This window comes from Enterococcus sp. DIV0187 (assembly GCF_051713785.1).
GTDB classification, from domain to species: domain Bacteria; phylum Bacillota; class Bacilli; order Lactobacillales; family Enterococcaceae; genus Enterococcus_A; species Enterococcus_A avium.
Window position 1 is genome coordinate 3,193,358 of the sequence record NZ_JBIOQO010000001.1, and the last position, 57,671, is coordinate 3,251,028.

58 protein-coding genes and 1 riboswitch (1 of these 59 cut by a window edge) are annotated in these 57,671 nt (G+C 39.0%); of the genes, 43 read left to right on the forward strand and 15 right to left on the reverse strand.

Features of this window, described 5'->3' with window-relative positions; translation table 11 throughout:
• Positions 1-797 precede the first annotated feature (797 nt).
• Positions 798-1,148, reverse strand: coding sequence for a hypothetical protein (locus IGI52_RS15595; protein ID WP_438781681.1), 351 nt, complete (start codon positions 1,146-1,148; stop codon positions 798-800).
• 208 nt (positions 1,149-1,356) lie between these two features.
• On the opposite strand from IGI52_RS15595, the gene IGI52_RS15600 reads away from it, so the two are divergent.
• The 3 genes from IGI52_RS15600 (at position 1,357) to IGI52_RS15610 (ending at position 4,572) form a co-directional block, all read left to right on the forward strand.
• Positions 1,357-2,085 carry a hypothetical protein gene (locus IGI52_RS15600; RefSeq protein WP_438781682.1) on the forward strand — a complete coding sequence of 243 codons (729 nt, stop codon included), beginning with the start codon at positions 1,357-1,359 and terminating at the stop codon, positions 2,083-2,085.
• Positions 2,085-3,638: a hypothetical protein gene (locus IGI52_RS15605; RefSeq protein ID WP_438781683.1), complete on the forward strand. Its 1,554-nt coding sequence runs from the start codon at positions 2,085-2,087 to the stop codon at positions 3,636-3,638. Before IGI52_RS15600 ends, IGI52_RS15605 begins: the two co-directional genes overlap by 1 nt.
• 139 nt (positions 3,639-3,777) lie before the next feature.
• Positions 3,778-4,572 (forward strand): winged helix-turn-helix domain-containing protein, encoded by a 795-nt coding sequence (locus IGI52_RS15610; RefSeq protein ID WP_438781684.1) that lies wholly within the window; start codon positions 3,778-3,780, stop codon positions 4,570-4,572.
• 196 nt (positions 4,573-4,768) lie between these two features.
• On the opposite strand, the gene IGI52_RS15615 is transcribed toward IGI52_RS15610, so the two are convergent.
• Complete coding sequence (locus tag IGI52_RS15615; RefSeq protein WP_438781685.1) at positions 4,769-4,891, reverse strand: hypothetical protein; 123 nt, start codon at positions 4,889-4,891, stop codon at positions 4,769-4,771.
• Positions 4,892-5,075: 184 nt separating this feature from the next.
• Between IGI52_RS15615 and IGI52_RS15620 the strand changes: the two genes are divergently transcribed.
• The 3 genes from IGI52_RS15620 to istB all read left to right on the forward strand — a co-directional run bounded on the left by IGI52_RS15620 (position 5,076) and on the right by istB (position 8,635).
• The gene (locus tag IGI52_RS15620) at positions 5,076-6,566 is read left to right on the forward strand and encodes a helix-turn-helix domain-containing protein (protein WP_438781686.1); all 1,491 of its coding nucleotides are present in this window, start codon (positions 5,076-5,078) and stop codon (positions 6,564-6,566) included.
• Between the two features lie 64 nt (positions 6,567-6,630).
• Positions 6,631-7,857, forward strand: coding sequence for an IS21 family transposase (istA, locus tag IGI52_RS15625; protein WP_438781687.1), 1,227 nt, complete (start codon positions 6,631-6,633; stop codon positions 7,855-7,857).
• 13 nt (positions 7,858-7,870) lie between these two features.
• Positions 7,871-8,635, forward strand: coding sequence for an IS21-like element helper ATPase IstB (gene istB, locus IGI52_RS15630; RefSeq protein ID WP_438781688.1), 765 nt, complete (start codon positions 7,871-7,873; stop codon positions 8,633-8,635).
• Between the two features lie 97 nt (positions 8,636-8,732).
• Here the strand turns inward: istB and IGI52_RS15635 are convergent, their stop codons facing one another.
• The 4 genes from IGI52_RS15635 to IGI52_RS15650 all read right to left on the reverse strand — a co-directional run bounded on the left by IGI52_RS15635 (position 8,733) and on the right by IGI52_RS15650 (position 12,442).
• Positions 8,733-9,827 carry an ISL3 family transposase gene (locus IGI52_RS15635; protein ID WP_438781689.1) on the reverse strand — a complete coding sequence of 365 codons (1,095 nt, stop codon included), beginning with the start codon at positions 9,825-9,827 and terminating at the stop codon, positions 8,733-8,735.
• A gap of 10 nt (positions 9,828-9,837) precedes the next feature.
• The gene (locus tag IGI52_RS15640) at positions 9,838-10,269 is read right to left on the reverse strand and encodes a transposase family protein (RefSeq protein ID WP_438781690.1); all 432 of its coding nucleotides are present in this window, start codon (positions 10,267-10,269) and stop codon (positions 9,838-9,840) included.
• A gap of 477 nt (positions 10,270-10,746) precedes the next feature.
• Entirely contained in the window at positions 10,747-12,087 is a 1,341-nt protein-coding gene (locus IGI52_RS15645) for an ISL3 family transposase (RefSeq protein WP_438781691.1), read from the reverse strand.
• Positions 12,056-12,442, reverse strand: coding sequence for a transposase family protein (locus IGI52_RS15650; protein WP_438781692.1), 387 nt, complete (start codon positions 12,440-12,442; stop codon positions 12,056-12,058). Before IGI52_RS15650 ends, IGI52_RS15645 begins: the two co-directional genes overlap by 32 nt.
• Between IGI52_RS15650 and IGI52_RS15655 the strand changes: the two genes are divergently transcribed.
• On the forward strand, positions 12,412-12,987 hold the full coding sequence (locus IGI52_RS15655) for a transposase (RefSeq protein WP_438781693.1): 576 nt from the start codon (positions 12,412-12,414) through the stop codon (positions 12,985-12,987). The genes IGI52_RS15650 and IGI52_RS15655 overlap by 31 nt on opposite strands.
• Before the next feature lie 1,187 nt (positions 12,988-14,174).
• Positions 14,175-14,528 (forward strand): tyrosine-type recombinase/integrase, encoded by a 354-nt coding sequence (locus tag IGI52_RS15660; RefSeq protein ID WP_438781694.1) that lies wholly within the window; start codon positions 14,175-14,177, stop codon positions 14,526-14,528.
• On the opposite strand, the gene IGI52_RS15665 is transcribed toward IGI52_RS15660, so the two are convergent.
• Together IGI52_RS15665 and IGI52_RS15670 are read right to left on the reverse strand one after the other, a co-directional pair.
• Positions 14,509-14,895, reverse strand: a complete 387-nt coding sequence (locus IGI52_RS15665) for a transposase (RefSeq protein ID WP_438781695.1) — start codon at positions 14,893-14,895, stop codon at positions 14,509-14,511. The genes IGI52_RS15660 and IGI52_RS15665 overlap by 20 nt on opposite strands.
• 628 nt (positions 14,896-15,523) lie before the next feature.
• Positions 15,524-16,117: a hypothetical protein gene (locus IGI52_RS15670; protein WP_438781696.1), complete on the reverse strand. Its 594-nt coding sequence runs from the start codon at positions 16,115-16,117 to the stop codon at positions 15,524-15,526.
• Between the two features lie 171 nt (positions 16,118-16,288).
• On the opposite strand from IGI52_RS15670, the gene IGI52_RS15675 reads away from it, so the two are divergent.
• Complete coding sequence (locus tag IGI52_RS15675) at positions 16,289-17,548, forward strand: transposase (RefSeq protein ID WP_438781697.1); 1,260 nt, start codon at positions 16,289-16,291, stop codon at positions 17,546-17,548.
• A gap of 129 nt (positions 17,549-17,677) precedes the next feature.
• On the opposite strand, the gene IGI52_RS15680 is transcribed toward IGI52_RS15675, so the two are convergent.
• The 3 genes from IGI52_RS15680 to IGI52_RS15690 all read right to left on the reverse strand — a co-directional run bounded on the left by IGI52_RS15680 (position 17,678) and on the right by IGI52_RS15690 (position 20,725).
• Positions 17,678-18,547 carry an IS982 family transposase gene (locus IGI52_RS15680; protein WP_438782253.1) on the reverse strand — a complete coding sequence of 290 codons (870 nt, stop codon included), beginning with the start codon at positions 18,545-18,547 and terminating at the stop codon, positions 17,678-17,680.
• A gap of 137 nt (positions 18,548-18,684) precedes the next feature.
• The gene (locus IGI52_RS15685) at positions 18,685-19,854 is read right to left on the reverse strand and encodes a tyrosine-type recombinase/integrase (protein ID WP_438781698.1); all 1,170 of its coding nucleotides are present in this window, start codon (positions 19,852-19,854) and stop codon (positions 18,685-18,687) included.
• A 169-nt stretch (positions 19,855-20,023) separates the two neighbouring features.
• The gene (locus IGI52_RS15690) at positions 20,024-20,725 is read right to left on the reverse strand and encodes a helix-turn-helix domain-containing protein (RefSeq protein WP_438781699.1); all 702 of its coding nucleotides are present in this window, start codon (positions 20,723-20,725) and stop codon (positions 20,024-20,026) included.
• A 144-nt stretch (positions 20,726-20,869) separates the two neighbouring features.
• Between IGI52_RS15690 and IGI52_RS15695 the strand changes: the two genes are divergently transcribed.
• The gene (locus tag IGI52_RS15695; RefSeq protein ID WP_438781700.1) at positions 20,870-21,133 is read left to right on the forward strand and encodes a DNA-binding protein; all 264 of its coding nucleotides are present in this window, start codon (positions 20,870-20,872) and stop codon (positions 21,131-21,133) included.
• 384 nt (positions 21,134-21,517) lie between these two features.
• Positions 21,518-22,759, forward strand: a complete 1,242-nt coding sequence (locus IGI52_RS15700) for a replication initiation factor domain-containing protein (protein ID WP_438781701.1) — start codon at positions 21,518-21,520, stop codon at positions 22,757-22,759.
• Positions 22,760-23,367: 608 nt separating this feature from the next.
• On the opposite strand, the gene IGI52_RS15705 is transcribed toward IGI52_RS15700, so the two are convergent.
• A complete protein-coding gene (locus IGI52_RS15705; protein WP_438781702.1) occupies positions 23,368-24,471 on the reverse strand; it encodes a transposase in 1,104 nt (367 codons plus the stop codon).
• A gap of 196 nt (positions 24,472-24,667) precedes the next feature.
• Between IGI52_RS15705 and mazE the strand changes: the two genes are divergently transcribed.
• From mazE to IGI52_RS15720, 3 genes are all read left to right on the forward strand, one after another.
• Complete coding sequence (gene mazE / locus IGI52_RS15710) at positions 24,668-24,901, forward strand: type II toxin-antitoxin system PemI/MazE family antitoxin (RefSeq protein WP_438781703.1); 234 nt, start codon at positions 24,668-24,670, stop codon at positions 24,899-24,901.
• Positions 24,894-25,244 (forward strand): type II toxin-antitoxin system PemK/MazF family toxin, encoded by a 351-nt coding sequence (locus IGI52_RS15715; protein WP_438781704.1) that lies wholly within the window; start codon positions 24,894-24,896, stop codon positions 25,242-25,244. Before mazE ends, IGI52_RS15715 begins: the two co-directional genes overlap by 8 nt.
• A gap of 144 nt (positions 25,245-25,388) precedes the next feature.
• Complete coding sequence (locus tag IGI52_RS15720; RefSeq protein WP_438781706.1) at positions 25,389-26,546, forward strand: tyrosine-type recombinase/integrase; 1,158 nt, start codon at positions 25,389-25,391, stop codon at positions 26,544-26,546.
• A 101-nt stretch (positions 26,547-26,647) separates the two neighbouring features.
• Here the strand turns inward: IGI52_RS15720 and rpsD are convergent, their stop codons facing one another.
• Positions 26,648-27,259 carry a 30S ribosomal protein S4 gene (rpsD, locus tag IGI52_RS15725; RefSeq protein ID WP_016181608.1) on the reverse strand — a complete coding sequence of 204 codons (612 nt, stop codon included), beginning with the start codon at positions 27,257-27,259 and terminating at the stop codon, positions 26,648-26,650.
• Between the two features lie 570 nt (positions 27,260-27,829).
• Here rpsD and IGI52_RS15730 point away from each other — a divergent pair.
• From IGI52_RS15730 to IGI52_RS15805, 16 genes are all read left to right on the forward strand, one after another.
• On the forward strand, positions 27,830-28,480 hold the full coding sequence (locus IGI52_RS15730) for a DNA alkylation repair protein (RefSeq protein WP_016181607.1): 651 nt from the start codon (positions 27,830-27,832) through the stop codon (positions 28,478-28,480).
• A gap of 3 nt (positions 28,481-28,483) precedes the next feature.
• Complete coding sequence (locus IGI52_RS15735; protein ID WP_016181606.1) at positions 28,484-29,263, forward strand: Cof-type HAD-IIB family hydrolase; 780 nt, start codon at positions 28,484-28,486, stop codon at positions 29,261-29,263.
• Between the two features lie 379 nt (positions 29,264-29,642).
• Positions 29,643-30,761 carry a DUF4352 domain-containing protein gene (locus IGI52_RS15740; protein ID WP_438781707.1) on the forward strand — a complete coding sequence of 373 codons (1,119 nt, stop codon included), beginning with the start codon at positions 29,643-29,645 and terminating at the stop codon, positions 30,759-30,761.
• Positions 30,754-31,830, forward strand: coding sequence for a hypothetical protein (locus IGI52_RS15745; RefSeq protein ID WP_016181604.1), 1,077 nt, complete (start codon positions 30,754-30,756; stop codon positions 31,828-31,830). Before IGI52_RS15740 ends, IGI52_RS15745 begins: the two co-directional genes overlap by 8 nt.
• A gap of 140 nt (positions 31,831-31,970) precedes the next feature.
• On the forward strand, positions 31,971-32,765 hold the full coding sequence (locus IGI52_RS15750) for a TIGR00282 family metallophosphoesterase (RefSeq protein ID WP_016181603.1): 795 nt from the start codon (positions 31,971-31,973) through the stop codon (positions 32,763-32,765).
• Positions 32,766-32,780: 15 nt separating this feature from the next.
• Positions 32,781-33,167, forward strand: a complete 387-nt coding sequence (locus IGI52_RS15755; protein ID WP_016181602.1) for a YlbF family regulator — start codon at positions 32,781-32,783, stop codon at positions 33,165-33,167.
• Complete coding sequence (gene mutS / locus IGI52_RS15760; protein WP_438781708.1) at positions 33,167-35,722, forward strand: DNA mismatch repair protein MutS; 2,556 nt, start codon at positions 33,167-33,169, stop codon at positions 35,720-35,722. The genes IGI52_RS15755 and mutS overlap by 1 nt, the downstream gene beginning before the upstream one ends.
• Positions 35,723-35,737: 15 nt before the next feature.
• Positions 35,738-37,738, forward strand: a complete 2,001-nt coding sequence (mutL, locus tag IGI52_RS15765; RefSeq protein ID WP_438781709.1) for a DNA mismatch repair endonuclease MutL — start codon at positions 35,738-35,740, stop codon at positions 37,736-37,738.
• 19 nt (positions 37,739-37,757) lie between these two features.
• A complete protein-coding gene (locus IGI52_RS15770) occupies positions 37,758-38,315 on the forward strand; it encodes a Maf family protein (protein WP_049219865.1) in 558 nt (185 codons plus the stop codon).
• 148 nt (positions 38,316-38,463) lie between these two features.
• Positions 38,464-38,892: a peptide-methionine (R)-S-oxide reductase MsrB gene (msrB, locus tag IGI52_RS15775; protein WP_048721049.1), complete on the forward strand. Its 429-nt coding sequence runs from the start codon at positions 38,464-38,466 to the stop codon at positions 38,890-38,892.
• Positions 38,893-39,086: 194 nt separating this feature from the next.
• Entirely contained in the window at positions 39,087-39,515 is a 429-nt protein-coding gene (locus IGI52_RS15780; RefSeq protein ID WP_048721051.1) for a CidA/LrgA family protein, read from the forward strand.
• Positions 39,496-40,194: an LrgB family protein gene (locus tag IGI52_RS15785; RefSeq protein WP_370447997.1), complete on the forward strand. Its 699-nt coding sequence runs from the start codon at positions 39,496-39,498 to the stop codon at positions 40,192-40,194. The genes IGI52_RS15780 and IGI52_RS15785 overlap by 20 nt, the downstream gene beginning before the upstream one ends.
• Before the next feature lie 51 nt (positions 40,195-40,245).
• The gene (locus tag IGI52_RS15790) at positions 40,246-41,706 is read left to right on the forward strand and encodes a helix-turn-helix domain-containing protein (protein ID WP_016181595.1); all 1,461 of its coding nucleotides are present in this window, start codon (positions 40,246-40,248) and stop codon (positions 41,704-41,706) included.
• Between the two features lie 134 nt (positions 41,707-41,840).
• Positions 41,841-42,434 (forward strand): Holliday junction branch migration protein RuvA, encoded by a 594-nt coding sequence (gene ruvA / locus IGI52_RS15795; protein WP_016181594.1) that lies wholly within the window; start codon positions 41,841-41,843, stop codon positions 42,432-42,434.
• 130 nt (positions 42,435-42,564) lie between these two features.
• Positions 42,565-43,566, forward strand: coding sequence for a Holliday junction branch migration DNA helicase RuvB (gene ruvB, locus IGI52_RS15800; protein ID WP_049219860.1), 1,002 nt, complete (start codon positions 42,565-42,567; stop codon positions 43,564-43,566).
• A gap of 11 nt (positions 43,567-43,577) precedes the next feature.
• Entirely contained in the window at positions 43,578-44,153 is a 576-nt protein-coding gene (locus tag IGI52_RS15805; RefSeq protein ID WP_016181592.1) for a TetR/AcrR family transcriptional regulator C-terminal domain-containing protein, read from the forward strand.
• 2 nt (positions 44,154-44,155) lie between these two features.
• Here IGI52_RS15805 and IGI52_RS15810 read toward each other — a convergent pair whose 3' ends face one another.
• Entirely contained in the window at positions 44,156-45,124 is a 969-nt protein-coding gene (locus tag IGI52_RS15810) for a 2-hydroxyacid dehydrogenase family protein (protein ID WP_016181591.1), read from the reverse strand.
• Between the two features lie 53 nt (positions 45,125-45,177).
• On the opposite strand from IGI52_RS15810, the gene IGI52_RS15815 reads away from it, so the two are divergent.
• The 3 genes from IGI52_RS15815 to thiT all read left to right on the forward strand — a co-directional run bounded on the left by IGI52_RS15815 (position 45,178) and on the right by thiT (position 46,872).
• Positions 45,178-45,636 carry a low molecular weight protein-tyrosine-phosphatase gene (locus IGI52_RS15815; protein ID WP_016181590.1) on the forward strand — a complete coding sequence of 153 codons (459 nt, stop codon included), beginning with the start codon at positions 45,178-45,180 and terminating at the stop codon, positions 45,634-45,636.
• Between the two features lie 72 nt (positions 45,637-45,708).
• A complete protein-coding gene (locus IGI52_RS15820) occupies positions 45,709-46,071 on the forward strand; it encodes a hypothetical protein (RefSeq protein WP_016181589.1) in 363 nt (120 codons plus the stop codon).
• A 69-nt stretch (positions 46,072-46,140) separates the two neighbouring features.
• A riboswitch (TPP riboswitch) is annotated at positions 46,141-46,239 on the forward strand.
• 48 nt (positions 46,240-46,287) lie between these two features.
• A complete protein-coding gene (thiT, locus tag IGI52_RS15825) occupies positions 46,288-46,872 on the forward strand; it encodes an energy-coupled thiamine transporter ThiT (RefSeq protein WP_016181588.1) in 585 nt (194 codons plus the stop codon).
• Between the two features lie 45 nt (positions 46,873-46,917).
• On the opposite strand, the gene IGI52_RS15830 is transcribed toward thiT, so the two are convergent.
• Positions 46,918-47,688 carry a hypothetical protein gene (locus IGI52_RS15830; RefSeq protein WP_016181587.1) on the reverse strand — a complete coding sequence of 257 codons (771 nt, stop codon included), beginning with the start codon at positions 47,686-47,688 and terminating at the stop codon, positions 46,918-46,920.
• A gap of 266 nt (positions 47,689-47,954) precedes the next feature.
• Here IGI52_RS15830 and IGI52_RS15835 point away from each other — a divergent pair, with 266 nt between their 5' ends.
• The 10 genes from IGI52_RS15835 to rsmB form a co-directional block, all read left to right on the forward strand.
• Entirely contained in the window at positions 47,955-48,659 is a 705-nt protein-coding gene (locus IGI52_RS15835; RefSeq protein ID WP_016181585.1) for a class A sortase, read from the forward strand.
• 143 nt (positions 48,660-48,802) lie between these two features.
• Complete coding sequence (locus IGI52_RS15840) at positions 48,803-50,443, forward strand: patatin-like phospholipase family protein (protein WP_438781711.1); 1,641 nt, start codon at positions 48,803-48,805, stop codon at positions 50,441-50,443.
• Between the two features lie 29 nt (positions 50,444-50,472).
• On the forward strand, positions 50,473-50,688 hold the full coding sequence (locus IGI52_RS15845) for a YdbC family protein (protein WP_016181583.1): 216 nt from the start codon (positions 50,473-50,475) through the stop codon (positions 50,686-50,688).
• Positions 50,689-50,708: 20 nt separating this feature from the next.
• The gene (locus IGI52_RS15850) at positions 50,709-51,593 is read left to right on the forward strand and encodes a YicC/YloC family endoribonuclease (RefSeq protein WP_438781712.1); all 885 of its coding nucleotides are present in this window, start codon (positions 50,709-50,711) and stop codon (positions 51,591-51,593) included.
• A gap of 111 nt (positions 51,594-51,704) precedes the next feature.
• Positions 51,705-52,319 carry a guanylate kinase gene (gene gmk, locus IGI52_RS15855; RefSeq protein WP_016181581.1) on the forward strand — a complete coding sequence of 205 codons (615 nt, stop codon included), beginning with the start codon at positions 51,705-51,707 and terminating at the stop codon, positions 52,317-52,319.
• 4 nt (positions 52,320-52,323) lie between these two features.
• The gene (gene rpoZ, locus IGI52_RS15860; protein WP_010745310.1) at positions 52,324-52,626 is read left to right on the forward strand and encodes a DNA-directed RNA polymerase subunit omega; all 303 of its coding nucleotides are present in this window, start codon (positions 52,324-52,326) and stop codon (positions 52,624-52,626) included.
• A gap of 158 nt (positions 52,627-52,784) precedes the next feature.
• Entirely contained in the window at positions 52,785-55,187 is a 2,403-nt protein-coding gene (priA, locus tag IGI52_RS15865) for a primosomal protein N' (RefSeq protein ID WP_016181580.1), read from the forward strand.
• A gap of 19 nt (positions 55,188-55,206) precedes the next feature.
• Positions 55,207-55,698: a peptide deformylase gene (gene def, locus IGI52_RS15870; RefSeq protein WP_016181579.1), complete on the forward strand. Its 492-nt coding sequence runs from the start codon at positions 55,207-55,209 to the stop codon at positions 55,696-55,698.
• Positions 55,691-56,632, forward strand: a complete 942-nt coding sequence (gene fmt, locus IGI52_RS15875; protein ID WP_016181578.1) for a methionyl-tRNA formyltransferase — start codon at positions 55,691-55,693, stop codon at positions 56,630-56,632. Before def ends, fmt begins: the two co-directional genes overlap by 8 nt.
• Positions 56,632-57,671: the 5' portion of a 16S rRNA (cytosine(967)-C(5))-methyltransferase RsmB gene (gene rsmB / locus IGI52_RS15880; RefSeq protein ID WP_016181577.1), read on the forward strand. The gene runs 313 nt beyond the window's last position; the window shows 1,040 of its 1,353 coding nt (coding positions 1-1,040); the start codon lies at positions 56,632-56,634; its stop codon lies beyond the right edge, outside the window. The genes fmt and rsmB overlap by 1 nt, the downstream gene beginning before the upstream one ends.

Here is a 57,671-nt window from a genome sequence, read left to right on the forward strand (position 1 = left end):
AAAGTAGACGCACTCAAATAAGCCTCATGTAAAGTGTTTTTTTTACGAATGAAGGAACGTATATTGAGCCTTTAAATGGATAGCCATTCCAGCTGTCAGTAATGCCAAATAATATTGTTTTTTCCTCTAGCTTTTGAGTATTCAAGTTGATGGTCAAGTAAAAGTTGTTTATTTAATCGTTCACAGCTGGATCGTTCGTTATGGAGCTTTGTCCATTTTTTGTATTTCGTGGTACTTTTGTGAACAGTCTAGGATCGTTTGCTGGCTGAGTCAGCTAAAAAGTAACGAATCTTACGAGTGGGATCATTCGTCCGCAATACTCAATTCCGATAGACAAACAAGTGCTGAAATAGAATCATGTCGTTTGGCCTCTACTAAGCGAAAATATAGAGGAAGATCTGTTTGTTTTTTTCTCATAAGTAGCGAGTAGAAAAGTACTATATCCATAAAAATACTGCTCTTTGTGACTGTTCCAGCCCCAGCTAGCTAAGGGATCTGAATAGTTACGTGCACAAGTACAACGATAAATCCCTTTTGACTGACAGGAACAGACTTTTCTACCCTGTGAGTAGGCACCTATTACCAGACATGTCCATCGCCCGAAAGGGTGAGTACTGGATGTAATAAGCCGATTTGTGTAGAAAAAGAAAGCGAAACAGCTTGAAAAATTTGTTGGATGATTTTCTCTGGTCGATTCGGACAAAGTTCTTTTTTTCGAGCGATTTCAGCGATCTTGTAGGTTGAATTCTTCTTTTTATTAGGTAGTTTTTGTCTTTTCTTCAGTTTTGTCTTGGGTTTTAGCAAAACAGGACGGAGTTGATTTTTCTCGTTAATGGGAATGGTACGAGCGATAAAGTCGTGAAAGGATGCAATACTAGGAATTTCTTGTTTAGAATTCCTGCAATCAAGTGAAACATGGGGCTGATTTTTAACATGTGTGGAAGCTGATTGAGTGTCAGCTTCCGATTCGCTGCGCGACCAGTATGAGAATACAAAGGACTGATAATTTCAATCACAGGATCTAGATTAAGTAATTGAAATTGTTGAAAAGAGAGTGTATATTCCTCCTGAAATTCCAACGGAATTTTCTTGAGAGCATTTTGTGTAAACATTAAATATTCAGAATGTGTTTGCCAATGTCCAAACATAGTTTGACCGCCTCTATCAAGTAAGATACAGATCATTCATCTGTTCCTGTTGATTATGGAGGTAGTTTTGAAAAGTCAAGTATTTTATTAAAATTTATGCAATTTATGGGGAGAAAATGAAATTTTTGATTACTTATTATCCCTTTAGATTAAAGAAAAACAGAGTTTCCGAGGAAGCTCTGAGCAAGGACGAGGTGGAGGAAAAGAAGTGAGGGAATTTCTTATCAGTGGTTTGATCGTTATAGGGCTGATAGTTATGGGGCTAATCTATCGATTTATTGTTCATTATCGATTACATCAAATTTCAACCAACCAAACCTCGCGTCTTTTTCGAACGAAATTGACGCAATTCAAACAAAAAGAATTACAGAAAAGTATGGTCACTTTTGGCGTAGCACTGCTCAGTGTCGTTATACTACTAATGATTGCTATGATTCAACTGACGCAATTAGAAATACGTGTACAAGGAGTAACGACTCATACTAAAGAGTTAAGGGGGAACATTCTCAAACTGAAGAGGAAAAGTAGTTCTTCTGTTAGTCAATTGAAAGACTATCCGTCAAAAGGATTAGCTCTCGAATCCCGATTGAAGTACACAGAACAAACGCTTGCAGAAAAAGAAGCAACGGAGAGAAAATTAGCGACATACTTATGCCCCTATATTAGTGAAGCGCAATGGGTGTTGTCTTCTGGGAGTGACGCAGACTCATTAACGGCAACTATCATGGGGAGAGTGGAAGCGACAGGCTCTGATCTTGTCATTCTTGGAAAGAATCTGACTGCACTGATGAGAGAAATTGAGGGGATCCCATCAATCATAGAAGTTCATATCAGTATTGTTGATAATGAAGAAAGAAGTATTTATAAAGGAACTTATCTTCGAAATGATACAGGATATTTTACATTTCGATCAGAATTGCGGAAAGGAAACGGGTAATGGTAAAAAAGAACAACTGGTTTTTTAATAAGAATCTAATGGAAGAAATTAATGAATTTACGAATGATGAAATTGAACAAGAAGCATTCGTGCTTGAGGATCAAACGAAAAAAATTTCACATTTAATTGGACAACTGGAGCATGCACAGCAACGACAGGAGGATTTTCAGACGGATAACCGACGGTTATCACAAGAGTTGGAAGAATTAAAGATCGCACAAGATAAGCTGATTCAAACACAACAAGTTCAACAAACAGAATACGAGAATGAGAAACAAGCCTATGAACAAGAAGTTCAAGCATTAAAAGAACAACTGGAAACTCAAAAACAACTTTTTATGAAAAAAACGGAAGGCAACAAGGAAAAAGAGCAAAGAATTCAAGTGTTAACGACCTCTGTTGCTGAGAAACAAAAAAGGATTGATGAACAATACTCAGAGATTCAAGCGTTGAATGAACAATTGGAGCGGTTGCATTTAGAGAAAACACAACCTAAACAAGCGTATAAAGATTTGGAAGCAGCTTATGAGAAAAAAGAAAAGGAAAGACTTAAAGTAGAGCAACAACTGAAAGAATTGAAAAAACAGCATTTACAGGTTGTTCAACAATACACAGAGGCGATTCAGCAAGTGAATCAGTTGAATGATGAACGTGCGGAATTGAGAAATCAAATGAAACAGAAAGTAATTGAACACAACCAATTAGAGGAGCGAGTAATAGTTATGGGAGAGATCAAAAAGGAGAACCTGCAATTGGATCAAGAAAGGGAAGTATTGAAAAAAAATTTCAATGAAGAAACAGAAGCGTTGAATGAAAAATTGAAGCTGGCCCAAGAAGAGATCAATCGCTTAGAAGAAGAATTGCATCAAGTATCTGATTCCAAGGAACTTTTAGAAAAGAATACGTTATTAGAGAGACAGTTAACAGAAAAAGAGACTCAAATAACCGAATTAAAAGAACGTCTTGAAAGAGTGAAAGAAACAAATGAAAATGAAGAACTTCCACAAGAGGAAGTATCTATTGAGCAGGATGAAGTGGTAGAAAACTTAACGAACCAGGTTGAGAAGTTGACTCAAGAGCAACAAAAGATACACATGGAGAAAGCTGAGATTTCTCGACGGTTACAAATGACTGAAGAGGTTCTTCAGCAAAAGAATCAACAGCTGCATCAATTTGAGGAATTGCTTGTTAAAAAGACAAATGATGCTGGTTGCGAATCAGAAGCTTTTTCACGAGCACAAACTCAAATTGATGATTTAAAGAAACAAAACGAAGCGTTAAAACAAGAGGTTGTCCAATCACAATTGGAGATTGGAGAAGTTTTGTTTACAGCAAAGAAACAGGCCAATCGAACGGTCGAGGAGGCTCAAACGGAAGCAAAATACATGATAGACGCGGCGGAATTAGAAGTAGAGAGCATTAGCAATCGTGCTCGTAAAATTCTGATGGAAGTTTCTGAATCAAAGGAGACAGTCATAGCTATCTATGAAGACTTAGAGAAAAAAGTTGAACAATTGACAAAAGGAACGATTATTCTTGAAAACCAGAATTAGGACACTCTAAGTGAGGTCTCGTCTAGTATTTAGAACGATGATCTGAGCAAAAATGTCCGGAACTATTAGAAGAGTTCCGATGTTAAGAATAGATTTTCAAAATAATTTATGACAAATAAAAGAGGAATGGAATGATAGTATGAGTCAAGTCTTGATTTTAACTAAAAATATTTTAGCAGAGAAAGAGATTCAGCAGAAGATTCAAACATTAAATTATGAGGTTTATTGTTCTTCAAAATTGTTTAGTATATGTCTACAACAACTAGAAGGAAACGAATTTTTGAACTTTTTCCAATATATCATTTTGAGTGAAAGCATTTGCGAGTCAGAAGTGAGTGTATTGGTTCCGTTTTTAAAAAAATATTCTATCAAAATCATTCGAAAGGTAGAAACATTTCCGACGAGTATGGAACAAAGTTATTTGGAAGATGCCAAACTTCATGCAATTATTTCAACAAGTGAAACAAATGATGAATTAAGGGAATGTTTGTATCAGTTGGAAAGACCAAATGTAGAACATAGAACATTCACACACCATGGGAATCGAGGGAATGAACAATTTTATAGAAGGGGGCCACTGGTAGATTCGACAATACTAACAGATAAGATGACTGATGAAAAGAAGATACAACTTATGGAAGTGGTATATCGATTATCTCAAATAGAAATAAAAATACTAACCATTTTACTAGAGTCTGAGAATCAGATTGTAGACCGAGGGGAATTGTGTAGAAAGATATGGAACGATGGAGTGACGAAGTCACATTTAGCATCATTATCTAGTATGGTTTCGCGGATTAAGTCGAAATTTGAAGATACATCGATTGGTGGTTCTGCGATACATACGATGTGGGGAAAAGGTTATCGGATGGAGCCCAAGTTATCTTATGAAATAAAAAATGACGCTCAATTATATAAAAACTTTCAAAGTTAAGCGATTCGAGAATGAACCCGTGTGTCACTCTAGGACGCGCAAGGAATACCAGCTCGTCTTCTTTGATCGCCGCAAAATAGTGAACGGACTCTGGCAAACTACGCAGAAAATCATGGTCAGCCAAATGCGGTATCACAACCAATCCATTGGATAGGAAAATGGCCTTCTTCAATCGTTTGTGTGATCATTTCACTAGCTAACTGATTTTTAGATTTGAATCGACTGGAGTCACAACTGGTATTTTATACTTCAATCGTTGTTGTTTGAAGTCCTCTGAAAACCATTTCTGAAACGAAGTTTCTGTATTATACTTATCCATTGCTTTTAGTCCTTTTTATTGGTCTTGGATAAGTCACCCGAGAACAGTATAAAGGATTTTTTTGTGCATGGATAGCTTCCTAACATGGTTGTAACACTAGTAATATTAAAGAATTGTGTTAGTTGGGGTTTTTAAAACACTAATTTTTTTATGCAAAGAAATTTTATAGTAAGGATGATTTTTTTTGTTTGGATTAGATTATCAAACTCTTTTGAAGAGAGATATTATTGAAAGACTTGATTCAGTTGATTATCCAATTTCTATAGAAGAATTAAAGGAACAATTGGGATATAGTAATTCGGTTACTATTCTTAAAATGTTGAAGGAGCTATCGCAACTTGTGACTGATGTATATGCCAATTCTGAGTATTCTATAGAATTGATAACTGTAAAAAGAGGAGTATTTCAATTAAAGAGGCAAGGATCAAATTTACAGGATATTTTTCATGCAATTTTCACAAGAGACTTTGCCTACAAATTATTGTCTTCGTTGATTGAAAAACGAACACTGTCTAGCATCGAGATATGTAATGAATGGGGTCTGAGTCAGTCAACACTACAAAGAAGGGTGCGATTAATTAATAAAAAGATTAAGGCGTATAGTGTGTATGTTTCATGTGCAGAAAAAATTCAGTTTAAATCGAATGAATTAAATATTCGGATTTTTTCTTATGTATTTCTCTGGAGTACCAACAGACAAATTTCGAAGGTGTCGTGGATTGAAAATAAATCAAAATATCTAGATTTGTCGAAGAGTGTAATGAGTTATTTAGGGATGCTATTTGATCCATTTAAAATAGAAATTTTAGCTTTCTGGGTTTTTATTTATTCTAATGCAATTTTAAAAAAGAAAGAACTTTCTCTGAATTATGAGCAAATTTCAATTTTGAAAGATTTCTCTATACCAAAAAGACCGATTGAATTTAATTCTTGGTCAGGTATAGAATGGGAAATGTTCGTATTAACGTTATATAATTCTGATATTTATGATTTTGATTTAAGCATAGTGGAAATGCCACATTCTTCTGTTTTAAAGAGTATTAATGGGTACTCTTCTACTTTTTTAGATTGTTTTGTAATGCAATTCTCATCGTTAAATTCTAAAAAGCAGAAGGAATTTAATTTATTATTTACAAAATCTGCTTTGTCTTCCTATTTTTCTGAATATAGTATTGATTACACAGGAAATACGGCACATGTTGTTAATTTTGCTGAGTTTAGCAAGGACTATCCAAATTATTGGACCAGATTTAAAAGAGCTTGGGCATGTTTTATCGATAAAAAAAGAGAAAGTAAACATCTAATTACCTATGAAAGCGTAGCTCTTTCATTATGTTTATCTATCTTTCCATTGAATAAATTTTCGCTACATCCACTGGAATTACAAATGTTTATTTCATCAGATATTTCAATTTCTTATGAGCGCTATCTAGAGGAGATGATTAAAGAAAAATTTCAAAATAAATACAAAATAAAATTTACAAAGAATTTTTTGGAAGCACAGATCGTTGTAACAACAATTGCAAATGAACAAACCTCGCTGCCCATTAACCAGCAGCTGGTTATCATTAGTCCTCGAATGAAAAAAGATGACTATTTATTGTTGGAAAAATCCTTAAGTTCAGTAACCAAGATGTTAACGGACACGATAAGATGTAGGAAAATGGGCAAATAGAAATGTAGGTTTTCGCTCCATTTTGATACGCTTTTCTCACAACAATTCATAGGAGGATTGTAAAGTGAGAAAAGATATCTACGAAGGAGTGTTATTACACATTATGAGTGAAACAAAACCCAATTATGCGGCATTGGCTAGACAATTTAACTGCGATTATCGTACCGTTAAACGTTATTATGATGCTGGAATTAGTAAAGAACTTCCCAGTCTTGGAAAAAGGAATCAGAACAAGAAAACTCTAATTGATGATTACGAAGCAATTATCATTGATAAACTCTCGTTAGGCTGTTCCTCTACAGCGATTTATCATTTTATTTCTAAAAAGGGATATTCCGGCAGCGAAAGGACGATTCGCCGATATTGCAGAAATATCCGTGAGGATAAGATTGAAAAAGCAACGATCAGAATTGAAACGACTCCTGGATTGTCTGCTCAAGTTGATTGGAAAGAAGATATCAAGTTAGTGCTAAAAACAGGGGAAGTCGTCACCTGTAATATTTTTCTCTATATCCTAGGTTATTCAAGAATGAAATACTTAGAAGTTACCTTTGATCGTTCTCAAAAAACGTTATTCCAGTGCTTGAATCAAGCATTTTATGAAACTGGAGGTATCCCTCAAGAAATTTGGTTTGACAATATGAAGACGGTTGTTAATCGCAGTAAAAGTCAATTTACTAAAGTCGTTTTTAACGAGACGTTTAGACAATATAGTAAAGATGCCGGATTTAAACCCATAGCCTGTCGGCCCTTTCGGCCCCAGACAAAAGGCAAAGTTGAAGCGTTGGCTAGAACAATGGATCGATTAAAAGTCTATAACTACGAACTAGACGATAAATTCGAGTTCTGTAGTGAAGTTACGCTTTTAATGGATCAGCTAAACTACGAAGAAATATCGCAAGCTACCTATGAACGACCAGTCGATCGATGGTCCATTGAAAAACCAAAACTAAAACCTTACGATTATGAACAATTATCAGGTTATTGTGCAGAGGATCAACTGATTTTACGAAAAGTTTCGATGGAATCGATGGTTCAACACAAAAACAAGAAATATTCCGTTCCTATCAATTACATTGGTCAAAATGTTCTCTTAGAAGAAGATGGCGGTTACTTAACTATCTACCATAATGGCAACCTTATCAGAGAACACTTGATAAGCGAAAAACGACTCAATTATGAACGAGAAGACTATGTTCAAATTCTTCAATCAGATGTATTCAAACATCTGAAAGATGATGAATTAGAGCGCTTCGTAGATGAAAATTTGAAAGCTTATGACGAATTGTAATGGAGGAAGAAATATGTCGAACTATCATCAATTATTAAATCAACTAGAAGATCTAAATTTACACTACATTAGAGAATCCTTACCGGATTCGTTAGACACGATTGTCCAACAAGAACTAAGTTTTGTGGATGCCTTATTAACTTTAACCACTGCCGAATTGAGCAATCGAAAAAAGAAAAAAGATGAATTGCGGCTGCACAGAGCGCGGCTTCCTTTCAAAAAGAGAATTAATGACTTTGATTTTGGGTTTCAACCACAAATCATTAAAAGTGAAATCCTTGATCTCTGTTCCCTTAGGTTTATGGATACAGCAGATAGTATTCTATTTATTGGAAACAGTGGGGTTGGCAAAAGCCACCTCGCTATTTCCATAGCCTTAGAAGCGATCCAAAAAGAGTACTCTTGTCATTTCGTTCTTAGCAATGAGTTGATTTCAAAATTAGAGCGTGCGCACAAGAGAGGAACTTTAGAAAGTATGCTTAAGAAATATAGCAACTATGATTTATTGATTATCGATGAGATCGGCTATTTACCTTTCAATAAAGACGGAGCAAATCTTTTCTTCCAATTGATCAACCGTAGATATGAAAAGAAATCAACGATTATCACCACGAATAGTCCGCTATCTCAATGGGCAGAAATCTTTCAAAATAAGAAACTTACGAATGCGATCATCGATCGATTAATTCATCATTCAAAGATTATTCAGATTAATGGTCCCTCATATAGAATGAAGGATTATAAAGAAAATAAAGCAAAGGATTCCAACAAGAAATAGATCTATGGACCAAAAACCAACATTTTGGATGGCCGAAAACCAACATTTTCAAGTGGCCAAAAAACGACATTTAGCAGGTTCTTTCCTGACTATGGTGCTACAGTTCTGAAAGAATCATTTTTGTTCGTAAAGTCTCAAAAGAACAGCGACCAAACATAATTCGTTTAATCTTTTTCAATTTATTTACTTTTCCTTCGGCCAGTCCATTTGATAGTTCTGGATAGATCAGGGCATTTTCTATGGCATCTTTGTCTCGTTCCAGTCCATTGACGAATTTATTTAATTCCGAGTTTCTCAGTTCCCTAACTTGTTGAATCCATTGATCCAACTGCTCAAAGCTGCAATCAGACAAAATTTTTCGAAATTTCTGAACGAATTGGATAATAGTGACCAACAAAGGAGTGTTTTCAAGGACCGTTTTTGACACATTATCTAATTGACTCCAGTTTAAAGAATGTTCAAAAATAAGCCGATTGATTGGCCTTTTATGTACTTTGGTTCGTGACACATCAGTGTCTGTTTTAGCTAGGACTTGCTTGTAACTTCTTTGAAAGGTTTCGAAAGTACGGTCATAACCAGATTCGACCAAAATTTCGTAGACTTGCTTTAGCGTTGAGCAGACAGTCATTGCTTCAACCAACAGCTCTTTATACTGATCCAATCGGGTAAGTCTCTCTTTTCTCTGATGGTCATCCAATGTATTGATTGAACGGTCACAATACCGTTTGACTGTTCTGGGATCCAGAGAAAAATATCGACCAATTTTAGCGAAGGACCAACCTAATTGTCTTTTTTGACGAACCTGTTCTACTAAATTCTGTTTGACTTGCTGACTGATCGTGGGGGCTGTTCTTTCCATCGACGAAATCTTTTCATATTTTATTTGAATCTGACTAGGAATCAATGGTCGAATAGCTTGAAGGGCATGGTCGGTAAGTGATTTTAACACATGGAAACGATCGGCAATTTGTATGGCTTCAGGAAAAGCTTGAGAAATGGCATTTCGAAAAGCTATTGCGCCATCTCGTATGACAAAGGAAATGTCCTGAAAAACAGAAGACAGCCATTGAGTGACAGATTCTTGACTCCTTGAGGGAAATAAATCTATGACTTTCTTTGTTTGAAAGTCAACCAGAATACTGCCATAAGAGTGGCGCTTTCTTAAAGCAAAGTCATCCAAACAGACAATCATAGCTGGTTTATTATTGAAGATTTCGATTTTTTTTTAGAAGTTCGGCAATCGAACTTTTACTTGCTTGAATTCCTAATTGTTTCAAAGTGGCTGAAGCTTCAATCAGACTGGTATTAGTGACTACTTTTAAGATAACCTTTTCTAATCGTTTGGTCTTTTTGGATTGCGGTCTGACAAACTGTGTTTGTTGCGTAAATAGTTTTTGCGGACAGTCTTTGTTCTTGCAGAGAAACTTGCGGCATCTAATTTTCAGATAGACAGATTTCCCATTGATTGGCAAATCTTGGACCACTCGGTCATAATATGCGTGAACAAAAGATGAATTCTCTTTACATGTTGGACAATCGCATGTGTCATTTCTCAAACTACAGTGCATCAAGTAATAGTCATCTATTTTTTCCTCAGATTCGATTGTTAATTCTTCAATATCCAGTGTAGACATCTTAATCAAGACCTTTCATATGGTGTTAACTTGATTATACATCGAATTACCACCATAGTCAGGAAAGAACCATTTAGCAATGTCCGTTGACAACCAAGAGGCTAATTGTAAATTTGAGCCACCCAAAATTTTATTCGATAAAATAGCATTAATGTTGCAAAGATTTTCCATGTTAGAAACCTTGTTCTAAAGCTATTCATACACAAAAAAATCCATTATACTGCACTCGGATGATTTATCTAAGACCAATAAAAAGGACTACAACTATGGATAAGTATAATACAGAAACTTCGTTTTAAAAATGTTTTTCTTCACTAGTGTTGTAAAGATCCCCACTCTAACTAAATCAATGATTTGGTTAGAGTGGGGATCTTTGCAACACTAGTGACATCTGATAAGAAGGGAACGGGGAACTCTATTACTTTTCAACCCACACTAGCGATTCATCCGTAAATGCCTAATCGGTTCTTTCCAATTTCATGGGATTCGACGATTTTCCAATGATAAAACTTTTTTTCGTAATAAATTGAAACTGCACCGTCCATACATCTGTTTCTTTATGGTCTTTATCTTATTTACGCTACCTTCAGCTAAACCATTGTTATATTTATGAGTAATCGCATATTTGACTGCTGGGAAATCATTTAAGAGACTACCCACAAACTTTAATAGAGAGACATCATCAAAATTTTCTTTTACAGAAGACATCCAGCTTTTAAAAGACTCTAGATCTTGTTTTTTTAAACAATGACGAAATCTCCAAACTAATTCATAGAGTTGTTTGTATTTTGGATGCTGATTGAAAACTAATTCCAATAACTCACTATCAATGACGGGAACTTTCTCAATCGGTAAATAGAATAGTTTAATTAACCATTTTCGTTCTAATATTTCAATGGATTTCCCTTGATACTCTTCTTTAAAATGTTTATGAAGACGACGTTGCCGGGACATATATCCTCGAATAGCATCTACTGTTCCGGTATATCCTTTTTCAGAAATAATTTGAAAAATCTCTGAGTATGTTTTTCTTTCTTTACGAAGCGCAAGCACTTCTTTGCGATATTTTTCTAATTTACCAGAACGATCGATCCCATATTGTCCGCTGAGAGAAGAAGCATCTTTTCCTAAATATCTTACAATTGTTTGAGGCGTGTATCCTGTAATATCAGTTATTTCGGAAAGGGCAACTCCTTTTTTGGCAAGGGCTCTCACTTCATCAATTTGTTGTTGTTTTTCTTCCATTAGCTCATTATGATGTCGTTCCCAAAATATTGCTTTATCTTCCGGAATTTCCTTCTCCTTCATTTTTATATACTTGGAAATAGTTTTAAGGCCGAAGCCTGTTTTCATTCGAATTTCTTGCTGTGTCATACCGTCGGTATGCAGCCGTTTTACATAAACAATTTTATCTCTTCGTGAAGCATATAGAAGAAAATCTTCAAATTTTTCATATTTTTCATTGGAAATCTCGATTGGAATCCTTGGCGGGAAAGAGTGGCGCATGAATGTTTGAGCGAGTTCACAAAGACGAGCAACCAAATGAAATCTATCGGTGACTTGTATTGCATGAGGGAATGCTTTCTTAATCGCTGCAGAGTATGTACGAGAACCATCACGTGACACCAGCTCAACACATTTGAATTTTTTAAGCCATTCGATCACATCCTCTTTTTCACGAGATTCCAGCAGGTCAACAATTTTCCCAGTTTTGATATCTACCATAATTGTGCCATAACGTTGGCGTTTCTTCAGAGCGAAATCATCAATGCATATTTCAGCTACATCATAATCTACGTGAATTTTTTTTTTGCCCAAGATAATTACATAGACTACTCTTCCTTACTATGATTCCCATTTCTTCAAGGTCTTTAGTCATACCTACAGAACTCCGACTTTCTGCTAAATCAACAATTAGTTTCATCAATCGTGTTGTTTTTCGTGCATTTCGTTCCCTAAAAGGGAACGTCTCAGAAAATGTTTTTTTAGAACAGTCAGGATTTTGACATTTGAATCTTCGTATAAGTAAATTTAAATAGACTGTCTTACTTTGAATCGGTAGATCTTGAATTTTAGTAGTATAAGAATCATGAATATTGGTGGATTTGCAGCGACATGTGGGGCACTTTGCCGAGGTAGAAAGTGCTTGCGCTTCGTAAAGAAAGAAAAACATACTCAGAGATTTTTCAAATTATTTCTGAAAAAGGATATACCGGAACAGTAGATGCTATTCGAGGATATATGTCCCGGCAACGTCGTCTTCATAAACATTTTAAAGAAGAGTATCAAGGGAAATCCATTGAAATATTAGAACGAAAATGGTTAATTAAACTATTCTATTTACCGATTGAGAAAGTTCCCGTCATTGATAGTGAGTTATTGGAATTAGTTTTCAATCAGCATCCAAAATACAAACAACTCTATGAATTAGTTTGGAGATTTCGTCATTGTTTAAAAAAACAAGATCTAGAGTCTTTTAAAAGCTGGATGTCTTCTGTAAAAGAAAATTTTGATGATGTCTCTCTATTAAAGTTTGTGGGTAGTCTCTTAAATGATTTCCCAGCAGTCAAATATGCGATTACTCATAAATATAACAATGGTTTAGCTGAAGGTAGCGTAAATAAGATAAAGACCATAAAGAAACAGATGTATGGACGGTGCAGTTTCAATTTATTACGAAAAAAAGTTTTATCATTGGAAAATCGTCGAATCCCATGAAATTGGAAAGAACCTATGGGGCATTTACATTCATCCTCAACAAAGTTGTTCAAAAATTCATCTTCATCCATTGCAATGAAAATTTCTTTCCCAATCTTTATTAAAACTTGACCAGTAGATAAAGCAAACGAACCGCGCTTTGTATCTAAGGAAATTTTCCCTATTGATTTAAATTTTTTTGTTTTTGTAATTGGTAGTTGATCACAGAATACGGCCAATTCTTTTAACTTGTCCGGTGCGTATTTAAAAAACTCAATCGGAGCTTCATTGAAGCAAGTTCCTGAAGACCTGATTTGAGTTTGCATCTTCTCTGCCAGTACATAACTTTTTCCTCGCAGCCGATCAGATATTGCTGAAGCGACCGAAGTGAGCGCGCCATTGTCTCTTTCTAAGTAAATACTCTCGTAATAATCTTTCTTTATCACCACAGATTTAGAAAGCTTTTCTTCCGACTTACCAACAAGCGTACAAGCTGTTTTTATAGAGGTGGCGTATACCATAAACTCTGAACCGTCTTTGAAAGTGAGGGTATAAATAGAATAATTCCGTTTCTGCCGTGTTTTTTTTTCTGGCACTATTACTTGCTGAATAATCGGATTAGCTACTGAGTTCTCTTTTTCGTACGCTTGTAACAACTGAAGATTACTATCTTGCTTGCTTCGTATCTCTTTGTACTGATCGCAATACACGCAATATTTATCTTTTCCTAACCCATGAAAGAGATCGGGATCCTCTTTGTGCAACGAAACGATCTTTTTAATTTCAGTTGCATACTGCTCATGTAATTTCCTTGCTTGTTCATATTCCAATAATGTCATTCCTATTTTCCTTTCCGTATGAATGTCTCCGTTTTTATTCTATAGGTTACTATTGATCGCCATTAATTATTTAATTTTTTCCATATCAATAAATCTCATGGCCTCGATCTTAATTAGTTTAAATATTTAATTACTGCGATTTGACGATACAAAACATCGATACTAGTCTTATGAGAGATATAACGTTTACATAAACCGACAATTGGAAGAAGCTGATGACCGTCGATAAAGAATTGTTGCTGTTAAAGCAATATATTTTAAACACATATCCGAAAGAATTAGAGTATGTTTCTGCTACAGTAATTGAATGTTGTTCAGGATATGAAATCTATACTTTTTTATACAATCAGAAACGGAATCAAAGCCAAAATGTCAGATGATAACGTCCGTCGCTTTTTAAATGATTACGAAGTAACCGCATGGCAAATGGCTCCTGAATTGCCACATTTACATCCGCATCTTTTCCGACACTCAAGAGCCATGCATCTTTATGTTGCAGACGTTCCGTTGCCGTTAGTGAGCGGATGGTTGAGACATAGCCAAATGGAAACGACACGAATTTATGCTCAAGCAACTATTGAAATGAAGAGAGAGGCTTCAAAAAAATTAAGTAGTAGTGAACAATCTGTATTTAAACAAGAGTTGCGTTTAAATACGCAGAGGACGATGAGTGGTGTTAAAAATTCTCTGCGGATTGAAATAGTTATACCGATATCGGTATAATCTGCCAACATGCTTGGTACATGTCGGCGACTTCGTTCGGTGTAATGTCAAATCGAGTTGTGATAAGTCTCAAAAACTTTTTCCCTTTGGTTAGAATCGTAACCAATCGAAACCGTTCAGTATGATAGTTCATACTGCCACCAAGAATTACTTGTTGGTCACTGATAACTTGTCCATCCGTTGTTCGGACATGCGCATGTTCAATTTGATCTAAGAATGTGATTTTTGTATTCGATCTTATCCGATTCACAAAGATGTAACCATTATTATGTAATCGATCAAGTAGTTTGTAATCAAAGTACCCACGATCCACCACATAGGTAGTTTCCCGATTTATCAATAAAACATTCGAACTGATTTCGATCATGTACCTCTGCGTTTGTGATAGTAAAGTTTTCAGGATATTGATTTTCTTCATCGATATAACAGATGTTCAGATGCAGTTTGATACCAGCTTTTGTTTTACAAAATTTCGCTCAAGGAAGCCACATTTTGTTCAACGGAATCGTTGGGGAATCACTGAGTTGAAGCATCGATGTTTTGGATCCTGGTTTTTGGGTAGAAATTTTTTGAACAAGCTGAATAAAAATATCCATCAAAACGTCGGAATGAATCTGAGATATTTTACGGGAAAGAGAGCTGTGACAAACCGAACCCAAGTGGAGCTCTGTACAAAGTAATGGATCCATAAATGCACGATCGATTTCTCGAAAGCTAGGTAGCTCCTCATAAACAACATAAAGCATGAATTTTAACGACGTTTGAAAATCTAATTTTTTACTGTAATTATCGTATTTATTAATGCTATTCTGGCTTTTCTTCAGACAGCTCCGAAAAGTTTATTGAAGAAAACCATAAAAAAATTTCTGTATTAAACTTATTTATGGTTTTTAGTACTTTTTATTGTTTTTAGTCATCCGAGAACAATATAAAGGATTTGTTTGTGCATGGATAGCTTTAGAACAAGGTTTCTAACATAGGAAATCTTTGCAACACTAGTGATTTTCTTTATATAAGAAGCGTAGAAAGGCTCGAGTGCCACACAAAACAAACTCAACCATTTTAGGACGATAACCTAATAGTGTTTTGACAAAATCATTTAGATTAGTAGCTGTTATTTGTTCAAGAATGATCCCATTGCCTTCTATAAAGCACAAAAAATTTTCTGCTGTTCTACTATAGCTTTCCTGTGTAGATTTAGCATATTCTGTGAAACGATTATCTTTTTTGAACTGTTCCAATAATTTTAAGTGCTTCGTCTGATTAACTTTATTTAGAGTTTGACTATAACGTCGAAGAACAATTCCGTGTTCTTGGAAGTCCCCCAGCATACGGACGATTCGGAATAAATACGCATTACTTTGAGTAAGTGTACCGGCTTGTTCTTTAGCGAAGAAATCACATTTTTCATCGACATAGCGCATAGCGACGGATTCTGAAAAATAAAGTTCATTTTGCGAATCAAAATAGGCAATAAGTCTTTTCCAGTTACTTCGATAATAATTTAGGGTGGCTTCTTTATAACCACCCCTTTGAAGCTCTTGATCTAGCAGTTTGATAAGTTCTTTCAGTTCTACTTTTTCTTTCATGATCTTGCCTCCAAAATGTATTTTTAGGGATAGCCCTAAAAATAATCTTGGCAGTATATAGTTCATTGAGCAATTTATTATGCGTAGTGTTTCAGCCGTAAGGCTCCTATCCATGCGGCTTCTACGCTTTCACTTTACATTATTCTTTACTGTGCATTAGGGGGATTCCTTATGTCTATTGTACAACAACCTACTCTATTTGATCTACAAATTTTAGAACAACTAGATATTGAGGAGAAATATCTAGCGATTTTCTCCCCACTAGATTTATCGTCGCTCGTCTTTCTTTTTCAAAAGGATACTTCTGTCGGAGCACCGATCACTGTAAATTATGAAGCCGCTGTTCGTGCGTTAATTGTTCGTTATCTTGAAGGAATTCCGACCGTCGCTGCGTTGGTTTCAAGAATCAAACAAGATGTTCGCTTTAAACTTAGCTTAGGCTTTTTGTATTCTGAGCGCACTCCGTCAGAAGCTACATTCTCTCGAATTTTACAATCGCTTGAAAGAAACAGTCACCTTCTGGAAGAACAAAACAATACGTTACTTAAACACATTGATCGGGAATTTACTATTTTCTCAGAAGCAGTCTCTCTTGATGCCACTGCAGTAGAAGGTCATACTAAGCCGGCTGAAAAATTAAAAGCACAAGTCTCCAGTTGCGCCGATCAACGTGTAATGACAACGGAAGAGATGAAGGCTCAACTGCCTATTTCGCCTCAATGGGGAATCAAAGCGAATAGCCAAGGAAAAAATAATTATTGGTTTGGCTACAAAGCGCATTTAGCAGTTACTTCTGAATCACAGTATATTTTGTCCGCCATTTTGACTTCCGCCAACATCTCAGATGTCAGTATGGGGATTCCTTTAATGCGAGAGTTGAGTATACTGGGAATCAAAAACACGCTAGTCATCTTTGATAAAGGATACGACGCCAAAGGCATTTATCAAGAAGCCCATGCTCTTCATTTTGAGCCAATTATTCCTCTAAAACGAATCGCTAAAAATGATGGCGAATGGACGAAGGAGTATGCGCCAACTTGCTTTTTAGAGTATGGCTATAACTATGACAGCTTCGATACTCGCTATAATGCGTTGAAATTCACTCGCCCTTTAGATAAATGCCAAAGTTGTGCGCTTTTTCGAGAAAACTTGTGTCAAAAAGTGATTAAGATCAAACAACACAATGATCCGAGAAAATTCAATCATCCCGCACGTGGGACAAAGTCTTGGAAAAAGTTTTATGCCAAGCGAAGTGCCGTCGAAAGAGTCAATGGCTATTTGAAGGAACATATGAACTTGAATGATACAACTTATTACAAAGCAGGTGCAGTAAAGGTTGAGCTCTTGCTTATTCAGCTAGCATACAATGCCAAGAATTACGCAGCACAACGATTAACACAAATAAATTTGAGAAAAGAAATAGTTGCCTAATTTCAAAAAAAGTGATTTTTGAAATTAGACTAGTGTTTGTTTTTCTAAAAAGCTGAATTATGAAATTAGCTCAATTAGAAATAATTTATGCTAGTATTTCATATTCAATACTCGTGGTGCTAGTTGATTTTAGAAACGCCCCAAAGAGTATTTTAACGTTTCTCCATAACGTTCTTGTGCCTTAGAAAGCATTAAACAGTAGACAAGCAAGATGCTTTCTAATCGACTTTCAAACCCTAATAATGACCTACTTTTAAAATTCTGAATCCCAAAATTTTCCCAACTAGAAAACACCGTTTCAATCACCTTGCGGTGTTCAGATAATAATGAATCGTTAAGTTTATTGTTATTTTTGGCATTCTTTTTTACTGGAGTAGATAGCTCTATACCTTTATTCAACAGTCTTTCTTGCATGTCTGAGCTAACGTAGCCCTTATCGCCCAATAGTTTTTCAATAGGACAATCAAAGGCAAGTGTTTCAGCCATATTCACATCATGAATTGAAGCTTTAGTGACTGTGTAAGTTAAGGGAAAGCCAGTTTTGGTAACCATAACACTAATCTTCAATCCGTAAAAATATAACTTTTTAGTTGAGTTGTAGCCGATATCAGCTACTTCAGACAAAACTTTTGCTCTTCGATTTCTTACGGGTTTACACAATGGGCTAGGAAAGCTGTCAATAATTGCAAAAAGTTGATCTTTAGGATTGGCATGTTCAATCACAAAACGGTAACGAATGAGTTTAATAGCTGTGGTTAGGTTGACACATAATCGAGTAAATCTTGATCGATCAGGAAAATGTTCTAATGCTAAAACGCTCCGTACGGAGCGATATATAGCTCTTTGAGTAGTTAATCCATTCATCATTCCCCATATAACACAAGAAATGATGACGGTATCAGGTTGCTTTAACAGATGAGTGTTCTTTCGATTTTTTATTTTCGCAGGAACGTATCTTTTGTAAAGTGACTGAATGATTTCTAGAATTTCAGAAAACATTAGTTGAGTATTTGTGTAAATTTCGATATATTTAGTTGACCAAGCTAAAGATAGCTTGAACAAATAAGCTTCAAAAACCTTGATATATAAAGCTTTCTCTACTGGGAACAGTAGAGTTTTTTTGTTTGTTACAGAAATTATACCAGAGATTTTCCATGTGACATGAAATCTGCAAAAAGGATGGCAGTTTCTTCCTCAGCACTTTTAGTAACATGGGTATAAACATTCATTGTTGTCTTTATGTTTGTATGACCCAGACGGGATTGAACTTGTTTCATTGTTGCGCCAGCTTCAAACAGTAAAGAAGCGTGTGTATGTCTAAAACCATGTGGAGAAATTCTAAACACATCTGGATTTTTTATATAGAAACTTTCTAACCAAGGTTGAGGCGTCCTAGGATACATTGGAAGATTATCATATTTTGAAAAAACAAGTTGGTCATTTTTTTTGTGTTTTCCTAATTGATCTAGCTCTCTTTGCTGAGAAACATACCATTTTTGTAGTAATGAGAGAGTGTGATCATCAAGAGTGATCTTCCTATTTGCGGCTTTTGTTTTTGGTTTTTGAATTAACAATTTCCCCTTTTTACCTACCGCTAGAGTTTTATTGATTTTTAAAAATTTCATTTCAAAGTCAATATCATTCCAATGCAAAGCTAAAGCTTCGCCTTTTCTCATTCCCGTATAGGCTAGAAGAGAAAAAAAGACATAGCGAATCTCAGGGAATTGTAATTTCATATCAGATAGAAAATCGATTAGTTGATCTCGTTCATAAAATTTTTTATGTTCTTCTTCATCTAGTTGAACTATGGGTGTTAATATCTTAGCCATGGGATTTACGTTTAACTCTCCAATGGATAAAGCGTAATCAAATATCATTCCAGCATAATTGATAAATCTAGAATATCTCTTTGGACTTTTTCTAGACCAGCAATTTGCAATTTTTTGGCAAAAAGTAACAGTAATCTTATTTATTCTAAGATTTCCTAATTCGGGAAGAATATGTTTATCAAAAATCATTCTGGTATTCCAAAATGTACTTTCCTTAACTTTCATCTTATAAACGATTTCAAACCATTCTTCACATACTTCTTTATAACTTCTAAATTTAAATTGTTGAGAAGGACCATTTTCTTGATAGTCAATTTCTAATTTAGATAACTCAAGTTTTGCTTCTTTTAAAGTTTTAAAACCTCTACGAGTTTTTTCTATTTGTCGTCCTGTCACTGGATCAAGCCCCAAATATTTTCTGAACATGTAGGCTGATGATCCATCTTTTTTTGTATATTTTTTGATATTAGTACTCATTTTTCTCTCCTTTATGTGTGGGGCACATAGGAAAAGAAACTAACTTTCATTAGTTTGTTGAAGACATAGTTTTTTCAAAATTCTTATGAGAAATCTATGCTTTTTGTGTTGCTTAAAATCTATTATTGATACTTTTTTCTCTACTATAGGTAGAGAACAAAAGTAGCTACTATAATTTTTCTCTATTCTCTAAAATGAATTTTAATTGATGATAGGTTTCATCAATTTTGTCAAAAGGGACATTTTCAACTGCAGTGGAAGTAAGTATATTGTGCTTGTCATCAAATACTGGATCACCTTCATTGTATTCAATTTTTGGAAAACAGAATTGTTTAATGTATTGGATTTGTTTGACAAGTGTATCCATCGAATCAAAAGGAAGCGAGTCAAATAAAGGATCAAGAAATACAAAATTACCTTGTTCATCTACAATGGCTGAACCTTCTTTGTCAGTAGCGTGTGGTTGGCTGAAGAAGAAGTGTTCAATGTATTTAATATTACTTGACAGTTTATCTACAGGTTCACCAATATCTTTCAATGTTTTTTCCGCTTGGAAGATTTGTCGTACTCTTTCATCATATTCATCAATTCTGTCTAATACGACAGGTACATCAGAAACCGCAATTTCTTTTAGTGTGCCAAATAATTGGATGGGGGAAGCATTCAAAACAGATGCAATGCGTTCCAAGGTTTCAAAGGTTGGGTATCTATTTCCCCGTTCAATATTTGAGATGGATTGCTTTTTCATTCCTAACTTATCTGCTAATTCTTCTTGTGACAACCCTCGATCTTTTCTAAGTCTCGTCACGTTTGCTCCAAAATTCTCTATCATTACGTTCACCTCTTCATTTATCATAGACTCTTTCTTCAAGTAAATCAACCTCTTTAGTATTCTTTTGAGGCACAAAAGATTCACAAATAAACCATTGACATCTTTTTAGAATCAAAGTATTGTATGTTTAAAGAATGTTTATATCCTTATAAAATATTTAGTATTCAAAAAAGGAGGGGTGAGATGGCAACAATTGATGAAACATTGATAGAGTGGCAGAAAGAGAATTTCAATAAGGTTTACCATACGATGAAAAAAGCATTGAAAGAAGCAAAAGAAGAACGAGATGTTGTGAAACAAAAATATTGTGCAGATTATTTTGGAGTAAGTGTGAATACATTGAAGTCTTGGGTTCAGTTTGGTTGCCCTGAAATCCGATTGGATTCAGGGATGGTTCTTTATAGTAAGCAAGCAGTTCGAAAATGGCTTTTACAATATCAAAAATAAACATGTGTGGGGCATAAGTGAGAGAAAAAGTAGTAGCTTTAGGAATGTACACTGATGAGCGTGGTGTGTGCACATGTCGCGGCGGAGCCAGGGACATTGTGCACACGCACACGCCAAAGTGTGCGTGGCTGGTTTTGTGCAGGCGCTTGCGCCTGCACAAAACATTTACCCCCCAATATCTAATAGGGGGGGTAGAAATAAAATAACGAATAGAAAAAAGCATGCGCAAGCTTGAAATAAAGCAGTTTATCGAAGTTGAACAATTGTGCGGGTAGAGGTGATTAAAAAGTGACACAAAAAAGGAAAATCCACTTATAGCAATTATCCAAGCGTGTTCTTTTCTTTTTCGGGAATTAAAAAAATGTTATTTTAAGGAGGAGTCGTGTGGAAGCGAAAGAATTACGAGCTTATCGGTATAAACTGGGTGTTCCTTATGGAAAAAGGAAACAAGTAAAACCTGTATCGCAACAGAAGTTTGCGGATATTCTAAACATTTCCTTATCTTACTATGAAAAGATGGAACGTGGAAAACGAGCCATCCCTGCTTATGTGAAAGAAACCTTAGATACGTATTTTCGAGTGTTTGTGAAAGAGGGCGCCAATATGCGGGTGATGATTGACTATTTACGCTTGTCCTTCTTTGATGCGGCACCAAAGGAGATTATTACGCGTGTATTGGGATTGGACGCTTCCGATTTTGAAACCAGACCTACCAGTTTGTATCTCTTTGATCAGGTTTCTGTGTGTGGCAATATTTGGGTGTTCTGGCATGCAAAGGAGACAATCGGCAATGTTCTGGTGCAATTTTCAGGGCAAGGCTGTCGAGAATATGAACAACGATTAGTAGAGGAGAAAATGGATTGGCAGGAATTTCTGTTAGACATTTGGCAAGATCAGGGGAAGTTAGAAAGTGGTTATAACCGTGTCCAATGCAGTCGAATCGATCTTGCGATTGATGAGGTATGGGAGCGAGAAGACTACGAATATTTTGATCTCTTTACCATTTTAGAGAAATACCCCAAAGGGTTGGTCACCGATCGGTTTAAGACCTTTGAAAACTATTGTAGCTATGTGACAGAAGAGGGGAGTTCTCGGAGTAAAGGGTTGTCGCTTTATTTTGGTTCTAGAAAATCGCCGCTTTACTTCAATTTTTATGAGAAACGCTTTGAATTGGCGCACAAGGAACAGTCATCTGTGGCTGACGCGCTGTTGAAACATGAAATCTACAATCGCTTTGAAATTCGATGTAGTGGTGTGAAAGCAAAGGAAGTCATTCACTATGTGATTTCTGGAAAAAATTTGGGAGAAATTGGCGCAGGCATCATTAATAGCAAACTGATCGTATATGATTTGTTGGATGACGAGACAAAAATTGTCAATGTTCGTTGGGCAAAGATGTTTCGAAGTGTAGGCGAGTTGACGTTCCATATGAAAGCCAAAAAATTCTCGCTTGAACGAGCGGAACGGTGGTTTGAGACACAGGTGGCCCCCACCTTAAAACTGTTACAGTTAAAGGACGAGATAGAAGGAAAGGATCATGTGGTGCGAACGATTAAAGATGCCGAGTTAAGTGTTGATCAGCAAAAATTTATAGAATCTTTTCAATTGATGGAATCAGAGGAATAAACTAATGCTGTATTCTGTTTAGCAAAAAAACAGCGTGTTCTATGTCACTAAATAAAGCATGTGGACTTGAAATTAAAAAGCACAAATAGTAATTACTGTAATTACATGGTATAATGATAGGAAGAAAGTGTGAATACGGAAACTATTGTATCAAATGATGGAAAAAAACTTGTGGAACAGCTTCTGTCCATAAGTTTGGTTTCTTAACTCCGAAAATGGATTGAAAGACATACCAAATAAGCTTACCTGTCACCATTTTACAACTATGTAGTTGTAATGGCAATTTGAGCTTTCAAATGGATATCAATACAAGCCATGACGGTATAAAAGAAGTTTCGATGTTTCGTTCGAATTTTCATTGTCTCCAAACCATGATCCAAAAGTACCTGTTTATTGATTCGCTCGGCCGCCGTACGTTGTTTGAATAATTGGCGAAATTTTCTAGATTGCCTTGGGATTTTTGTATAAAGTCGAAGATTATCTTTAGAGTGTGTATAGACGACACGACCATAAGGTCTGTCACTACAGCGCTGCTCTAAAGGACACGTACAGCTTTTAAGGGTAGCGTCAGGGCAACGAAACTTGAACCGTTGGTTCAAGTGGTCCTGTCATTTCCCCAAATAAGTCATAGGTAATCTGGCTGGACAAATGGGTGTTCCTTTTTTGTTAAAAGAGATATCACCGATGGCAGAGCGTTTCTCCGCTCTATTGTTCAAGTCGATTATAGCGGGAATTCTCCATTCGTTGAGTAAATAGTAAGTTGGTTGATTGTCCATAGCGCTGTCGGCGATAAACACCGACATATCAAGCTCGGGATAGAGCTCTTGGAATTCTTGTAATGCCATCAAAGCAGCTAGAGAATCATGCCTTTTGGCATCAATCAAGCGGACAGAAAGAGGGAGATCTTTGTGATAGACAGTGGAATAAGTCGTCATGAAAAAAGCTGTATACCCATAAAAATAGCTTTTCGTATGACTATCCCAGCCAATGTTTGCCAGTGGATCGGGGAACTTCCGCAAACATTTACAATGATAAATTCCTTTCTCACGACAAGCGCAAATCTTACGTCCGCGAGAAGAAGCACCTGTTCGAAGACAAGTCCCAGCACCTGAAACTACAGGTGCTTGAGCGATTAAACCTAATGCTAAAGAAGGTCGAACAGCTACTTCTTTGAATAGAAGCTGTAATACCCGCTCGGGCGTATCAGACAAACTAAATTTTTGATTTAGAATGTTTTCTGTAAGTTTAGTTGTTCGATCTCTGGGTTTCTTATCAGGGATTTTGCCATCTCCACCAATGTTTTTGGGTTTCTTTTTAGCGGTAAATGGCTTACGGATCGCCGCTTTTTCAGAAATAGGAACCAGACGATGCATAAAATCGTAGAAGGTACTAGTCCCAGGAACTTTCCTTCCCGAAAGCCCAACAAGCGCTCTTAGAATCAGATCGGCATACAGCTGACGGTGCAGCTCTTTTGGGGACCAGCATTTACGGGAAGCAAGCAGGAGACAACGGAAAAGAACCGTAGGGTCTGTTCCTGGTTTTCTAGTGGTGGAATAAAGGGGCGTGAGTAAAGGAAGGGCTGGATCCAAATCAAGGATTCGAAAAATGTTGATATCATCGAAGTGAAAGTCAAAAATTTCCAGTGGACATTTCGCTAACGCGCGATCAAGGTTAGATAAATAACAATCGTGGGTCATGATTTGATGAAGCATGAAAGTACCACCTTTCGCTGAGATACGGGAAACCCGTTCATGAGCGATTATGTAAGGCGGATATTCTTGTCAAGTGATATCCATTAAAACAAGGAGAAACTGAGGAAATCGGGAAATGATAATCCCTGAAAACCTCAGTGATTATAATACTTTGCGAGTTTCCGAACTCGCACAGAAACTTAATGAGGTGAATAAGATGGATACAGTAAAAACTCGTAAGCAAGGAAATGCAGTAATGGTAACTTTAGCTAGTAAGTTTGATGTTCCTGCGGGCAAGATGTATTACATTAATCAAGAACCTGATGGAACGATCTCATTGATTCCAAAGGTTGAAGATTATTTTGCACATGTAAGAGAAAATGAGTTTGTGGATGTAGAAGATGACATGGCAATAAGTCTTGAAATAGAGAGTAGGATACTGGATGAATAGTATTAAACAAGGAACGATCATTTACATTGATTTTGAACCGTCGAAAGGAAGCGAAATCCAAAAGAGAAGACCTGCCATTGTTGTTAGCAGAGATGAGTACAGCCTGTCTTCAAATTTGATTATTGTATGTCCCATAACTAGTACAAAAAAATCTCGGCCCTATTTTGTAGAAATCCAAAACGAAGTATTGAGAAATGGTAGTAAAGTCAATGCGAAACAATTGTATACGCTGGATTATACTTTACGTGGAGGAAGGAATGTGGAAATATTAGGTGAAGTACCAAAAAAAGAGTTCATAAATATAGCGCAACATATATTAATGAACTTCAATTTTCAGATTTGAAAATAAGAAGAGCTTGTCAAATCATTATTCAACGTGACTATAAGAAAAATTGAGTCTATTCTGCTAGATAGAAATTGTTAATAGATAAAAATGAGAGTTGATTTCTTTTCCTATGTGCCCCACACATCAAGGAGAGAAAAAGAAATGGACTTGAATGAAAAGATTAAGGAATACTCTACGAAACAAGGAAAAAAGAGGTATATCTCGAGAAACACATATATTGGAACATACAAGGATGGTTCGCAGAAGATTACTGATATTAGAGGTAAGTCGAAAGCAGAGATTCGAACAAAATATTTCAGATTTGTCCATGAGTTTGATCCAGAAGAGAAGTCACAAGTGAAACTACAAATAGTTACTTTTAGAGAGCTCTATGATTTATGGTTGCCACAATACAAAAAAGGTGTTAAGGAGTCAACCTATAGAGGAACGAAAAAAAGGGTAGAAAAATACGTTCTGCCTGATTTAGCGACTCAAAAAATCAGCGAGCTTACAGTGCTATCTCTGCAAAAGTATTATGATAAGTTCATGGAGAAAAATGGAACGAAATATTATCATCAAATTTTGCAAATAATCTCGAAAATTATTCGTTATGGTGTTAGTTTAGGCTTTGTTGATCAAGATCCAACAGAGTATGTGATTAAACCAAAGATAGAGCGTATAAAAAAAGAACGATTCTATCTGTCAAAAGAGGAACTGAAACGATTGTATAAACATTTAGATTCTTTAGATAATCGATATATTAACGAGGTTCAAAAAATATTGTTCAGAATGCTCGCTCAATCAGGAATGAGAATTTCAGAATGTTGTGCATTAGAATGGGGGGATTTGGATTTCTCAGGTAACACGATAGCAATTACTAAAACGTTTACGTTCACTGAAGAAGGTTGGAAGATTGGGACACCGAAAAATTTGGCTTCGAATAGAGTGATCGCAATGGACAAGGAAACGATGAAACGATTGTTAATATTTAAAGAGAAACAGGAGCATTATTTTTCTATTGTTGAAAAGTATGATGAGGATTTCATTTTTCTTTCTCGTAATGGAAATGTTTTGCATAATGCAAGCGTCTATGATATGTTGAAACGGATCATCAAAAAAGTAGGCCTACCAGATATTAATCTTCATAGTTTAAGACACACTCACGCTACTTTACTATTTGAGAGTGGTGCAACTCCGAAAGAAGTTCAAGTGAGGTTAGGCCATTCGAGTATAAAAACTACGATGGACACATATACTCATATCGGAGAGGATAGAAGTCAAAAAACAGTAGATATATTGATGAATTACCTTGGAACGTAGTAACTAAGTTAAATACTAAGGTAAATCTATTTACCCAAAATTTGAAGATAAAAAACACTCAAGCCCTTGATATACAAAGGCTTGAGTGTCTGTAAGAATTCTTACATTAATTTGTTGTAGAATTCAACGACTAATGATTCGTCGATTTCTGGGTTGATTTCATCACGTTCTGGTAAACGAGATAATGAACCTTCTAATTTTTCATCGTCGAAGCTAACAAAAGCTGGACGACCAACAGCTGATTCAACTGCTTCTTTTACTGTAACCATGTTTTTAGATTTTTCACGGATACCGATAACTTGGCCAACTTCAACTTCATAAGAAGCGATGTCAACACGTTTGCCATCGACAGTTACGTGACCGTGGTTTACTAATTGACGAGCTTGGCGACGAGTTGAAGCCAAACCTAAACGGTAAACAACGTTATCTAGACGACGTTCTAGTAAGATCATGAAGTTAACACCATGTTTACCTTCTTTGATTTTGCTAGCGCGTACGAATAAGTTACGGAATTGACGTTCGTTTAATCCGTAGATGAAACGTAATTTTTGTTTTTCTGACATTTGCAAGCCGTATTCAGATTTCTTTCCACGGCTGTTTGGTCCATGTTGACCTGGAGCGTATGGACGACGTGCTAATTCTTTACCTGTTCCTGATAATGAGATACCAAGACGACGAGATTGTTTCCATGATGGTCCTGTATAACGTGACATTAAAAATTCCTCCAATAAATTGTTTTGGAGTAAAATAATCCGTTGAAAAATTCATATCCGTGTAGTTCGTTCTTCAATCTTCACCTTCGCAGCCGCGGTTACACAATTGAACCAATACTGGCAACGAACTGGGGACGGGCTATTATTCTTCTGCTGCATTATTTTACACAAACGTCAGTATAACGGAAAAGAGCGGGCAGAGTCAAGTTCAAGTGTTGCTTTTTTGAAAAAAATGTGTTAATTGTTGGGTGCTGGCAAAAAACGATTGCTTTTTTCTAAGACAGCGAAAAGATTGAAACAGAATAGTGTAAGAAGCTTTTGCAAATTCTCTGAAACTTCTCTACAATGAAGGATGTCAGTACAACTTTGCCAGTTTTTCTTTACGCTTCAGCGTATTTAGAAGAATGGTGTGCGTACGAGAATCTTACGTTAGAAAAATTCGAACTTAGTTACGAGCTAGTTCGTAAAATAGTAGATAAACGCATTAGTTGAATGATATACGGCATTTGAATCGACCTAATTTTTTTATTTGAAAAAAATCTTACTTTAAAACGAATAAGGAGATTAAGGATGAACGCATTGATTTTTCCGTATCAACCCGAGATTGCGGAACCAATGGCTCGGTACATGAAGGATCTTTTTCCCTTTTGCGGAGTCAAAAAGCCGCAGCGAGCACTATTGGAACGGCCCTTTTTAAAAGAAAGCACCATGTTATCAATCGAAGAACTGATACAAGAGATTTTTCGCAACTATCGAATGAATGAACGAGAATATCAGTATTACGCGATTGATTTGGCACAAAAGAACATTCTGCGTTTTTCACTAGCGGATCTGGCGGCATTGCTTCCTTTATTAGGTGAAAAAACTTGGTGGGACAGTATTGATGCGTGGCGTAAGGTGTTTTCTACGTGGGTTTTAGCGCATCCAGCAGAGTTGGAGCAGGTGTATCGTTTTTTCTATCAGCATGAGAATTTTTGGTATCGGCGTGTAGCGATCAATTTACAGTTGATGTTTAAAGAAAGCACCGATACAGAATTGTTGGCGCAAGCGATCTTAGCGGATCTAACAACAGATGAATTTTTCATCCAAAAGGCGATCGGCTGGGCATTGCGTGACTATAGTAAGGTGAATCCTGATTGGGTAAGAGATTTTATACAGCAGCATTCATTCAGTAAGTTAGCCCTACGTGAGGGCAGCAAATACATAAAAATGGAGAGATAAATTTTGGAAAGAAAATTAATCGCACTAGACATTGATGGTACCTTGTTGAGCAGCCAAAGAAAACCTTTGGAAAGCACGATGAAGGCGTTGAAGGCATTGCGTGAGGCTGGACATTTAGTGACTATTGCGACGGGACGGTCCCGCTTGTTGGCTGGCGATGTGATTCATCAGTTAGGCTGTACGAATTACATTATTTGCAATGGTTCTGCAGGATTTTTAGATCATGAGCAGGTGTATAAGCATACGCTGGATCGTGAAGCGTTGACTCGTATGATTGATTTTGCCACGGAACGAGAGATCGACATTATGCTCTTCGGATTAGATTCTTTCGGGCGGGTAACTGATTTTGACAAGGAAAAGGTTCGCAATGCGATGTCTTCTTTTGGACAACAGGCGCCAGAGTATGAACCAGATTATTTCTCTCAACATGAAGTATACCAAGGCTGTGCCTTTTATGATCAGTCAATGGATGAGGAGTTTGAAGCGGCTTTCCCAGAATTTCGTTTGGTTCGCTGGCACGAGAATAGTGTTGATATCATTCCTAATCCTGGTTCTAAGGCACAAACGATTTTAGCTTTAGCGAAAAAAGTCGGGATCAAACCAGAAAATATCGTGACCTTTGGTGATGGCAACAACGACATTGAAATGCTGAATTTGGCGGGAACGGGTGTGGCAATGGGAAATGCTGCCAATCATGTTAAGGATGCCGCCAATCTCGTGACGGACACCAATGATCAAGATGGAATTTATAAAGCACTACGCCAATTAGAATTGGTGCATTAATAATAAACTTAAACTGCTAGAGGCTATGACAATTACTTTTGTCGTAGCCTCTTTTTTTAGAAGACAAACGCTTCACAAAAACACACAGTAGGAATTCATTTCTTTATTATTTAACAGGTCATTGCATAAATAAGCAGCAGAAGAGGAACGACTTCATTGCTTGAAAAGCTAGAAAGTAAAAATCACAAATTAAATAGTTATAAATATTATTAGCTCTTTTTTTAACATTTCTTCTATTAATTTTATTTGTTTTTTTAATATTATTAGATGTGTTGTTAATTTCTTTAATCATGTTGACGAAAAGGGTTAATTCCGTTTGTCATATATGTAATACGCGTTTTTTTATTAATCAAAAATGAAACATATGGGAGGAAAAAGCATGAAAAAAATTAGGGGATTTAGTGGGTTGATTTTATTGAGTAGTCTATTAGTAACATTGACTGCCTGCTCCGGCGGTGGCGACACAAAAAAAGCGAATGAGAAGGAAAATACAGCCCAAACATCAAAAGTTGAAATGAGCATTGAAGGAGGCAGCTACATCATACCTGATGGGAAAAAGGTTGATGATGAGACAGGCTTCCTAGCACTGGATATTAAAGTCAAAAATAAGTCAAAAGAGAAATTGGATGTTTCTTCTAACGATTTCGCTTTGTACGATGAAGATGGGAAGAAGGTTTCTTCAGAGCACGTTCATGATTCCAATGATAACTTTAAAGTTATGAGTAATGAGAGCCTATCTGAGGATAAGAGCTTTACTGAGCCATTGGTATTTGAAGTCAAAAAAGATGCAAAATATGATCTACATTATGAAGCTATGTACTATTCTGAAGACGAGAAGGATGAAAGCATCGAGCTGAAGCTTGATACAAAAAAATACAATGACGACACCAAGGCGGTACAAGCGCTGGTAAGTCAATATATAACGAAAGTCTTTTATAATTCTGACGAAGTGAAAGAAGAAGATAAGAAGGCGGCAGGGAAACTTGAGTTAGCCAATGATCTAGAAGCGGAAAGCAAAACCTTTAAAGAAGACAGCGTCAATAGCTTGAAGGAAGATTTTACAAACTATGATCCTTCAACAGCAGAGTTGGAAAAGGTTATAACTCAACTTCAACAGACCAATGCTGAAAAGGGCAAGGTAACTTACAGCTTTAAAGAATTCTTCCCAGAATCAGCAGTCATCTACGTACGTCCAGAAATGGTCTTTTTGGATGATGTTGATACCGAATCAATCATAGACAAATTCGTAGAAGAGAATGAAGGTAAATACACTGATTATACTAGTGTGCGTCGAGATGCAGAAAAATATTTATTGCAGGAATTGCCTGGAAAGATCAATGAAGCACCAATCAACACCGATGAAAATATGAATGGTGAAGGTTATCAGGTGAAGTTAGAGAAAAAAGACGGTAAGTGGGAGATCAATTCCGCAAATGAAAGTCGAAATTATCATTTCAAATCAATGAAAGAGGCCTTCAGAGGCGGGCTTAATGACTAAAAAGACTGGAATGCTGGCAACGATCGTATTAGTCATCGTGATCCTATTCAGCTTTGTCAGCTATTCTAGATATAAAAATAGTGTAGATGCTACGGTGGATCGTTTAGCGACTGCACTGATTGAAAATGATGAGACGTTAATCAAGCGGTACATGCCTAGCTACTCAAATAAGAAAAAAATCAGCAAAGACGCACAAGTTCTTTTTCAACAGCAGGTAAAAAAGCTGAAAAAAAAGCAGATCACTAAGCTTTTAAAAAAGGATGAATATTTTTCGATTGAAGAGGGAGCTTCCTTTTTAAAGCCAGCTAAAATCTATCCAAATGCACGATTTCTTATTGTAGAATTGCCTAAAGGTACCGATCTTCGAACCACGATCCAAGCACAGGAGGTTTCTGGAGATTTCGTTGAGGACTGGAATAAATATACTTATGGTCCTTTTTTACCAGGAACATACAACGTAACCTATGAAATGGCGCATCCGAAATTTGGCTCAAAAAAGGTTCAAGAGCAGGTTGATCTCAAAGCAGAGGATCAGCGGCTGACAGTGAAAGAGAATAGCCTGTATGAGAACAATCAAGGGTTCCAAAAGCATCTACTAGCATCAGTCGTCAATTATTTTGATTCCTTCAATCAAGGAATTCGCGATGGTTTGAATGTTTCGCAGCTAATCGCTTCTAAATCACATAAGGAAAAGCTGCAATTGAGTTTTGCAGAACTAAAGCCTTACTTGAAAAGCTTTGACCAGCAATTTCAGTCAATCAAGCTCAATTGCGATTCAATTTCGGTGAATACAGGACAAACAAAAGCTCAATTCGATGTCTATATCGATCTCAAGCGTTCGATGCAATTAGTCGAGGAAGTTGGGATTGATGAGGCATTGACGACGGATGCACAAAACGCAATCGCGAGCCTTGTTTATGATGAGGAACAGAAAAAATGGCTAGTCGATGATTTGGATTTCAGTACCTACCAACAGGACCCTAAGAATTGGGAGCATGTTCAAAGCTATCGTGCAAAAAGCGAGCAGAAGGCACATTGGGATAAAGACGATACGGTTGAGGTTGTTTAATAATGAAAAACTGCGAGTGCGTTGCTGCTCGTAGTTTTTTTATTTTTAAATTGCTTACAGCAAGTCGAATGGAATCTTTTATTTTCAAGCAAAAACAACTATAATAAGACAAGATGCTTAACTAGAGAAGGGGAAAAAAAGTGCGCTTACTATTCATTGGGGATGTTGTTGGTTCATTAGGTCGGCAGATGTTGAGTGACTATTTACCGCGTTTAAAGAAAAAATACCATCCACAGTTGACGATCGTTAACGGTGAAAATGCGGCGGCAGGCCGTGGCATTACAGAAAAAATCTATAAGAAATTTTTGCAAGATGGGGTCGATGTAGTTACCATGGGGAACCATACGTGGGATAATAAAGCGATTTTTGACTTTATCGCTGACGCGAAAAAAATGATCCGACCAGCAAATTTTCCAGAAGGCGTACCAGGTAAAGGCCATTTATATGTGAAGGTGAATGAGTTGGAGCTGGCGATCATCAACTTGCAGGCGCGTTCATTTATGACCGATTTGGATGATCCTTTCCGCATTGCTGATCAGCTGATTACGGAGGCGCAAAAACGTACACCGTATATCTTTGTAGATTTTCATGGCGAAACCACCAGCGAAAAGCAAGCGATGGGTTGGTTTGCGGACGGACGCGTTTCAGCTGTAGTTGGAACCCATACCCATGTCCAAACCAATGATGGCCGTATTTTACCAAAAGGGACGGCATATCTGACCGACGTCGGGATGACCGGTCCATATGATGGCATTTTAGGCATGAAAAAGGAACCGATCATTGAAAAGTTTTTAACGGCATTGCCGCAACGGTTTGAAGTGATTGAAGAAGGGCGCACCGTATTGTCCGCTTGTGTGATTGATATTGACAAAAATGGTCATGGACAAAAAATCGAAACGATCTTAATCAATGAAGATCGTCCATTTAGAGAATAGAAGCAGAGGGATAAAATGAATTTAACAAATGAAGCCGCCGTCGAAGCGGCTTTATCTCATTTAACAGCATTATTAGGTGAAAATGAAGTGATCACTCGTTTCCAGCAGCTTCAAAAGCGAGTAGCGGAAAACGACACGCTTCAGCAATTGGAAGAAGGCATCAAAGCTGCACAAAAAGACGCGGTTCAGTTTGCTCATTATGGCAAACCAGAAGCCGAACGGGAAGCAATGAAAGAAGCGGATCGTCTGACTAAGGAGTTTGATCAGCATCCGTTAGTAATCGCCTATCGTGAACAACTTTATGAAGCCAATGATCTGCTTCAGCATCTGACCACAATGATCCAAAAAGAAGTCAATGCAGCCTTAGAAGCAGATGAAGTTACAGGGGAGGGAGCGCAATAATGCCTCAAAAAACGAAGAACACACCAATGATGGAACAATATTTGGCGATCAAGGACCAATATAAAGACGCCTTTTTATTTTACCGATTAGGGGATTTTTATGAACTCTTCAACGAAGACGCGATCAAGGTTTCGCAGTTGTTAGAGCTGACCTTGACCAGTAGAAATCGGAATGCAGACGACCCGATCCCCATGTGCGGCGTACCGCATCATTCTGCTCAGGGCTATATCGACACCTTAGTCGAACAGGGCTACAAGGTTGCTATTTGTGAACAAATGGAAGACCCGAAGCAGGTAAAGGGCATGGTCAAACGGGAAGTTGTCCAATTGATCACACCAGGAACACTGATGGAAGGCAAAGGTATCGAAGCCAAAGCCAATAATTTTCTGACTGCTGTTACCCAAGTCAAAGACAAGTTCGGTTTTGCTTACGTTGATCTTTCAACCGGTGAATTAAAAACAGCGCTACTGCATGATGAAGAAGCCGTAATGAATGAAGCGACGGCTTTACAAACAAAAGAAATTGTTTTAGGCAGTGAAATCCCTGAAGGTTTGCAGAAAAATCTTGGGGAACGACTTGGCTTGGTCTTTTCAAGGCAGGAAACGGTCGAGGACAATGCGGAATTCAGCTTTCTGACCGCCGATATCACAGATGAATTAGAAAAAGAAGCGACTGGCAAGCTGTTGACCTATCTGTCAGTCACCCAAAAACGCAGCTTAGGACATATCCAAAAAGCAGAAGAATACCAGCCGGAGCATTTCTTGAAGCTGGACTATTTCTCAAAAACCAACTTGGAATTGACTCGTTCGATTCGAACAGGCAAAAAACAGGGCACTCTTTTGTGGCTGTTGGATGAAACAAAAACCGCGATGGGCGGTCGATTATTGAAGCAATGGATTGATCGTCCATTGATCCAAAAGCGTCAGATCAACGCACGTCAAGCGATGGTTTCTTCCTTATTGAATGCTTATTTTGAACGGATGGATCTGAATGAATCCCTCACAAAGGTTTACGATCTGGAACGTTTAGCTGGTCGAGTGGCCTTTGGCAATGTCAATGGTCGTGACCTGATCCAATTGAAAACTTCTTTGATGCAGGTACCTCAGATCCGTCAATTATTGACTGGCATCAACCAAGGCGAGTGGAATGATTTATTGGTGGATATGGAACCAATGGATGATTTAGTGGATTTGATTGAAAAAGCGATCAAGGACGAAGCGCCGCTGCAAATTACTGAAGGCAATGTCATTAAGGATGGCTACAACGAGCAGTTGGATCAGTACCGTGAGGCTATGACCAACGGGAAAACGTGGTTGGCAGAATTAGAAGCACGTGAACGTGAAGCTACTGGAATTAAAACACTAAAAGTCGGCTACAATCGCGTATTTGGTTATTACATTGAAATTACGAAATCCAATCTTGCTAACTTAGAAGAGGGCAAGTATGAACGTAAACAGACCCTAGCTAATGCGGAGCGCTTCATCACACCAGAGCTGAAAAAATTAGAGACCTTGATTTTGGAAGCCGAAGAAAAATCTGTTGCGCTTGAATACAATCTTTTCTTAGAAGTCCGAAATGAAGTTAAAAAAGCCATTACCCGCTTGCAGAAACTTGCAAAAAGCTTGAGTGCGACAGATGTCTTGCAAAGCTTTGCGACTGTCAGTGAACGTTATCAGTATGTACAGCCGACGATGGAGGTTGGGACACATAACCTGCAAATCAAAGAAGGTCGCCATCCGGTCGTGGAAAAGGTTCTGGGACATCAGGAATATATTCCAAATAGTGTTCACATGAGTCCTGATGAGATGCTCCTGCTGATTACTGGACCGAATATGTCCGGTAAAAGCACCTACATGCGTCAGCTTGCTTTGACAGTAATTATGGCGCAAATGGGCTGTTTTGTTCCAGCGGAAAGTGCCGAACTGCCGATTTTCGATCAAATCTTTACCCGCATCGGTGCCAGCGATGACTTAATCGCCGGCCAATCAACCTTCATGGTAGAAATGATGGAGGCCAATCAAGCACTGCGTCATGCGACACCAAACAGCTTGATTCTCTTTGATGAGTTAGGTCGCGGAACAGCGACGTATGATGGGATGGCGTTAGCACAAGCGATTATTGAATATATCCATAAAAATGTGAAGGCCAAAACGCTATTTTCAACCCACTATCATGAGTTGACGGTGTTAGAAGAAAGCCTGCCTCAATTAAAAAATGTTCACGTTGGCGCGGTCGAGCAAAACGGCGAAGTCGTCTTCCTGCACAAGCTGATGGATGGACCCGCAGATAAAAGCTACGGGATTCATGTCGCGAAAATCGCTGGGATGCCCACCGATCTGCTTTCTCGCGCAGCGACGATTCTATCCGCTTTAGAATCTGATGCGCCTGTGCAAAAAAATGCGGAGATTGTTGAAGAAACCGAGCAGCTTTCGTTATTTAGCGAGGTGTCAACTGCTGAACTTGGTGTAGTCGACAGTATCAAGAAAGCCAATCTACTTGAAATGAACCCGATGGAAGCATTAAACTTCCTATACGAGTTACAAAAACGGATTTAAACAAGGGGGAATTCGATGGGAAAGATCCAAGAATTATCCGAACGCTTAGCCAATCAGATCGCCGCAGGAGAAGTCGTCGAACGTCCTGCCTCAGTCGTCAAAGAATTGGTTGAAAACGCAATCGACGCAAAAGCAACACAGATCGATATTTTGATCGAAGAAGCAGGCTTGAAAAAGATCCAGATCGTAGACAATGGCGAAGGCATCAATCAAGACGATGTTGAAAATGCCTTTAAACGTCATGCCACAAGTAAAATCCATAACCGCGATGATTTATTTCGCATTCGGACATTGGGGTTCCGCGGGGAAGCATTACCGTCGATCGCCTCTGTGTCTGAGATGACTTTGGAGACGGCGACTGCTGATGAAACACAGGGTTCCTACCTTTTCTTAAAAGGCGGAAAAATTGAAGAACATCGTCCAGCTTCCTTGCGGACAGGAACAAAAATCACCGTAGAAAACCTGTTTTTCAATACGCCTGCGCGTTTAAAATATGTGAAGTCGCTGCAAACAGAACTGTCGAATATTGGGGATATTGTCAATCGGATGGCCTTGAGCCATCCTAATATCGCCTTTCGTCTCGTCCATGACGGTCACAAGATGCTGAGCACCAGTGGTACAGGAGATTTAAAACAAACTCTGGCTGGTATCTATGGAGTAGCCACGGCGAAAAAAATGCTGAAGGTCGAAGCGAAAGATTTGGATTTCACGTTGAATGGCTATGTATCGTTACCAGAAGTGACGCGTGCAAGTCGCAATTATTTGTCTGTAATCATCAATGGCCGCTACATAAAAAACTTCGCACTGAACAAAGCGATCATTAATGGTTATCAGTCAAAATTGATGGTGGGACGATACCCAATTGCGGTGCTTGAGATTACGATGGACCCGCTGTTAGTCGATGTAAATGTACATCCAACCAAACAGGAAGTTCGTTTATCCAAAGAAAAGGAATTGATGGAGCTGATCAGCCGCGGAGTTGCTGAAAGTCTGCGCCAGATCAATTTGATTCCTGATGTCGGTGAAAATCCCAGCTTCAAACGCAAGGTCGAAAAAATCCACACGGAACAATTGGACCTGCCGTTAGAAGAACAGCCAAAGAAAAAGAGTGATTTGAACTATGATCCTAAGACGGGGATTTTTTACGTCGAACCGAAACAACCAGAGCCAGTCGAAACACCGGTACCACTAAAGGAAGAAATCGTTGAAAAAACCATGACGGTTCCACTTGAAACAGAACAAGAGAAAGCGGCGATCGTGGAAGAAACACCTGAACCACTGATTGAAGAAGAGATCACGACAGAAGAGCAAGTTTATGAAGAAGCGCCTAATGCTGACCATCCTGAATTTGATCTAAGTACCCAATCTGGTGAAAAAGTGATTGAACAGGCGATAACAAAGCTGGAGAACGAGCATCCCAAAGAACGATTCCCGATGCTGGAATATTTCGGTCAAATGCATGGTACCTATTTGTTTGCCCAAAGTAAAGACGGCTTATATATCATTGACCAGCACGCGGCGCAAGAGCGGATCAAATACGAATATTTCCGCGAAAAAATCGGCGACGTTTCTGATGATCTGCAGGAGTTGCTGGTGCCATTTGTTTTGGATTATCCCAACAACGATGCCATCAAGCTAAAAGAACAAACGGAGCTATTGCAGGAAGTCGGCATTTATTTAGAAGAGTTTGGCCCTAACAGCTTCATCGTGCGAGCGCATCCGACGTGGTATCCAGCCGGACAAGAGGAAAGTATCATTCGGGAAATGATCGATATGCTTTTAGTTACTGGCTCTGTTAGCGTCAAAAAATTCCGTGAAGCAACAGCCATCATGATGAGCTGCAAACGCTCGATCAAAGCCAATCATCATTTGAACGAAGCACAAGCGCGCGTTTTGTTATCGGATCTCGCACAATGCGAGAATCCTTTCAACTGCCCCCATGGTCGTCCAGTATTGATTCATTTTAGCAACAGCGATATGGAGCATATGTTCAAACGAATTCAAGACCCACACTAGTCTAAAGAGGAGCAGATTTATGACCGTTATTTTAGCTTCGCAATCACCAAGAAGACAAGAATTACTCCACTGGCTGATGGCTGATTTCACCGTTCAACCGGCTGATATTGATGAAGAAGTCAAAGATCAGTACGCACCAAAGGATTATGTGATGGAGATGGCGCGGCAAAAAGCGGCAGTGGTCGCCGCTGAGCACCCAGAAGCATTAGTAATCGCCAGTGATACGGTGGTCGTACTGGGTGAACAAATCCTCGGCAAACCTAAGAGTCGAGAAGAAGCATTTGGTATGCTGGAAAGTATGAGCGGCGGCAGCCATTTAGTCTATACCTCCGTGGTAATTCGTCAAGGAGACCAACTGGAGGAAAAACTAACTTCCGCTACTGTGACCTTTTATCCTTTGACCGCTGGAGAAATTAATCGCTATCTCGATAGTGATGACTACAAAGACAAAGCTGGTGCATACGGTATCCAAAATGGTGCCGGCGTCTTCGTTGAAAAGATCGAAGGCGACTATTACAGCATCGTCGGTTTTCCAGTTGGTGCGGTGAATCAGATGTTGAAGAAGTTTAGCTATTAGATAGAATGTAGGAGAACACCGGATTACGATCCGGTGTTCTTTACCTTTTCGCAGTAAAAGCACGCACTATGAGCATATTCTTCGTATCTTTTTCTCATCGGGTGTATGCTCAGCGTGTTCTAAGTAATCATGAAAGCGGGGAAGAACCATGGAGCAGGAAGAATTGAAAAAGAAACTTTCACCCATCGAATATGCAGTGACGCAGGAAAACGCGACAGAGCGTCCATTTTCTGGAAAATATGATGATTTCTATCAAAAAGGCATTTATGTTGATGTCGTCAGCGGTGAGCCCTTATTTTCTTCTACTGACAAATACGACGCCGGATGTGGTTGGCCAGCTTTTAGTCGTCCGATCGAAAAGCGTGGAGTGGCTGAAAAGGCAGATTTTTCTCATGGCATGCATCGAGTAGAGGTCCGCAGTAAAGAAGCCGATTCCCATCTAGGACACGTGTTTAACGATGGGCCGCAAGATCAAGGCGGTTTGCGTTATTGCATCAACTCCGCAGCATTGCGCTTTATTCCAGTCGATGAGATGGAAGAAGCAGGCTACGGTCAATATAAGGAACTTGTTAAATAAAATGTGCCGAGAAATCGGCGCATTTTTTTGTATTTCTTCTTTTAGTGATTTTCTTAGTTTTTTCCTTTTCCATATTCAGTTGCAAATGATGTCCGCTTTTCAGAAAATGCATGTAATTTCAACAAAATTTGGAGAAAATAGCTATCTTTTTTCGCTATACTGGAACTATCCTATTTTTAGAAAAGGCGATATTTGTGAAATTATTTAAAGAATTAAGTCTGTTATTTCTCTATTCTATTATTGGCGAAGGTCTGCGGATGCTTCTTCATTTACCTGTTCCGGGAAGTATCATCGGTATTGTGCTCCTCTTTCTTTCCTTCCAAACCAAATTATTAAAGCCATCGGCAATTGAGGATACAGCAAACTTTCTGTTAAACCATTTGACGATTTTATTTGTACCAGCTGGTGTCGGTTTGATGCAATATTACGGAGCCATTAAATACACGTGGCCGATCCTGTTAGGCGCAGTTGTTTTGTGCTCTCTTGTCTCACTTGTAGCTGTCGGGAAAACAGCGGAATTTGTTGAAAGAATCAGCATGAAGAGCAAGGAAGAAAAGGCGCGACTGGTTGAAAAAGTTGGGAAACTGCGAGGTGAAGCGGATGATTTCAGCGCTGGCGAGTAACCCGCTTTTTGGATTAGCACTTACTTTGCTTATCTATCTAGCGATGGAAAAATTGTTGAGTAAGGTGAACATCCCTTTCATCAATCCTTTGATCGCAAGTGTGGTCATTATCATTATTTTGTTGAAATTCAGCGGAATCAGCTATCAGGAGTACAACATAGGCGGCAATTTATTTACCATGATGATTACACCGGCGACAGTGGCGTTAGCTTTGCCCCTTTACCAAAATTTCGATAAGCTTAAGAAATATTTTTTGCCGGTGATTTTAGGAACACTGGTGGGTGTGGTACTTAACTGTTTACTAAGTGTTGGAATCGGTCGCTTATTTTCATTGAAACAAGGGATTGTCGTTTCGTTATTGCCAAAATCAGTGACCACAGCGATCTCAGTTGATCTGTCTAGCCAGATGGGCGGCATTTCGCCAGTGACCTTAGCAATCGTTGTTTCGACGGGGATTTTCGGGGCTTTAGTTGGAACAAAGGTTTTTCAACTTTTCAATATTCAAAGTCCCGTGGCAAAAGGCATCGCTTTAGGCAGTACCTCTCACGCGATTGGTACCGGTCGAGCGATCGAGATTGGTGAACTAGAGGGCATTCTTGCTGGTTTATGTATTTGTGTCAATGGGTTAGTAACGGTGGCGCTGCTGCCGATTTTATTTCGTCTATTCGAAGGTCTTTAGTACCAGCTCCTTGCGCTCTTTTGCTAAAATGTAGCGTGAAGGAGTTTTTTTATGTATATCAAAGCGCTGGAATTACAACATTACGAAAAGGATGTATATCTTAGCGTCCGATTATTGGAAGTGATGGATGATGATCAGCTGTATAAGAAAAGTGAATTAGCTGAGATGCTTAAATTGGATGTTCGCAGTGTGCAGCGTCTGCTGACGGAACTGAGTAAACAGTATCACCGATTCACCGAAACAGAATTGCCACTATTTGAAAAAAAGGGAAACAGTTATCGTCTGTTGATTGCTGCTCAGACGATGGAAGAAAATCAATTTTTGGTCGATTTAATTCGTCATTCGTTAGCCTATCGCCTGCTTAATCTGTTAATTATCGAAAATATTCGAACAATCAAGGAGCTAAGTGATAAATTATACCGCAGCGAGTCTACGATCCGACGTAAATTAAAGGAACTAAGTAAAGAATTGTTGCCGTTGCAATTAACCATTCAACGAGGAGAGGTACTTTTCCAAGCACCGGAATCGGTTGTACGAATGTATCTATCGGTTTATTATTGGCGCTTGTTTCGTGGTAAAAATTGGCCCTTCACATTACTGCAGCATGAACCAATCAGAAAAATCAGTCGAGAGATCCAGCAATTTTTTCGAGTCGAGTTGAATCCTATTAAAGCACAGCGTTTGGAATATTTGGTAGCGGCTCACTTGCTGCGAGAGGTTCAGCAGCACGCATTAGAAAAGACTTCGAGCACTCAAAGCGTCTTAAATGATGACCCGCTCTTTAATGATTTTGCTCGCCAACTAAGACCCATTATGCCTATTTACTTTCGAAAGCAAGCCTCACTAGGAAATCTTTTTTTACATTTATTAACACGAGAGGAGTACTATCGTGTACCCACTATCGCAGAGAAAATCCATAGCTTATTGGCTAGACCGCCATTTTTGGTGTTTGAGGAAGTAGCAGCGATGGATCAGCTCTTGGAAAAGAAAATCAATGACCACGCGACTTGGAAAAAATTTCAAGCGTTACATGCGGAGAATTATTTGATCAGCGGGCATTTGTACCATCATTTATTTCCTATGATTCGCTTTAATATCAATGGAAAAGCTTTTTGGACGATGGTTACACGTCAACAGCCAAAGCTTGCAGCGTTTGTTTCTGAGCTTTTAGCGGATCAGGGTGGCAGTGAATCCATTTTATTCGGACGTTATCTATCGGTCTTGCGACGTTTACCGGAATTAACGATGCAGCCTGTGTTGAGGATTTTTCTCCAGACTGATCTGCCGGAATTTGAAGAAACGCTTTTGAAGGAAGATTTACACCAGTTTTTAGCAAATGATTTCCAAGTTGTATTTGCAAAAACATTGACTGACAGTGATGTTTGCCTAACGACCAGCCTGATTTATGAGGATGATGAGGTGCCAACTTTAACGATCACACAGGAATTGCATATGGCAGATTATTTTGCTCTATTAAGGTTATTACAAGGATTCGGCGGTAAGAGTTTTTAACCGCTGATTTTTGTGCTAGAATAATGAGAACATATGTGCAGTTTATCGGTAGCCTGCCGATACGAAAAAATAATGGAAACGAGCGGCAGTTTTTTGTCGAAAAGCAGTTTTCTTAACCAAAGAAAGGAACAATTATGTACGAGTATATTACGGGTCGTTTGACCTTCATCAGTCCCAGCTATGTGGTGTTGGATGTGAATGGGATCGGCTATCAAATCGCGATAGGCAATCCTTACCGCTACAGCAGCAAAATGGAGCAGTCCGTCACGATCTATGTGCAGCAGATCATTCGCGAGGATGCTCATTTATTATACGGTTTTGAAACGTTGGCCGAAAAAGAGCTGTTTTTACGTTTGTTGTCCGTTTCGGGAATTGGACCAAAAAGCGGATTGGCGATTATGGCAAATGAGGACCATCAGGGATTGATTCAAGCGATCGAAGCCGGTGATGTGACCTATTTAACGAAATTCCCAGGTGTCGGCAAGAAGACCGCACAGCAAATGGTCTTGGATCTCAAAGGTAAATTAACCGAATTAGTTGAAGATCCAATGTCGCTATTTTATGAAGGCAACGACGATACAGCACTTGCTGAAGCGATGGAAGCTTTGCAGGCGTTAGGCTACAGTCCGAAGGAAATCAAGAAGGTTGAAAAAGTACTGGAAAAAGAAAGTCTACAAAATACCGACGATTATTTACGGGCAGCATTGAAGTTAATGATGAAGAAGTAGTACCACTTCCGTCTCGTGGCTTTTGCACGATTAGTGGAATGGTATGCAAAAATCAACTTTATTACTGAGTTAGCTCTTAAATAAAGTATGATGCTTGTAGTATGTAATAAAGAAAATTGGAGGAAAAGTGATGGATGAAGAACGTTTACTCTCGCCTGATGCGGATGAGAGTGATAAAAGTTTAGAAAAATCGTTGCGTCCTCGTTATCTCGCACAATATATCGGACAAGATAAGGTCAAACAAGAGCTATCAATCTACATCGAAGCGGCTAAAAACCGTCAGGAAGCCTTAGATCATGTCTTGCTTTATGGACCTCCCGGTTTAGGGAAAACAACGATGGCGATGGTGATCGCCAATGAGATGGATGTGCAGATTCGCTCTACCAGCGGACCAGCGATCGAACGACCGGGTGATTTAGTTGCGATTTTGAATGAGTTGGAGCCTGGGGATGTCTTATTTATCGATGAGATTCACCGTTTGCCGCGGGTTGCCGAAGAAACACTGTATTCAGCGATGGAGGATTATTATGTGGATATCATGGTGGGGCAAGGTCCAACCGCTCATCCCGTACATTTTCCTTTGCCGCCTTTTACTTTAGTTGGCGCGACGACACGTGCAGGGATGTTGTCGGCGCCACTACGAGATCGATTTGGGATTATTTCTCATATGGAGTATTACGAAGAGGATGATTTGCGAGAAATCGTTCTGCGGTCAGCCGATATTTTTCAAACGGAGATTGTGGAAGAAGGAGCGATTGAGATCGCTCGTCGCTCACGGGGAACCCCGCGGATCGCCAATCGTTTGCTGAAACGGATTCGTGATTTTGCCCAGGTTCAATCAGATGGCGTAATTGATCGCACTGTTGCAGATCAGGCGTTAGGATTACTACAGGTGGATGAAGCAGGGTTAGATTATGTCGATCAGAAATTACTGAAGACGATGATCGAGCTTTATCATGGGGGACCGATCGGCTTAAGCACATTAGCAGTCAACATCGGTGAAGAACGTGAGACTGTAGAAGATATGTATGAACCCTATTTGATCCAGAAGGGGTTTATCAAACGGACACAACGGGGGCGCATGGCGACACCGTTAGCGTATGAACATTTCAATTATCCTTATCAAACATAGAAGGTGAAAAAATGGCGGAAGGAAAAGCAACCAAGGAAGCATTTGTCCAAGCCCTAGTTACTGCATGCCAAGAAAAAAATTATGATAAAATCACTGTTCAAGATATCAGTCAAAAGGCTAATCTGAACCGCCAAACATTTTATTATCATTTTAAAGACAAGGACGATCTGCTCCATTACGCGTATTATCAACGAGGACTGCAATATTTAATTTCTGAGGAGCTAGCATTGACGAATTGGGAAGAATCCGTTCTTAAAATGTTAAAAAAGATGCAGCTTTGTCATCAATTTTATTTGAATACCGTAAAGGCAAAGCCAGAAGTATTAACAAAAGAGTTCAATGAGCTGGCGCAGCGTCTATTTGTTCGTCTGTTCGATGAGGTTGATCGGGAAGGGGAGCTTTCCCCGACAGACAAAGAATTTTATGCTCGCTTTTTAGCCCACGGCTGTGGCGGTATTTTGACTGATTGGTTGTTAGCAGGGGCGAATCAGCCGCCGATTACTATTGCGGCACAGTTGTTTCGCTTTGCAAAGGATATCGAATTTTTTGCCTATCGCTTGTATGAAAAAGACTGGAATGAGCGTTAAGCTCAGTCCAGTCCATTGACGATGTGTTTGATTGATTCGTGTTTTTCGATAGCGATGGCATTGTTTGCCACGATCTCAGCCATCTGATCCCGAGCTTCTACGCTGGCGTTGCCAATGTGAGGCGTCAAGATGACATTGGACAATTTTTCCAAACCTTTAGTGACCTGTGGCTCGAACTCGTAGACATCCAAAGCTGCCCCGGCAATTTGATGATTTTTCAAGGCTTGAAGCAAGGCTGCTTCATCAATTAATGGACCGCGTGCTGCATTGATCAGGAAGGCAGTGTCTTTCATTTGCTCAAATGCTTCATTTGTCAGCAGATGATGGGTCTCTTCTGTTAACGGTGCATGCAGAGTCAAAACATCAGCCTGCTGAATTACCTCGGCTTGAGAAGCATAGGTTGCCTGCAATTTTTTCTCCAGCTCAGGAGTCAATGGTCGGCGCTGAGTATAGAGGATTTTCATCCCAAATGCGTTCATCATACGGGCTAAGGCTTGTCCGATTTGTCCCATGCCGATGATTCCTAATGTTTTATTCTTTAATTCATGGCCTAAGAAAAAGAGCGGTGCCCAGCCATCGAAGCCTTGATCGTGCATCAAGCGATCTCCTTCGACGATTCGACGAGATAAGCTGATAATCAAACCAGCTGTTAATTCTGCGGTTGCGTTGGTGGAGACCACGGGTGTATTTGTTACATAGATTTTTTTCTCCTTCGCATAGGCACTGTCGATATTGTTAAAGCCGGCCCCAAAATTGGCAATCAATTTCAATTCAGGTGCAGCATCAATGACTTCGCGATCCACCTGTGTTGATAGGGGACAAATCAATACTTCACAGTCAGAAATATTTTTGATAAGTTCCTTTTTTGAAATTAATCCGACGCCTTCATAGACTTGATAATCAAGTCCGGCTTTTTTTAATAAGTTTGTGCCAAGCTCTGGCAGTTTGGCGGAAAGATAAATTTTACTCATTTACAATCCCTCATTTCATTTCGATAAATTGACTATAGCACAGGAGGTATGACATGAAAAAGATTCTATTCGTTTGTATGGGAAATATTTGCCGCTCACCTATGGCAGAAGCAATTTTTCGCGATGCCTTTAAAACAAAACATGTGACTGATTTTGACGTTGATTCGGCAGCTACGAGTCGCTGGGAAGTGGGAAATCCACCTCATCCTGGAACACAAAAAATACTAGCGCAGCACCACATTTCGGCCAAAGGAATGCGTGCGCGTCAAGTGACGAAGGAAGATTTTTATGATACTGATTACATTATTGGGATGGATCAAGAAAATGTCAGTGACCTGCAAGCGATGGCGCCAGCAGGAACTGAAGACAAGATTTATCTTTATTTAGATCGTGTTCCGGGCTGCACAGGCGAAGGAATTCCCGATCCGTGGTATACAGGGAATTTTGAAGAAACCTATGATTTAATTCAGAAAGGTTTAAACGAATGGTTAACTTTTTTTGAAATGGATTAGATTCCTTGTTTTTTCGTTTGAATTTAAGTAAAATCAAACTACGTAACCATGCTCTTGATAGGAGGAAGCTGAATGACTAAAAACGAGAAGCCCAAGAAGAATTTAATCAAGCTGTTTTCAAATTCGTCGTATCGTTTCATCTCGGATTTTTTGAATGATTCTGCTGAAAAACGTGCTCAAGAGCAGGCCAATGAGAATATTTTTCTCAAACTGAAAATGGCATCTCTACAGAATAGTTTAGTAGTCATTCAAGTTCAGGATGAAAACAACGAAGAAAAATTTCAAACAATCTCTGGTTGGCTGCCTAAAGCGGTGACTAATGATTCTATCGTTATCCGTACTCAAGATAATCAATTGGTGATGTTGACGATTGATCGGATCAAAAAGGTGACGACCTTATCACCAAGTGGGGATCAAGAAAGTATTTCCCGATAAAAGTATTTTATACATTTACGAGCAAACAGACATCTGTTATACTCTGGATGTACTAGAAAATAGAATAATACTGTCGCAAAGGGGAGCCCTCGGGCTGAGATTGAGATTACTCTAAACCCTAGTACCTGTTTCGGTTATTCGAGCGTAGGAATTGTGATGAAGTAAAGATATTTACTTCTCCTTTGTGGACTGTATGTTCAAAAGGAGGAGTTTTTTATGTATAAGACAAGAATTTTAGTGGAAGGAACAGTGGTGGCAGCCTTAGCGTTGGTATTATCTTTTATACCGACCACTATCGGCAGCAGCTTCACGATTTCACTGGGAATGATCCCACTGACATTGTTTGCTCTGCGCCGTGGGTTGAAGCCCGCGCTGATGGCAGCTTTCATTTGGGGAATCTTGCATTTTCCAGCGAGTCAGGTTGTTTATCTCAGCGTTGTTCAAGTATTAATCGAGTATCCAATCGCGTTTACCTTTGCCGGTTTTGCTGGATTATATGCGAAAAAGGTTCAAAAAGCTTTGAGTGAGCGGGATATGGGGAGCGTGCGAAGGAATATTGTTTTCGGAACCTTTATCGGAACAGGAGCACGATTTTTCTGGCATTTCATCGCTGGCGTGGTGTTTTGGGGAAGTTATGCTTTATGGGGAATGAATCCATGGATCTTTTCTCTTGTTATGAATGGAGTTAGCGGTTTAGCAACCGCCGTTGTGACGGCTATTGTCGCAGTTGTGGTCGCAGAAAAGGCACCGCAATTGTATTTGCCGAAGGACCGCCATTTAATTCAAAAACAAAGTCATTAATAGATAGCAAAAAAAAGCATTTGTCCTGTGTAGGCAAATGCTTTTTTATCGGAATGAAAAGACTGGATCATCATTCTCAATGTCTAGTGTCCAAAGCTGTTTGGCAGTGTCGTAAGTGATTTCCGCGATCTGTTGTTCCTTTTTGTAGTTTTTAGGACTGCGGCGCCAACCTTTTTCATCGGATAAGAATATTGGGATGCTGTAAACGCGATTTTTCATTTCAGATTGACTGAGGCAAAAAATTGCACCTTCTTGTAGGATCGGATATAATTCCTTCAACAGTTCGCCATCTAAGGGAGCAACTGAAGAGCCTTTGCGGAAAAAAGATCGGCGATCGTTAACTTTTTCTAAGACGATTCGAGTCAACTTACTAGCTAAGATACGATAGAATTCATCCAGGTAGCGATAATATACACGCATCGTTTCGTTTCCCAAATTAAAATAGACGAAATTATTTTGTAATTTATAAAAAAAGGGTGAATGCAGATGTGTTCGCATATGCCCAAAATATAGTAGTTCAGAAATTTCTAATGGAGTTAGTTCCTTCAACATTGCGTAATCATTAAAATCAATCCACTTAATTCCTTTTGAATGTGTGAATACCTTGTTGTTAAAAAATTGTTGGACTTGATCAGGACTATTAACGATTTTCAAACCTGTATGGGGCTCGTATTCTCCAGCTTCTGCGACTGGATCTAGCAATAACAAATGTTTCGGCTGATGAACGATTCCATCAACAAAATCGCTGGGTGAAAAACCTTTTGAGAGCACAGCATTACTTGTGGAATCAATATAAGCAAATAACGTTTCTGGCACAAATTTTCACCCTTTCTAATAGTCGTCACAATCATTTTAACTCAATAATAAAAAAAAGCTCGTATCTTTTATTTTAAAATTTGATTACAAACCCCTTAATAACTGCAACATTAAAGCACCTTTTTAACATATAAAATCATTTTAATAAATAACGAATCTACCATCTGTTTATTTCATTTTTTTAAATTTTTTCTATTAAGTGAAAGTAGTATCACGAGATTTAATAGGGTATGATATGATTAGCGCAAGAATGCAGGAGGCATGTGATGAAGAAAAAAAGAAATTGGCTAATAAATATTTTTCTTTTCTTATTATTGTTAGTAGGCTTGGCTTTGATTTTTAACAATCAAATCAAATATTTTTTGATGCAATATAATGGTGAGCGGTATGCCGTAGCGAAAATGGATCGAAATGAAATTGATAAAAACATGGAAAAAGAAGCATCCTTTGATTTTGATGCGGTAGAACCGGCAAGCACTGAAGCGGTATTGCAGGCGCAATTAAGTAATAAACGCTTACCAGTGATCGGCGGAATTGCCATCCCATCAGTGGAGATTAACCTGCCGATTTTCAAGGGCTTATCTAATGAGGTGCTGCTTTACGGAGCAGGGACATTGTCTCCAGATCAAAAGCTTGGCGAAGGTAATTATGCCTTGGCGAGTCACCGAGCAGATCGTCCAGGATTGTTATTTACACCTCTTGAAAGCGTCAAAGAGGGCGATTTGATTTATTTGACTGATTTGCATAATATCTATACCTATAAGACGACGTTAAAAGTTCGAGTACAGCCGACAGAAGTAAAATATCTGGATGTGCAGCCAGATAAACAGCAGGTTACCTTGATAACCTGTGGTGAAATTGAAGGAGTTACTCGCATCATCGTTCAAGGAGATCTAGTAGCTATGACGCCAGTTGACAATGCTACTAATACGATGCGTAAGGCGTTCGAAATGGAACAGCGCACCTATTAAACACCTTGAATAGTTAGTTTGTGGAATAAACCTTTATCAGAAAGCTTCAAGGCTCGCCTTGAGGTTTTTTGTTACTAGAAAATTTCTGCTATACTGAAAGAAATATATGCCGTTAATTAACGATAAACAGAAGGGAGGACGCGATGGAGCTAAAGCGAATTTACATGTCGGATGTCTTAGCATTTTGGGGGAGATTCCAACAAATGCAGCTGCTCTTTCCATTTTATGCCTCTCATAGTCAAGGTCGGTCGGCTTTTTTAGCAGCTGTAAAACGCGGTGAAGGCTATTGGATACAATGCAAGTCACATTGGCTGCTGGTAGATAAAATGGATGAGAGTGATAGTTGGCGGATCAAAAATCTATTGATTTCAACAGAACTGAACTGGCAGACAGCTTTTGTGATGCTGGAAAATGCCGCACGCCAAAAGTTCAAACAGAAATTGCAGATAAAGATTGAAGCAAACCTGATTCTTCAACAGTGGCTGATTGCCCAAGGTTATCAACCGAATAACGGTGTTTGGCAAAAAGAAATGGTTTATCATACTGGACTTGTATTAGGTGGCGGCGGGGCACGCGGCGCTTATCAAATTGGCGTTTGGAAAGCATTATTGGAAAAGAACATTCAATTTGAAGTGATTACAGGAACCTCAGTCGGAGGATTAAATGGGGCACTGATTGCCCAAGGAGATTATAACCAAGCCTTAGCACTATGGGAGGAAATCGAGACCGATAAGGTATTAGACATTACCTTCAAGGAAGTGGAAGAGCTGGATTTTTCGGCGCAGGTGGATCAGCTGCGGACGTTTGTTCGAACCTCTTTACGGCAACGCGGCATTTCTTCAGAACCACTTAGGCGCTTATTGGAAGAGCGGCTGGATGTTCAGAGTATTCAAGAAGGTTGTCCTTTTTATATTGTCACGACTAAGGTTCCCGCTTTTCAAGAAGTGGTTGTTTCCCTTAACGAGTGCCGTGAAGAGGAGATGATTGATTGGTTGCTGGCATCCGCTTCCTTTTTCCCTATGATGACAATGGCTAAAATAAAGAATGAATTTTATGTGGATGGCGGCTACCGCAATAATTTGCCAGTGGATATTGCCTTGCAAAAACCGATAACGGAAGTGATCATAGTAGATGTTCATGGTCCGGGCTTGGACAAGAAGTATCGACTACCAAATGAGATTGCTGAACTGTCTTTGGCAAGCCCTTGGAGTTTGGGGGATTTGTTGTTGTTTCAGAGTGCGCGTTCTTCGGAAAATATTGACTTGGGCTATTTGGAGACCAAACGAGCACTGGGCGAATTGCAGGGATATCGCTACTTTTTTAGTCGTAACGTAGATTTTGAAAGAATAACTAAGAAGTTTTTACGTTATCTCAAAACGGAAATCGCAGTCAATAGAGCTACTCTTTATCCAGAACTGAAAAAGTTTTTTCAACAAAATATTCCGATCGAATTGCTTAGTTTGGCATTCATGGAATTTTTTGCCTATTGGGTAAATGTTTCGCCAGTTCGTGTTTTTACGCCACAGGAATTTATCGAGACTATCCTGCGGCAATTTGAGATGCCGATCAAATTGAATGCCAATTTTTCAGTTCAAGAGCAAATTGAAGATTTTATTGAGAATCACAATATTTTTTCTACTTATTATCAAGTTTTACAAATTTATCAGCTACAAGGTTCTCTCGAGAAGTTTTATCGCCGTTGGCCGATACCTACCATGCTGGCAGTTTTTTTAAAATACATGCGAAATGGCTATCTTATTAATGATTTGTACAATGATAAGTAATTTTTAGTTATATATTAGGAGGAACTATAATGGCAGAGTTTAATTATGAAATCGTCGAAGAAATCGCGGTACTATCGGAAAATCCGAAGGGCTGGCGCAAGGAACTGAATTTGGTGAGCTGGAATGAACGGCCGCCGAAATTTGATTTACGGGACTGGGCTCCCAATCATGAAAAAATGGGTAAAGGTGTAACATTAAGTAATGAAGAATTTGCTGCCTTGAAGGAAACGCTAAATAAGATGTAATCAAGAAGGGATCAGATAATATGAAGAGTATGACCGGTTATGGGCAAGCTGTGCAAACCAATGATGCTTATGAATTAACTATTGAACTAAAAAGCGTCAATAATCGTTTTTTAGATCTGCAGATTCGAATGCCCAAGGAATTAAACCCTTTTGAATCCCTAATTCGTAAGATCGCGAAAGAAAAAATCCAACGAGGACGCGTCGATGTATTCATTAACTTAACCCCGTTAAAAAGTGGAAACAAGCAGATTTCAGTTGATTGGCCGCTGCTGCAGCAGTTGGTGACAGAGTTGCAAAATGGTGGAAAGGAACATTTTGGAATCGTTGATTTCCCGGTGGAGCAAGTCCTAGTTAAGGCGATGGAACAAAGTGATTTTGTGACGTTGATTGACCAGCCCACAGAAGAAGATACGCTGGAGGAATTAGTCCAAGCAGTAGCTAATGAAGCATTTACTCAATTAGCAGCTAGTCGTGAATCTGAAGGGGCAGGTATTCAAAAAGTTTTAGTAGACTATGGCAGTAAGGTCCAGGCCTTAGTAGTAGAGTTAAGTGGATTTGTGAATGAATATGAAGCAGATTTTCAGCAACGATACCAAGCAAAATTAGAGGAATATTTGGGAAACACTGTCGACCAAGATCGCTTATTAACCGAACTAGCGATTTTATTGGAACGAGGCGATATTCATGAAGAATTGGATCGTTTGAGTATTCATATAGAAAAATTAGCGAAACTGTTGCAAGCGACCGAACCTGTTGGTCGAGAGCTAGATTTCTTGTTGCAAGAAATGAATCGAGAAGTCAACACGATTGGTTCAAAATCCAGCCCGATCCAGATTAAGGATATTGTAGTTCAATTAAAAACGATTTTAGAAAAAATTCGAGAACAAATCCAAAATGTTGAATAGTTTTGAGGGATTCTATAAGAAATATGGAGCAGCTTAACGATGCCTCTTGAAATTTTCACAAAAAAAGTGCACAATAGGCGTTAGCGAAAAAGAGCATGAAAGGGCGTTAGTATGTCTGAACGAGGACTGTTGATTGTATTATCGGGACCTTCCGGAGTTGGAAAAGGAACGGTCAGAAAAGCCATTTTTGAAAGAGACGATAATGAGTTCGAATACTCCGTCTCAATGACCACCCGTCCAATGCGAAAAGGAGAAGTAGACGGCGTCGATTATTATTTCCGCACGAAAGAAGAATTTGAAGCGATGATCGAAGCGGGCGAGATGCTGGAATATGCTGAATATGTTGGAAATTATTATGGTACGCCCCTTACTTATGTAAACAAAACATTGGATGAAGGAAAAGATGTCTTTCTAGAGATCGAAGTCCAAGGTGCCCAGCAGGTAAAAGAAAAAGTACCAGATGGTGTCTTTATTTTCTTAACGCCGCCAGATCTGGCAGAATTAAAAGCGCGGATCGTTGGACGAGGTACCGATAGCCCTGAAGTGATCGAAGAACGGATGCGTGTTGCGCGCCAAGAAATCGAAATGATGGCCCTCTATGATTATGCGGTCGTCAATGATCAAGTACAAAATGCTGTCGATCGAATCAAGGATATCATCGTCAGTGAACATTACCGAGTTGACCGAGTGATTGGTAAATATATTAAAATGTTAAAGGAGATATAAGCTTATGATGTTAAAACCTTCAATTGATACGTTGTTAGACCATGTAAATTCAAAATATTCTTTAGTTATCTTAGCCAGCAAACGCGCCCATGAATTAGATGCAGGGGCGCAACCAACCTTAGATTCATTTGAATCAGTAAAAAGTGTTGGACAAGCCTTAGAAGAAATTGATGCTGGCACGGTCATTAATGATCCGCATCCAGAAATCAAACGGGAACGTTTAAAAATGGAAGAAGAAGAACGCCATTTGCAACGTGAACGCGATCAACGCGATCTAGAAGCACGGATTCGCAACGAACAAAACTAGGCAAAGATTCTTTTGCTGACGAAGCGTAAATGGGATTGTACCAAATAATTTGGCGCAGTCCCTTCTTTTTTGTGTCAAAGTTTTCCTTACATAGTTTCATTAATTTAGGTGTTTGTCGTTAAAATCGAGTACAATATTTAAGAATGGAGGCGGAAAGAATGAAATTAGCACAAGTGATCGTAGATGTACCGGCGATGCAAACAGATCAGCCATTTAGTTACTTGATCCCGCCTCAATTAGCGGTAGAAGTTGGAATGCGGGTAGAGGTCGGTTTCGGATCACGCCATGTTCAAGGATTTGTGGTTGGCTTTGAGACTGCATCTGAACCATTGCCTGACAATTTGAAACCGATTATCCGAGCGTTAGACTTAACTCCCGTTTTAAACAAAGAGTTATTGGCATTGGCGGATTACATGAAAGAGACGACCTTTGCTTTCAAAGTGACGTGCTTACAAACCATGCTGCCTAGCGTAATGAAGGCAGATTATCAAAAACGTTTGTTTCTTGTAACAGATGACGCTGCTGTCAGAGCAAAGTATTTTGGTGAAGCCGATTCCCTTACTTGGGAAGAAGCAGAAGCACAAGGCTGGTTAAAGGAACTAGCAATATTGCGTGAACAAGGTATCATTGAATTACGCTATGAAGTTCATACAAAAAACAAAGTAAAAACGGAACGCTATATTAAGCGAAATTTTGCGCTGGAAAATTTAGAGAGTTTAAAAGCCGAGTTACGGAAAAATTCCTATAAGCAAGAACAACTGTTAGATTTTTTAGCAGAGTTGGACGATGAAGAACTAATAGCTGTGAAACAAATGAAGGCGGAGGATTTTACATTAGCCAATCTGAACCAAGCTGAGAAAAAGGGCTGGCTGGAATTTGTAGCGATTGAGAAATACCGAGATCCTTATGCCGAAAGAGAAATTAGCCCAACTTCGCCACTAGATTTGAACGACGAACAAAGAACCGCTTATGAGGCGATCAGTCAAAAAAGCGCTAACCATGAACATCAGGTTTTCTTATTAGAGGGAGTAACTGGCAGCGGCAAGACAGAGGTCTACTTGCAGGTCATTCAAGATGTACTGGCAAATGGTCAGACAGCTATGATGCTGGTACCAGAGATTTCATTGACGCCGCAAATGGCAACACGCTTTAAGGCACGGTTCGGCAGTGAAGTAGCCGTTTTACATAGTGGTTTGTCGCAAGGAGAAAAATACGATGAATGGCGTAAGTTAGAACGTGGAGAAGCTCATGTGGTAGTGGGTGCTCGTTCAGCCATTTTTGCACCATTAGAAAATTTAGGTGTAATCATCATTGATGAAGAGCACGAGACTAGCTACAAACAAGATGAATCTCCCCGTTATCATGCGCGTGATCTAGCGATTTGGCGTGGGAAATACCATGATTGTCCAGTTGTTTTAGGGAGTGCAACCCCTTCTTTAGAATCTCGGGCGCGAGGGCAGAAGGGTGTTTATCAGTTATTAAAGCTGAATGAACGTGCAAATGCACACGCATCATTACCAGCCGTCGAAATTGTTGATATGCGTGAAGAAATGCAGCGACGATTGAACTCTTCCTTTTCTGAAAAGCTAGAGGAGAAACTACGTGACCGTTTAGCCAGAGGCGAACAAAGCGTACTGTTGCTGAATCGTCGCGGATACTCTTCATTTGTTATGTGTCGTGACTGCGGCTTCGTCTTGCCTTGTCCAAATTGTGATATCTCTTTGACCTTGCATATGGACACAAAGACAATGCGTTGTCATTATTGCGGACACGAGGAAGGAATTCCTCGTCGCTGTCCAGAGTGCGGAAAGGATAAGATTCGTTACTTTGGAACAGGTACAGAGAAGGTTCAAGAGGAATTAGAAGAGTTAATTCCAGAAGCGCGAGTTTTACGGATGGATGTGGATACGACTCGACGCAAAGGAGCCCATGAAAAGATATTGACGGCCTTCGGTGATCATGAAGCGGATATTTTATTAGGCACACAGATGATTGCAAAAGGATTGGATTTTCCGAACGTAACACTTGTTGGCGTATTGAATGCTGACACTGCCTTGAATCTGCCGGATTTCCGCTCTAGCGAACGAACGTTTCAATTGCTGACCCAGGTCAGCGGCAGAGCGGGGCGTGGAGAAAAGGCCGGGGAGGTCATTATCCAGACCTTTAATCCAGATCATTACACGATCCAACTTGCTCAACATCATGATTATGAAAGCTTTTTTCAACAAGAAATGCGAATTCGTCATCAGACGGATTATCCACCATACTATTACACAGTTAAAGTAACAGTCTCTCATCAAGAAGAGATGCGAGCTGCGCAAAAAGCTTTCCAATTAGCAGAACAATTGCGCAAACAGCTAAGCCCGCAAAGCATTCTTCTAGGACCGACACCAGGAGCAATCTTGCGGATTAAAAACCGCTATTATTATCAACTGATCATCAAATATAAAAATGAACCGAAACTACAAGCAACCTTAGAAGATATTTTACAGGTGAGTCAAAAAGATCAGCGTCAAGGTTTGTTGATCGCTATTGATAACGAACCTATGTATTTTATTTAAGGCAGGAAAGGAGCAATTTATGCGTTACCCTATTATTATTCACCCTGATGAACGCTTAAATAAAAAAGCAGAACCCATTGAATATATCACTGACGAGATTGTCAATTTGTTAGACGATATGTATGAGACAATGGTAGCTCACGATGGTATTGGGCTTGCAGCACCACAAATTGGTAAAAATCTGCGTCTTGCAGTGGTAGAAGTGGAAGAAGGAGACCGCTTTGATTTTATTAATCCTGAGATCATCGAGCACAAGGGAACTAATATTGATGTAGAGGGTTGCCTTTCAATTCCAGAGACATACGGAACTGTGGAACGAGCGGATGAAGTAACTGTTCGTTATTATGACCGCGAAGGCTCAGAGATGGAAGTTACAGCTTATGGATATTTAGCTAGAGCCTTTCAACACGAGATCGATCATTTAGATGGAAAATTGTTTATCAATCAAGTGATTGAAGTGATTAAACCAGAAGACTTAGAACGTTATATGGAGGAACATGTCAATGACTAAAATTGTATTTATGGGAACACCCGCTTTTTCAGTCCCTATTTTAGAAAGTTTGATTGAAGCCGGTTATGATGTAGCAGCAGTAGTCACACAGCCTGATCGACCGGTTGGACGAAAAAAGATTATCACCCCTACACCAGTAAAGGAAGCTGCGCTGAAGCATAATCTATTAGTTCTCCAGCCAGAAAAAATTAGTGGCTCGCCTGAAATGGAGAAGATTAAAGAATTGGCGCCTGACTTATTGATTACGGCCGCTTTTGGACAATTTTTACCGGAAAAATTATTACAAGTTCCCAAATTAGGCGCAATCAATGTTCATGCCTCATTACTACCGAAATATCGCGGCGGCGCACCAGTACATTATGCGATCATGGAAGGCGAAGCCGAAACGGGTGTAACCATCATGGAAATGATCAAAAAAATGGACGCTGGTGGAATTTTCAGCCAGCGAAAAATTGCTATCACAAAACAAGATGATGTGGGGACAATGTTTGAAAAACTTAGCCAAGTAGGTAAAGAGCTTTTGTTAGAGACCTTGCCGAAGATTATCTCTGGCGAATTGAAGCCTACACCACAAAATGAAGAGGAAGCAACGTTTTCTCCAAATATCAGTCGTGAACAAGAAGCGATTGATTGGAAAAAAACAGCAGAAGCAGTTGATAATCAGGTTCGTGGAATGCATCCATGGCCTGTGGCATTTACAACCTATGAAGGTGCACGCTGGAAGATTTTCCACGCTACTCCATTAGAAGAAACAACTACTGCTGCTCCAGGGACAATTGTTTCTCGCACCAAAAAAGCATTACATATCGCATGCGGTGAAGGAACGGTGCTAGCAATCGACGAGCTACAACCTGCCGGCAAAGCTAAACAATCGATCCAAGCCTTTTTAAATGGCAGCGGCCAAGCAATTGCTGAAGGGCAGCAGGTGGGCTAATGGCAAAGATTCCAAAGAAATTATTACGCTCCGTTCGTTTCACCGCTTTAGAAGCAATCGAGCGGATCAATCGTGGTGGCGCCTATTCGAATTTATTATTGAATGAACTGATTCAAAAGAACCAAGTCGACGGTAAAGATACAGCACTCTTGACAGAGCTTGTATACGGCACTGTTAGTCGCCAGCTGTTGTTAGCGTATAATATCGAACCTTTTATCAAAAAAGCAAAAAAAGTTGATCCATGGGTCAGAAGCTTATTGCAGTTATCTATCTATCAAATGCTTTATTTAGATCGCGTTCCCGACCATGCGATTATCAATGAGGCGGTGGAAATCGCTAAAGCTAAAGGGAATCCTGGTACAGGGAAATTCGTTAACGGCGTTTTACGCTCATTTCAACGCGAAGGAGCACCTTCGTTAGATCTGATCCAAGATCCAATTGAGCGATTAGCAACTGAAATCAGTTTGCCTAAGTTTCTGACAGAAAAATTTGTTGCAGAAATCGGAGAGAAAGAGACGCGTAAATTAGGCCTGTCTTTATTAGAACCTAGCCGTGTCAGCGCTCGGATTGATTTACGCTTTTTAACACGTGCAGAGGCGATCGAGGCTTTGGAAGAAGATGGTATTGAAGCACGTATCAGCGAATTATCGCCTTATGGCATTGTAGCGGATAAAGGCTTTTTAGCTGGTAGTGAATTGTTTCAAAATGGCTGGCTGACGATTCAAGATGAAAGCTCGATGCTTGTCGCTCAAGCAATGCAGATCAAACCAGGACAAAAAGTGTTGGATGCTTGCGCAGCTCCAGGGGGAAAGACCACTCATATTGCCGCATTATTACAAGATGAGGGGTCAGTGACAGCGCTGGATATTCATGAACACAAACTAAAGCTGGTTCGTGAAAATGCGGAGCGATTACGTGTAGCTGATACCGTCGTGACGAAAAAAATGGATGCTCGTGAAGCGGCAGAAACCTTCGAACCAGAAACTTTTGATCGTATCTTAGTGGACGCGCCTTGTTCAGGTTTAGGCTTGATGCGGCG

Excerpts from the sequence above, each read along its gene's own strand:
- IGI52_RS15680 (WP_438782253.1), bottom strand. The coding sequence starts at position 18,547 with ATGTTTTCTGAAATTCTAGAAATCATTCAGTCACTTTACAAAAGATAC.
- IGI52_RS15675 (WP_438781697.1), top strand. The coding sequence starts at position 16,289 with ATGTCTATTGTACAACAACCTACTCTATTTGATCTACAAATTTTAGAA.
- mutL (WP_438781709.1), top strand. The coding sequence starts at position 35,738 with ATGGGAAAGATCCAAGAATTATCCGAACGCTTAGCCAATCAGATCGCC.
- IGI52_RS15650 (WP_438781692.1), bottom strand. The coding sequence starts at position 12,442 with ATGTTTTTCTTTCTTTACGAAGCGCAAGCACTTTCTACCTCGGCAAAG.
- mazE (WP_438781703.1), top strand. The coding sequence starts at position 24,668 with ATGGATACAGTAAAAACTCGTAAGCAAGGAAATGCAGTAATGGTAACT.
- priA (WP_016181580.1), top strand. The coding sequence starts at position 52,785 with ATGAAATTAGCACAAGTGATCGTAGATGTACCGGCGATGCAAACAGAT.
- IGI52_RS15850 (WP_438781712.1), top strand. The coding sequence starts at position 50,709 with ATGAAGAGTATGACCGGTTATGGGCAAGCTGTGCAAACCAATGATGCT.
- IGI52_RS15605 (WP_438781683.1), top strand. The coding sequence starts at position 2,085 with ATGGTAAAAAAGAACAACTGGTTTTTTAATAAGAATCTAATGGAAGAA.
- msrB (WP_048721049.1), top strand. The coding sequence starts at position 38,464 with ATGGAGCAGGAAGAATTGAAAAAGAAACTTTCACCCATCGAATATGCA.
- IGI52_RS15740 (WP_438781707.1), top strand. The coding sequence starts at position 29,643 with ATGAAAAAAATTAGGGGATTTAGTGGGTTGATTTTATTGAGTAGTCTA.
- IGI52_RS15815 (WP_016181590.1), top strand. The coding sequence starts at position 45,178 with ATGAAAAAGATTCTATTCGTTTGTATGGGAAATATTTGCCGCTCACCT.
- gmk (WP_016181581.1), top strand. The coding sequence starts at position 51,705 with ATGTCTGAACGAGGACTGTTGATTGTATTATCGGGACCTTCCGGAGTT.
- IGI52_RS15745 (WP_016181604.1), top strand. The coding sequence starts at position 30,754 with ATGACTAAAAAGACTGGAATGCTGGCAACGATCGTATTAGTCATCGTG.
- IGI52_RS15715 (WP_438781704.1), top strand. The coding sequence starts at position 24,894 with ATGAATAGTATTAAACAAGGAACGATCATTTACATTGATTTTGAACCG.
- IGI52_RS15840 (WP_438781711.1), top strand. The coding sequence starts at position 48,803 with ATGGAGCTAAAGCGAATTTACATGTCGGATGTCTTAGCATTTTGGGGG.
- def (WP_016181579.1), top strand. The coding sequence starts at position 55,207 with ATGCGTTACCCTATTATTATTCACCCTGATGAACGCTTAAATAAAAAA.
- IGI52_RS15805 (WP_016181592.1), top strand. The coding sequence starts at position 43,578 with ATGGCGGAAGGAAAAGCAACCAAGGAAGCATTTGTCCAAGCCCTAGTT.
- IGI52_RS15845 (WP_016181583.1), top strand. The coding sequence starts at position 50,473 with ATGGCAGAGTTTAATTATGAAATCGTCGAAGAAATCGCGGTACTATCG.
- IGI52_RS15665 (WP_438781695.1), bottom strand. The coding sequence starts at position 14,895 with ATGATCGAAATCAGTTCGAATGTTTTATTGATAAATCGGGAAACTACC.
- ruvA (WP_016181594.1), top strand. The coding sequence starts at position 41,841 with ATGTACGAGTATATTACGGGTCGTTTGACCTTCATCAGTCCCAGCTAT.
- rpoZ (WP_010745310.1), top strand. The coding sequence starts at position 52,324 with ATGATGTTAAAACCTTCAATTGATACGTTGTTAGACCATGTAAATTCA.
- IGI52_RS15790 (WP_016181595.1), top strand. The coding sequence starts at position 40,246 with ATGTATATCAAAGCGCTGGAATTACAACATTACGAAAAGGATGTATAT.
- IGI52_RS15660 (WP_438781694.1), top strand. The coding sequence starts at position 14,175 with ATGTCAGATGATAACGTCCGTCGCTTTTTAAATGATTACGAAGTAACC.
- thiT (WP_016181588.1), top strand. The coding sequence starts at position 46,288 with ATGTATAAGACAAGAATTTTAGTGGAAGGAACAGTGGTGGCAGCCTTA.
- IGI52_RS15755 (WP_016181602.1), top strand. The coding sequence starts at position 32,781 with ATGAATTTAACAAATGAAGCCGCCGTCGAAGCGGCTTTATCTCATTTA.
- fmt (WP_016181578.1), top strand. The coding sequence starts at position 55,691 with ATGACTAAAATTGTATTTATGGGAACACCCGCTTTTTCAGTCCCTATT.
- IGI52_RS15610 (WP_438781684.1), top strand. The coding sequence starts at position 3,778 with ATGAGTCAAGTCTTGATTTTAACTAAAAATATTTTAGCAGAGAAAGAG.
- ruvB (WP_049219860.1), top strand. The coding sequence starts at position 42,565 with ATGGATGAAGAACGTTTACTCTCGCCTGATGCGGATGAGAGTGATAAA.
- mutS (WP_438781708.1), top strand. The coding sequence starts at position 33,167 with ATGCCTCAAAAAACGAAGAACACACCAATGATGGAACAATATTTGGCG.
- rpsD (WP_016181608.1), bottom strand. The coding sequence starts at position 27,259 with ATGTCACGTTATACAGGACCATCATGGAAACAATCTCGTCGTCTTGGT.
- IGI52_RS15720 (WP_438781706.1), top strand. The coding sequence starts at position 25,389 with ATGGACTTGAATGAAAAGATTAAGGAATACTCTACGAAACAAGGAAAA.
- IGI52_RS15730 (WP_016181607.1), top strand. The coding sequence starts at position 27,830 with ATGAACGCATTGATTTTTCCGTATCAACCCGAGATTGCGGAACCAATG.
- IGI52_RS15615 (WP_438781685.1), bottom strand. The coding sequence starts at position 4,891 with ATGGATAAGTATAATACAGAAACTTCGTTTCAGAAATGGTTTTCAGAG.
- IGI52_RS15810 (WP_016181591.1), bottom strand. The coding sequence starts at position 45,124 with ATGAGTAAAATTTATCTTTCCGCCAAACTGCCAGAGCTTGGCACAAAC.
- IGI52_RS15670 (WP_438781696.1), bottom strand. The coding sequence starts at position 16,117 with ATGAAAGAAAAAGTAGAACTGAAAGAACTTATCAAACTGCTAGATCAA.
- istB (WP_438781688.1), top strand. The coding sequence starts at position 7,871 with ATGTCGAACTATCATCAATTATTAAATCAACTAGAAGATCTAAATTTA.
- IGI52_RS15770 (WP_049219865.1), top strand. The coding sequence starts at position 37,758 with ATGACCGTTATTTTAGCTTCGCAATCACCAAGAAGACAAGAATTACTC.
- IGI52_RS15705 (WP_438781702.1), bottom strand. The coding sequence starts at position 24,471 with ATGCTTCATCAAATCATGACCCACGATTGTTATTTATCTAACCTTGAT.
- IGI52_RS15635 (WP_438781689.1), bottom strand. The coding sequence starts at position 9,827 with ATGATTGTCTGTTTGGATGACTTTGCTTTAAGAAAGCGCCACTCTTAT.
- IGI52_RS15695 (WP_438781700.1), top strand. The coding sequence starts at position 20,870 with ATGGCAACAATTGATGAAACATTGATAGAGTGGCAGAAAGAGAATTTC.
- IGI52_RS15820 (WP_016181589.1), top strand. The coding sequence starts at position 45,709 with ATGACTAAAAACGAGAAGCCCAAGAAGAATTTAATCAAGCTGTTTTCA.
- IGI52_RS15685 (WP_438781698.1), bottom strand. The coding sequence starts at position 19,854 with ATGAGTACTAATATCAAAAAATATACAAAAAAAGATGGATCATCAGCC.
- IGI52_RS15595 (WP_438781681.1), bottom strand. The coding sequence starts at position 1,148 with ATGTTTGGACATTGGCAAACACATTCTGAATATTTAATGTTTACACAA.
- IGI52_RS15835 (WP_016181585.1), top strand. The coding sequence starts at position 47,955 with ATGAAGAAAAAAAGAAATTGGCTAATAAATATTTTTCTTTTCTTATTA.
- IGI52_RS15640 (WP_438781690.1), bottom strand. The coding sequence starts at position 10,269 with ATGTCTACACTGGATATTGAAGAATTAACAATCGAATCTGAGGAAAAA.